This is a genomic window from Pseudoalteromonas sp. SR44-8 (assembly GCF_014163635.1).
In the GTDB taxonomy this organism is placed as follows: domain Bacteria; phylum Pseudomonadota; class Gammaproteobacteria; order Enterobacterales; family Alteromonadaceae; genus Pseudoalteromonas; species Pseudoalteromonas rhizosphaerae.
Genome location: NZ_JACJDS010000008.1, coordinates 1 through 57,671 on the forward strand (window position 1 = coordinate 1; position 57,671 = coordinate 57,671).

The window sequence follows — 57,671 nt, forward strand, 5'->3', positions numbered from 1 at the left end:
ACTTATTAATAAAAATGTTAGCATTCATTTGAAGCTCTTTTCTTGATTCTGTGGTTTGTGTGGTAACAACCATTTGATCATGAATTGAGCTTCAACTCAATTTCTTAAGATCTTACCTATGACATGGATGTAGGTACTTAGGATTTGTCGGGAACAAAAATCTTGCCATGAAGTGAATTACTCATCAATTGTTTATTTTCAGGGCGTGATGACGGGGGAGGGTGTTAAACGTGAGATTGGTGTTTGGTCTTGGCAAGAAACAAGACCTGACTCTCTGCATTTTGACCCCTTTGGGTTTGCTGATATTTTTAATGTTCAGCATTATTCTGCAATATCTAAAACGGTGGGTAGGTTGAATACATTAATGGTTGAAGATAAAAAGGTTAAATTACAATACGAAAAACTTTGAGATGGTTTGATGTCTGAAGTCAAGATTTGACCCCATTTGGTTTCTGACCCCATTTGGTTTCATTGGGTTCATTTGGTTTTCGTGATTTTTGCAGTTTTTTTATACATTTATTTACAATGAATTGACATGAATTCTTGTACCTAAAAAAGCTTTAGTATTTAATGAAGTTCTATCCTTTTGTTGCTCATTGCTCGTCAATGGTATGGCAAAGATGAGGAACGGAAGGCCCATTAGATTACTTTTCACATCGGAAGTGGTTTTATATTATGAAAATCAAAATTTTAAGTTTAGCTATATCGGCTGTATTGTTAACTGGCTGTGGGGGTTCTGATAAAAAAAGCACACCGACCGAAGTCCAAAGTGTGTTTGAGATCCAGCTATTAATGACGGTTACGGGCAAGGAAGATAGCCCATCAGCTATAGTCATTAATGCCAATAAAGTCCCTGATGGCGCTGAGGCCATAGTTTTAGAATTAGTAGATCAACCTACGCTTGGTGAAATAGCGGGCACATACCCAAATTTAAGCTATGTGCCGGTGGCAGACCAATTTGGTGACGATACCTTTAGCTTTAAACTAAAAAAAGGCACTAAAGAAAGTAGTACGGTAAAAGTTAATATTACCCTTGCGGCTGTTAACGATGCGCCAGTAATTACAGGGACTCCAGCTGCTGCTGTGCAAGCGAATGAAACGTATCATTTTGCTGCCGCTGCTTCAGATATTGATTCGCAGCAATTGAGTTTTAGTATTGACAATAAACCTGATTGGGCGACGTTTGATACCGTAACGGGAGTATTAAGTGGTATGCCTTCAAATCAGCATGCAGGTACAACCAGTGGTATTGTTATTCGTGTCTCAGATGGTGAATTTGAAGCTGCTTTACCTGCATTTGATATTGAAGTGATTGCAGTATCTTGGGTTAAACTCGGTGATTTACCGGGTTTTGAAGGTGCGCATTTAAATGTCCAGTCAACCAGTGATGATCTGTATGCAGTGACACATAACTTTGCGATTGCTGCTGCTTCTATATGTGCAAGTGCCGAACCGAGCGCTCCGAGGTTGTCACATTGGGATATTGCACAAAATAGCTGGCAAAAACTGAGCTCACCGCAATCGAGTCGTTATTATTATCAATCAGAGCTTGTTGATAAAAAGCTTTATCTCTTTGGTGGCACCGAGGCATGTTCAAGTGGGGCAAATGCACAAGCTAATATGGAAGTGTATGATACACAAGAAAAAACCTGGCAGGCGTTTGCAGCACCGATCTTTGCGCCGTTTATTAATCCACTACAAGCGAGTTGTTCATTTAATGGTGAGGTCATTGCGTTTTCTAAAAATGGTCAACAGCAACGCCTTAATCGTTTAAATACAGCGGACAACAGCTGGCAAGCAACAGAATTACCTGAGAGTTTGAATGAAATACAGCATTGTTTTAGCAAAGGTAATGCGCTTTTTGTTATCCAACGTCAATACGAGCAATTACTGTTAAGTCAATTTGATGTTGCAACACAAAGTGTTTTAAATTCAGAGTTAATTCCTGATTTTGCAGCCGGTGTTTATTATGACACTACACTTACAGGTAATACGTTATACCTGTTAAGTGCAAAAAACTTTGTGCAATTTGATTTTGATTTAATGCAATGGAAAACGCTTACCGCTAATCCGTTTGCGGTTGAGGTGCAAGATACGACTAGCTATTATTTACGTGATTTTAAAACGGTTGCCTATGGTAATACTCTGCTGTCGGTTGGTGGCGCTTATACCAATTATTATGGTAAAGCCATATATCAATATATCCCGCAATAATTTATATCCATAAAACTGATTTAAAGGGCTCACAGAGCCCTTTTTTATTGCTGATTTGCCTTATTAATTAAAAATTAAGCGTCTAGCGATGTAGAGCAAAGTGGTCACCCATTAGAAAGTTCCGGTCAAGCAGGCAGCTGTGCTTGATCTTTTAATTCAAAAAACCAAGTGTTCTTATTTTTTAAACTCAATTTTATTGACCACTACATACGCACCTAGTAATGACGGCAAACCATGAGGCTCTCTCAGGACCTGAGCCTAAGTATTTCTTACAACTTAAGGATTTTGCAGTCTCTATCAGCGCCGTAATGAAAGTCGTCATCCCAAGCAATATAGTCACTAATTTTATTTTGGCTTTTCCGGTTAGCGTAAGCTCTATCTATCGTATTAAAGTATAAAACTTCGGGTTCTCTAAAGTGTGGGTGTGAATATTGTAAATATCGAACACAGTAGCTTATGTTGATCATATCCAAAATAATCTGCTTACCAATCTCAGCATCTAAATTTGGTATACGGCCCTGCTCAATATCAATAACCAGTTGTAATGTTGAAGCGGCACCTAAACTAAAGGTGATGAGCTGTGGAGAATCAAACTTTTCATACACATAGCGCTCATAATCGTCGCGGATACCGTTGTCATTTTGGTCAACACCGTCCAACGTTTTATAGTCGTCAGGGTGTTCAGGTGGTAAATCTGGGGTTAGGTAAAATAAATCTTTAATTTTTTGCCAACTACTGTGAGGGGCGGGTTCGTTATTCTCATTCCAGTAGCGGGCAAGGTAGTAGTCGGCTCCGTGTTTTACAAGGCTGCCGGCTTGATACACTTTGTTTGTTTGCCACTTTTCTATCACGGTATTTTGCAGCCAAATCCAACCATCCCAATGGGGTTGGTTTTCTATCGGTTCAATGCCTTTAACCCAAAAAGCGGCAATAAATAAGCTGTTGTTGTGAGTCACAACATCGCCGGCTACATAAATTGAGCTGGCATTCCATTGTGGGTGGTTTGGTTGAATATCGGCTAAATCTGTATTTTTAGATTGTGAGTTAAGCTTAAAAATATTTGTCGCGTAAGCATGCGAACAAAAAAGTAACCAAGCAATAATGATGAGTTTAGTCATTGCAAATTCCTTTTAATTGGAGTTCCATTACTTCTTCAAATTAAGTTCACTTATTAGGTAAATGCAAGTCTAAAGGGTTAAGTATTTTAAAATAATTACTGAATTTGTAGGTTGGGAATAGTTTAACGAACCCCAGTGAATTTTGATTTCACTTATAGGTCTAGCTTTAAAGCGAGAAAATGAATGTCACCACGGAGAACACAGAGGTGCATCGCGCCATGGCCTCTCGTTTAAAGCTGTACTTTTTACTTCTGGTAAAGTCATTACCTTCATGGGTTTAGGTATTTAGAGTTTGTCGCGAACAAAACCCTTCTTGAAAAGAATTACTCATCTATTGCTTATTTCAGGACGAGATAACGGGATAATAGTGTTAAATGTATGACTGTAGTTTTGTCATGGCACAACACAACACCTTCCGTATTTTTACATGTGAATGGGTAATAATGTACTAATCATTCAGTAAACAGCGACCAACTAATTAGCTGAAATAACCATATATAAGTAATGATTAATAAAGGTGCCGTTGAGGTAAATGGTTATTCGAAGGACTGGTTGATTAAATTTGTTATTTCAATCTGTTATCAAATTCAATTTAGTGCAATAATCGTTTGGATTTTAATGGCGATAACAAAAATAATAAATATCGCGCTGTGGACTAAGGGATTGTAGAGTATGTACAGGATGTTGTTACTTTTTTTCTTTTCAACCAGTCTTTTTGCCAGTGATGTAAAAAACAGTATCGATCGCGTTTATCAAGGGTATACCACCACGCCTGAATCTATGGCTTTATTAGCTTCCCTTGAAGCTGGTATGCCATACAGTGATAACTTAGACGATGCTAGGGTTATGGCGTTTAAGTGCCTTTTTCTTGATACCGATACGCTAGATAAGCGCCAAGCATTTAAAGTGTTTTTAGCTGAGGCTAAGCAGGTTATAAGCTCTTCAGGGGATGCAGTGCTTTCGCAAGATCTTAGTGTCTGTGAGGCCTTCCACCTTTATAGCCAAGGTTTATATGAACGCGCAAAAATGATTTTGCAGCCAATCGCTGAAGTTGCTTTAAATCCCGAGCTTGATGATAAATCACAAACCTCTGCTATTGGTTTTGCTAATTTTGTCTTGAACCGCGTTTATTTAGCGAAAGGCCAATATAAGTTGGCTTTCGATACTGCACAAAAATCTTACCAAGCTTACGAACTGGCTGAAAACTATTACGAACGAGCTTTAACTCTTAGAGAAATAGCAGCTATACATTTAGCTCTTTTTAACTATGATTTAGCGATTGAACAGTTACTTCGTGCAAAGTCTGAGTTAGCAACATTTAATGTGCAAGAACATTATAAAGTGACTGACGAAATTGCTTACGTGTATGAACTAAAGGGTGAAGTTAGCAAAGCTCTTGAGCTATATTTATCGATCTTTGCTGCGGTGCGTCAATATGAAAATGATGATGGTTTTGGGTACTTGGTAATAAAAGTTGCCCAGCTTTATACTCAGTTGAATGAGTTTGAAAAAGCACAGCAATATTTTAGTCAAGTACAAACGCTTGATATTACGAGTGATTGGATAAAGCAATTGCATACAATGGCACTTGCTCAGTGGTTTTTAGCAACAGATCAGATATCCAATGCAGTACGTGAAAATAATGTGCTAGCTCAATTAGACCAACAAAATTGGCCTGCAAGTTTTACAGAGCGATATTTGCAGTTTTATGCTGCTTTAGCTATGCGACAAGGTGATTACCAAACACAAGCAGCTGTACAAAAGCAGTTGCTAACAATTGCAAATACCCAAGTGAATAATGTGGCTGATAGGGCGTTACTTTCTGAACGGTTAATGTTTAATTTAAATCAGCAAAACCGAGAAATAGCTCGGCTCGAAGAAGTTGCTGATATTAAAGAAAAGTTACTGGCTGTAGCTGTAGATAAGGCGTTTTGGCAGCGACTGACTTTAGCCTTTGCTTGTGTGATGCTTTTAATGTTGGCTGTGTATGCCTATAAGCAAGTTCAACATAAGCAACATTATAAAGTATTGGCATTAAAAGATGAGTTAACCGGTGTTGCCAATCGCCGGGCTATTTTAGACATGAAGAAAAGGGCAATTAGTAAGAGCAAAAGTACAGGCACTGCTAACTCACTTATATCGATTGATATTGATCACTTTAAAGCGGTTAATGATCAGTACGGACACGATATTGGTGACGAACTGATAAAGTCAGTGGTTAATACACTTTCACAAGGAGTACGCTCGTCAGATAACGTTGGTCGGGTTGGCGGAGAAGAGTTTTTAATTGTACTTGAGCAACAATCACTGCAACATGCTTTAGAAGTCGCAGAAAGAATTAGAAGCTCTATTGAGCAACAAACTCATACAGCAAAAAACATTAAGGCTACGGTGAGTATGGGAGTTGTGGAAGTTGCACCAGATGAAACGCCTGAACAAGCTGCAAAACGTGCTGATATTAATTTATATGCAGCAAAAAGAAGTGGTAGAAATACTATTACTGCCTAAGGCTTTATTTAGGGCAATAACCGTATTAATTTTTAACGTTAGGCAACATCCAATCAGCTAAACCCTAAGGACGCCCATATTTCAAAACAGCATGGTCATTGAGCTTTTCCCCTCGATGTAGCGCAGTGACTCTTACCCTTTCTGTGCAAATTAAAACACTCACAAACGACACAACTACCATACTGCAAATCACTCCAGCACCTAAAACCTAGGTCCTTTATTCAGCTTGCGCTGCTGTCCCAAGTAAAGCATCAATGTAGGAGAGTTCTTCGCTAAAAATACCACTAAAAAATGCACTTTGTTCTAGTATTACGCTGTCATTAGGCTGGGTTTTGTAGTCTTGTTGGCATCTGGCAAGTTCGCTCGATAACCATTGGCATTCATTACTTGCTATGCTGATTGCTGTTTTGAAAAAAGATGACCATTTTATTTTTTGTAAATTAAAGCGGTAAAGTGTGACGGCGATATGGCTATATATTTGCTGCTCAGCAGAGGGCGTGTTATCACTATTTATTGTGTAACCATTTAGCAGCTTGCTCTTGATAAGCGCTTGTTGCAGTGCGACTTGTTGTGGTTTACTTAGAAAATTCGTGGTCATAATGTGATGGGGGCCTCTATAAGCTAGTTACAATTAAATTGAGCAATAGGTTAAGCAAAACGTTTTATGGTTCATGCAGTACCGAAAAAACATGCTAATAGTGATAACAAAATAGGGCTGACTGGTTACTGAATTAACAAAATACAATTGTAATTGAACAGGTAAACTTGGCTTGTTGTTAAGTTGCTGGTTTAGCTTTGCTAATTTTTTAAGTTAAATACTTATAGCGATCGACTGTCGTGATAAGGCCGTATCATATGGTCAGTACTTACATAGTTATAAAGGGGGTTTCATTGGATTCACTGACACAAGTTGTACTTGGTAGCGCAGTTGCTTATTCAGTCTTAGGCAATAAGCTTGGCCGAAAATCGCTATTGGTCGGCGCGGGGTTTGGCACGTTACCTGATTTAGATGTGCTAATTAATTTTGGTGGCGATGTCGAAAACTTTGTCTATCACCGCAGTTTTAGTCATTCTTTGCTTATACAGCTGCTAGTGAGCCCTTTGTTTGCATGGCTTTTACTTAAAATGAATTGGGCTAAGGGTGTATCGCTGAGGCGTTGGTCGGTTGCCATGTTTTTAATTTTGAGTACCCATTCATTGCTCGATAGTTTTACCGTCTATGGTACACAGTTGCTGTGGCCACTGACGACTTACCCCTTTGGTATATCGAGCATATTTATTATTGATCCTGCGTATACTTTGCCATTGTTGCTCTCTTGTATAGTGCTTTTATTTGTAAGCATGCGCCCTTATGCACAGCGTATTATTACTAGTGCATTAATTATCAGTTCGCTATATTTAACGTGGGGTTTAGCGGCTAAATGGCACATTAATGATAAGGTTTATAAGGCGTTGAATACGCAAAATATCACATTTACAGACTTTGAAAGTACGCCAACTCCTTTTAATACTTTGCTGTGGCGGGCGGTAGTCGTTACTGAGCAGGGCCATTATGAGGTTTATACGTCGGTGTTTGATGATGTTGAAAACGTTGATATGCAATTTTACCCAACCGAAAATGCGCTGCTAACACAGCTTAAAGATGCCAAACAGATCAAGCTACTGCAAGCATTTACTAAAGGCCTTTATGGTGTTTATCAACAAGATGAGCAAGTAATTATGAGTGATTTAAGAATGGGTCTTGAAGGTTATTATGTATTTTCATTTGTGGTTGCACAGCAAAAAGATCAGCAGTTGATCCCTGGCCCTTATCAACAACTCAGCAATCGATTTCCACTAGAGAAGCTTGGACTCATTTTTGCCCGCATTACTAACCCAAATGTTAATTTAGAAACTACCGAAAAATAGCCTACATCTCCCTGAAATAGACGGTTGCTTAGGCCTTAAATTTTTAAAGGCAAGATGAGGAAAACCGTTTTAGCAATGCGCCATTCAGCAATACACGATAACTAAGTAAGAGCACTCTGTTCTATTTGAGCAATAAAAATTACCAAGGCGAAGCTCACTTCATTGATATAAATAAAGCTGGGTTGTTAACCGACCCAGCTGCGTTATATTTCACTCTGCAGGTATTACTGCTAACTAATTATGTGGCTATTAGCCAACTATCGCCGGGTACCAATTTGCTAACACTACACCAAATAAGCCTACTAAAAATACAAAGGATATCAACACCATTAAGCCTGCTGTGACGGTTGTTATCACTTTATTCGTTGTTCTACCTGCGTACCTTACTAGCTCAGCTATGAGCAGCGGCATCACATAAGAACATATGCTAATAGTTAATACCGTTGGGCCTGTGAACGTTGCGGTATCAATTCCAAGTGAGCCGAATGTTAAAAACCAAGCAAAAATCATCAGCCTAAAAAATAACACACCATTTGCTGCAAGGTATAAACGGATCGCCCATATTTGATGAGTATTGATATTACGCCCTCTGGCGGCTTGTACTGCTAATATACTCGATAAAATGACCACGCAACCAGCAAATATAGTAAGGCTATGCATTAATGTGTTACCCACTGTTCCTCTAACAATAATGAGATACATGCCAGCCATTGAGATAGTACATGCTAACAAAACGAATACGCGTCCGTTGTAGCGGTGGAATTTGTTATACTTCGTTCTTAATGCGGGTATTAGCTGTAAACTACCGCCAATTATCATCACTATGGCCAGTAACACATGCGTCGCATACAGTATATTACCGGTGGGGTCACTCGCAGCATATGCTGTATTGTTAAGACGACTCCACCCTGACAAACCTGTGGTGACACTGGTCAGGCCATATCCCAATATAAGGTAAGTTACAAAGCAGCCTTGTGCCATGAGCAAGCAAATAAACCACAATTTTTTACTGTTATCGAGGAGCTTTTTGGGGGTTATTTTCATTTTTTGCATCAACATATATTTTTCCATCAAACCTTTCAATAACCCAAATATAAAGACTTACATGGCAAATGCTTATCAAATTCGAAACTTGAGCAACGATATATTGATAATTTTTGCGCTTTAGCTAATTAGTTATAGACACATTCTCTAACAAAGTCTTTTTGCTAATATGAGCGTTACTTTGTACTATGTGATTTAGACAACGTTGTTGGTTTAAACGTCACTTTAAGAGCACGCTATTATGCAAAATTATTCCCCTTATTATCTTCTTCTTTTTGTTTGTTTGGGGTTAATGTTTTTAAATGCGTTGAAAAAAGATAAGCAGCTGGTTCATTATTTATTTGTGATATTTTGTGGCTCGCTTTGTATGGTGGCAGCACAAAAGCTCAGTGCGCAAAGTGTTGGCGCGTATCAATATCTAATTGGGTTGTTTACTTGCGCAACATGTAATGTTTCATGGCTGATTGCAAGAACGTTATTTCGTGAGCACTCGCCAATTTCCCGCAGGCATGTGGCTTTTGCAGTAACCATTGCTGGCTTGATCATGTTTAATCAAACATGGCATTACTTAGTGAGCCTTGATCCTCAGCCTTTACCTACTAGCGATATAATGTGGCGCTTAAAGCAAGGGGTGAATGAGGTCACCATATTGCTTTCATCAAGTATCCTTGCGCTGTCTTTTTGGGAAGCGATAAGGGGCTACAGCGGTAAAACACAATCACAACAACTGCAATCAATACTCTTTGCTAGTGCATTCTTTTTAGCTGTGTTTAATGCCAGCATTCTGCCAAAGTTCATATTTAGTGCGGCTGAAATTGAGCTTTACAATCCCATAATTATTACTTCATCTGCGCTTTTAATTGTATTAGCGATGCAAGCAGTCATGGCCCTTCAAGCAAGAGTGAAAAATGACCAAGCGCTAAAGCAAGAAGATGATATTGGCACTATTAACAATGACACGAGTCATCTAAATGAAAGCGGCAATCAAGATGTAGAGCCTGAATTGATAGTTGGCATTACAAAGCTTATCAATGAGCAGCAGCTTTACTTACAAGCCAGCCTCAAAATTTCAGATTTTGCACAAGCGCTAATGGTGCCTGAGTACAAAGTTAGCCGAGCCATTCGCTATCACTATAAAGTAGCTAACTTTAATTTATTTATTAACCAATACCGCGTTAAGTATGCAAAAAAGTTATTGATATGCGATCAGGCCAAAGAGTGGAGTATTTTAAGCATAGCACTTGAGAGTGGCTTTTCTTCTCTTGCGACTTTTAACCGGGTGTTTAAAAGTATTGTGGGTGACATTCCTAATGAATATCGAAAACAAAACGGTGACTACTATAATGAAGGTATACGGGAGCTTGTTGATTAGCGAGTTATAGGTTTGTTTTTATAGTTAATCAAGAATATTAGATAGCTATAGTGAATGAGTAATTTAGTCAAAATTAGAGTATTATCTGCATTGTATTAACAATAATCGAGAACAGTGTGAACTACTTAGCTCATCTTTATTTGGCGCAGCCTACAGCAGATTCACACTTTGGCAACTTGCTTGGTGATTTTGGCGGTAATAGGCATGTAGAGCAATTGCCAATCACGGTAAAAAATGCACTAGATAACCACTATTTAGTCGACAAGTTTACAGATGCTCACCCTTTAGTGAAAGAAGCTAAACAGTATTTTTCGCCTCAGCGTAAACGCTTTGCGGGTGTCGCTATTGATGTGGTGTTCGACCATTTTTTAATTCAGCATTGGCAACGGTTTAACGATCAACCGCTAAGTGACTTTAAGCAAATCAGTTATAGGCTTTTGGGTAAGCGTACACCCGTTATGCCGCCAAGAATGCAAAGTGTTGTAAAACATATGACGCAGAATGATTGGTTTAAAGAATACGAAACCGTCGAAGGGGTCGGGGTTGCACTTGATAATATTGCCAAGCGCATTCGCTTTACTAATACTTTTTCTGGCGCTGCTGCTGATATAGCCCAGCACTACACTGAATTAGATGCCATATTCTTAGCGTTTTTCCCGGAATTGATTAAGTATGTAAATCAACGAGATATTGAAGGAGCTCACGATGCTAGTGTGGAAACTTTTAAATGTAGGTCAGGCTTTAGCTTAAAATGATGCGATGTTGATAATTAGCTTTTGATGGAATAAATTCTGACCCAAAAAGGCCGCATCATAATAAAAACGGCTTGATTGAGGGCTAATATCTGACTTAATCATCAGGCCCTTTCAGGGTGAAAACTAAATGCTTGCGCATATCTTTTAAAATAACGCCTTTTTTAAGCATTGCACCACTTAAACGTTTCTGCCACTTCAATAAATCAGGCTCTGCTGCTGTTAACGCCTGCTGATTCTCAAACTGAAAACACATTAGTAAAGAGCCCGGAAATAAGTGATATTCCACGTCAAACCAGCATTGCAGCATGCCAGAGAGTTCATTACGGCCTTGCTCTTCAATTGCATCAGCAACTTTAAGTACCAGTGCTTGTTGTTTTATTTGCACCGCAGAGAGTTTTTTCATCGTTTTAATCCCGTTAGAGGCCAAAGATATAGCCAGATGAGCGGATTATAACCGAGCTTGTCGACTGGCAACAACTTAGATAGTAGTTTTAGCCGAAACCACCTTATTATTTGATGTTAAAGCTGCTTATCGTAGGCATAAAGCGTGTTATTTTTTGCCAAAAGGGTGCTGAATAGTTTTTTGATCGCAACTTCCCTTGCTTTAGTGAGGGGGTGAATATAACTCAATCGTAAAAAGTTTTTATATTGCCCTGATGCTGAGAAAAGTGAGCCTGGGGTCATGACTATACCTTGTTGTAGTATTTCATTGTAACTTTTTTGGGTATCTATTGACTCATCTAACTCGACCCACATAGATATGCCGCCATTAGCTTGTGTAAAGCGTATATCCTCAGGCCAATGGGTTTGTAAAAAATTAATCAGCTCTGCTTGTTGTTGTTTAATTGCATATACGTGCTTATTTAGGTAGCGACGATAGTGACCATCTTCTATAAAAGTGGCTAATCCTTGTTGAATCGACCCACATGAAGAAAGTTGCGTAACGAGTTTAAGTTGAGTGATTTTATCATGCCACTTTCCTCCAAAAACCCATCCGATACGTAAATCTCTTGATAAGCTTTTTGAGAATGAACTACACAAAATTACTTGTCCTTGGGTGTCGAGACTTTTTAAAGACTCACTAACAAAAGGAGGAAAAGCCAGATCGCCGTAAATGTCGTCTTCGATAATACAAAAATCACTTTTCACTGCCAATTTAAGTAGCTCTTCTCTTGCTCTATGAGGCATACATGCACCTGTTGGCGTTGAGTAATTAGGTGAAACGACACATGCTTTTATGGGCCACTTGGCTATTTTTTTTGTCAGATCGTCAATGCTTATGCCGTGCTCGGGATCGCATGCTACTTCTATTATTTTTAGGTTAAGTTGTTCTAATATTTGCAATACCCCGTAAAAAGTTGGCGATTCAACAGCGACAGTGTCGCCTGGCGAACACGTGGCCATAAGAGAAATAAATAAACTGTGCTGACACCCATTGGTAATGCAAAGCTCATCAGGTTTTTGGTTTAAACCGCCATAGTGGTTAATTATTGCATGCTTCAAACGCAAATCACCATCAGAACTATTATAGTAAAATGCTTTTTGACTTTGAGAAGAACGAAATGCTTTGTTTAAATGTCGATTAAGAACGGTTAAGTGAGTAGCATCTTCCTGCGCGCCAGCACTTGGTAAAATATCAAAGGCAGCACTGCGCGTCATAATGTCTTTTAAAATCGCAGGTACTGACACATTGCGTGGAGTAGATGATGTTTTGATTTTTTTTGGTAGCACTCGTTTAGGCGGCTTTATTTGCGTTACAAAGTAACCTGATTTAGGTTTTGCATAAATAAGTCCTTGTGATTCCAAGCGATGTAACGAATGTAATACGGTTGCTTTTGAAAGGCCTTGTAGTTTGCAAAGCTCTCTCACTGAGGGCAACTTGCCTGTTGGAGTAAAGCTGTTAGCGTCAATTTTCTTTTTTAAGATAGCCTCAAGCTCTGTATATTTGAACTGTTTCATGCTTTCGCTCGTAATGACAATCTGTACTCATTGTAAATTATTTTTCTGTGCCTGTACTGTAAAAAAAAGATATATACCATAGTTGATAAGTTTAATGTTTGCTCTGTAATTAATTAGGAGTAGGTTTGCGTTATGATAGATTTTACTGCTATTGATTTAGCTCGTATACAGTTTGCATTTACAGTCTCTTTTCATATTATTTTTCCAGCAATAACAATTGGTTTGGCAAGTTACCTTGCGGTACTTGAAGGGCTTTGGTTATACACGCAAAAACCGATATACATGACGCTTTGTCGTTTTTGGATGAAAGTGTTTGCGGTAAATTTTGCTATGGGTGTGGTATCCGGCATTGTAATGGCTTATCAGTTTGGTACTAACTGGAGTCAGTTTTCTAATTTTGCTGGTGCTATTACGGGGCCATTACTCAGTTATGAGGTGATGACTGCGTTTTTCTTAGAAGCTGGCTTTCTTGGCGTTATGCTTTTTGGTTGGAATAAAGTTGGCGAAAAGCTTCACTTTACATCCACCTGTTTAGTGGCAATCGGAACGTTGATTTCAATGACTTGGATTTTGGCTTCTAACAGCTGGATGCAAACACCTCAAGGCTATGAAATTATTGATGGCCGAGCGGTTCCGGTTGACTGGTTTGAGATAATATTTAATCCTTCATTTCCTTATCGTTTAGTCCATATGGGCTTAGCCGCTTTTTTAGCGACAGCCTTGTTGGTAGGCGGATCTGGTGCATGGCATTTATTAAAAGGCTCGCACACTCAAGCGGCAAAAAAAATGTTGTCGATGGCAATGTGGATGTTGTTAATTGTCGCGCCATTGCAAGCTTTTGTAGGAGACGAACATGGCCTAAATACACTTGAGCATCAACCAATGAAAGTGGCAGCAATGGAAGGACATTGGCATGAATCAGAACCCGGCGAAGGTGTCCCATTAGTTTTATTCGGTTGGCCAAATATGGAAGAAGAGCGCAATGATTACGCTATAGAAATTCCTCACCTTGCTAGCTTAATTTTAACGCATAGTTTTGATGGCACCATTGCACCATTAACATCTGTACCTCCTGAAGATCGCCCTTATGTGCCAATTGTATTTTTTAGTTTTAGAATTATGGTCGCTTTAGGGTTATTGATGATTTTATTAGGCATAACAGGGTTAGTGTTACGTAAAAAAGGCCGATTATACGAGAAAAAATGGTTCTTAAGGTTTTGTGTTGCAATGGGCCCCGCCGGATTGATTGCGATGCTAACTGGCTGGTTTGTTACAGAGGCGGGACGACAACCTTGGGTTGTATATGGGTTACAAAGAACGGTTGATGCAAGCTCTGCTCATTCGATGACGGCAATGAGTTATTCATTACTTACTTTTGTTGTTTTATATGTCTGTGTGTTTGGGGTCGGTGTGCGTTATATGTTAGCACTTATCAAAAAGGGCCCTGAACAAGTGTATGACAACTATAATAAAGATGACTTAAACAAACGTCCGGCTCGTCCGCTATCAGCGGCCGATGGTGTTGAGTTTTAGGAGATTAAATGATGGATTTTGATTTACCGAGTATCTGGGCACTCATTATTGGCTTTGGGTTAATGATGTATGTGTTTTTAGATGGTTTTGACTTAGGGATTGGCCTACTTTTCCCGCTGGTTAAAAATAAGCACGAAAGAGATATCATGGTTAACTCTGTTGCCCCAGTTTGGGATGGTAATGAAACGTGGCTAGTGCTTGGCGGGGCAGGCTTGTTAGCTGCATTTCCTATGGCTTACTCAGTTATATTATCAGCCTTATATGGGCCTATTTTAGTGATGTTATTTGGCTTAATATTACGAGGCGTTGCGTTTGAATTTCGCTTCAAAGCAACTGAGTCTCACCGCCCATTATGGGATAAGTTATTTTTTGCGGGCTCGTTTATGGCAACCTTTGCTCAAGGTGTAGCAATGGGCGCTGTTATTATTGGTTTTCCTGTTGAAAATGGTGAGTTTGCTGGTGGAGCTTTAGACTGGTTAACACCATTTAGCTTATTTACAGGGTGTAGTTTGCTATTTGCTTACGGCTTATTAGGTGCCACTTGGTTAGTGGTTAAAACAGAGCATAATTTGTATAAACAAATGCGTAAACTTATTAAGCCATTAACTATTTTATTAGCCTTGTGCATGTTAGGTATCAGTATTTATACACCACTTATCAACGCTGATGTAAAAGCAATGTGGTTTAATTGGTCAAATATTGTATACCTTGCTCCTTTGCCAATTATTACCGGTATTTTTGTTTTATTATTACTTGGCTCAGTAAACTCAAGTAAACACTATCGACCATTTATTTATGCGCTGTGTATGTTATTTATGGGATATTTAGGCTTATGTATTAGCCTTTGGCCAAATATTATTCCACCAAGTGTATCTATTTATGAAGCCGCAGCGCCTGAATCAAGTTTAAAATTCACCCTGGTTGGCGTTGTTATCATCGTGCCGTTTATATTGGCTTATACGTTTTGGTCTTATTATGTATTTCGTGGCAAAGTTATTGATACCGAGGGGTATCACTAGTTATTTAATGCTATTGCACTATTTAGCGAAGGCTTTGTGGAGGGTATATGAAAAAGCATCTTCATCAATTTAAATGGTTAATTATCATTTGGGTCTTGAGTGTTGCTTCATTATTTTTAGTGTCTCTTTTGATCCGCTTTTTGATGACTCTTGCAGGAATGAAGTAATAACGTTAGTTAAATTACAGGGGCTATTTTTAACAAAGAATAGTCCCTTTTTTATATTCTCATTACTTTTATTAAGACTTGAGTTGCTTGGATAAAAAAAGAGTTGTTACATCCGCTATCTTTATCAGTGCTTCTTTGTCTGCATGGTCCCATGACACTTTTGAGTCAACACTTTCACAACAAATTACGCCTAACGGTTTGTCATCTATAAAATAGATATAATCAAGTAAGGAATACACATTGAATGGTTCAAAATAGGATTTATTTAAGTCCTTTGTTACTTCGTTGTTCCTTGCATCCGATGCATCAAGTACTTGGTTACCTAAAATATAATTAAAGTATGCAGGAAAATCCTGAGCTTTTAAAACCATGTCATTTGTTACTACCTCATTTTCATCAAGGCATATTAAACAATTTATCGCAGTATATTCGTGGTTTAGTAACCAAAGGCTAACTCTATTTGCATTTGGAATTAGCTTTTTTAACTCTTGACATGTCTGATTTAGTTTATATTTGCTTGAAATATTAGGATCACTAATTTTAACCGCTAGCTTTTTTAGATTGAGGTTATTAGGGTTGTAAATATTGAGTAAGCTATTTAATTTATCTTTATCAAATGGTTTAGCTAAATAACCATCCATACCAATGTCTAAATAATGTTCAATGTTTTGTTTCAAGGTGTTAGCTGTCAAGGCTATAATTGGGGTTGTTTTATCTCCTTGTTGTGCCCGAATTGCTTTTGTGGCTTGTACTCCATCCATTACTGGCATTTGGATATCCATAAAAATCAAATCTACAGGGTTTGTATTAAAGTAATCAACACACTCTTTACCGTTTTCAGTGATTACTACATTGGCGTTATGCGCTTGTAGCATTTTACTTACGATGAGTTGATTTATTTTATTATCTTCGGCGATTAGAATGGTGCACCCTTGTAAATTAGTTATTTCTTTCTTTTGTTTTAATGAATCATACAATAAATGTGTTTCAAAGCTCTGTTGATACGTAAATATAGAGCCTTCGCCTTCTTTACTTGTAAAGCCGATTTTACCTTTCATTAGTTGACTTAACTTGGCACAGATTGATAAGCCAAGCCCTGTGCCCCCATAACATCTTGATATAGATGCATCTGCTTGATGAAAATCTTGAAATAAGTTTTGTTGTGCTACTTCGCTGATACCAATACCAGTATCAATAATTTCAAATAAAATATCCTGTTCAATTAACGAACTACTTTGAACGCTGACTTTGAGATTTACTTGCCCTTGGTTTGTAAATTTAATCGCGTTTGAACACAAGTTATTTAAAATTTGTGAGATCCTTACAGGATCACCTTTTAAAGTTGCTGCCACCTTCTCATCAATATATAAAGTAAGTTTAATGCCTTTAGCTGATGCTTGTTTAATGAGAGGCTTGAGGAGGTCGTTAACAACCTCCTTAAGATTAAAATTGATATTTTCGATATCTAGTTTGCCAGCTTCAATTTTTGAAAAATCTAGAATGTCATTCACAATACTTGAGAGTATATTGGCTGAGTTTAAAATACTTTTCAAAGCGTTATCTTTTTCTAAACTCGTTTCTTCAGCTAGGCCAAATTCAGCTAAATTTAAAATACCGTGTAGTGGTGTTCTAAGTTCATGGGTCATATTTGCTAGAAATTGGCCCTTTAAGGTGTTGGCACTATCAGCTTCTTTTTTTAGTACTTCAAGTTCTTCATTATGTATTTTTTGTTGTTCTAGAGCTGATGTTAATCTTCTGTTGTTTAATCTAAGTTCAAGTTGAGTGATAACTTCTCGACCTAGTATCGTCAGAGCGTTAATTTGGTTTTGATTTAGCTTTTTGGGCTTATCGCTAATAACACAGAGTGTGCCTATAGTATTTCCTTTTGGGGTTACTAACGGGGCGCCTGCATAAAATCGTATGTTTGGATTATTAACAACTAGCGGGTTATCATGAAAGCGCTCATCGAGTAATGCGTTCGGTATTTCAAAAACGTGGTCTTGCAGTATTGCATGGGAGCAAAATGCAATCTCTCTCTCGGTTTCATCAACATCAATACCGTACTTTGACTTAAACCACTGTCTTTGCGGATCTACTAAGCTAATGAGTGAAATAGGCGTTTCACAAATTTCAGAAGCAAGTTGAGTTAAATCATCAAATACTTGTTCGGCTTTGGTATCTAATATTTCATACTCATACAAGGCTTTTAGTCTAGACTCTTCGTCTGCTGGGATTTGCGCTGTTTTCATTGCATTGCTCAATATTTATGTCCACTAAATATAGGATTAATTTCAGGGTAATAGCAACTTTCAGATTAAAATCGCATGAAAAAGGTAATATCTATTAAATCTGAGGTGTAACTCTATAGAAGCTGTTTTATTTCTTTAAAAACACATAGCAGCTGTTGCCTACTACTTATTTTTTATTACAGAAATGCAGGTGGAGAGTGGCTAAATTTGTTGTGCTTTTGCCCGTTAGCTTAAGTAGTTATAAGTGAGTGAGGGGAAATGCATTTCGTTGTAGATAATTAATGTTATGGCGTGTTTTTTACTTTAGAACACTGATTTAATGACAAGTAGTTTATACTGAATAGCGATAGTTTTTTATGTAGCCTTTTAAAATATAGGGCTAAAAAGCATATTATTCTTTAAATGCCCCCCTGTGCTAGGGGGACATTGCTGTTAGTTTAAACTTAGGAGCTTAATTAAGCGGCAAACATAGTTTAAAAACGCGCTCTTACGCCAAGGCTAACTGAGCGGCCAGGAAGTGGTGCTTCGTCTTTTAAGTAAGATGAGTGCACGCGCGCTTCTTGATCGGTTAGATTGTCGGCTTTTAAATACAATGTCATGTCAACGTTACCTAAATCAAGGTAGTAGTTAGCAGCGGCTGATAGCATGGTATAGCCGTCGGTGGTGGTTTCGTTTGCAGCAATTTTATCTTGCTTACTGTTGCGAGTGACTTCTACTTCAGTGTGCCAATTACCGTATTCATAATGTATTGAAGAACCAACACGTAATGGTGGGATCCTTGGTACGTTACCGCCTTTATCTAGTTTAGCGCGGGTATAATCCGAAAACACATCCAGACGCCATTGTTCGTTTAAGTGCCAGTCAACTTGTGCTTCAAAACCATACAGCTGTGCATCTTGCTGGGCAAAGAGTACAACAGGTAAACCATCGGTTTCTTCCTCTGATCCTGCGCCGCTACTTTGTAGTTGTTGGTAATCTTGCGCCGTAATAAACTCACCATCACTGAGAACAAGGTTACTAACGTCTTCGTATATGTAGTCATTCACTTGGTTTTGGAACAGGCTTAAGCTTGCATTCCAGTTGTCAGTATTATAACGATAGGTTGCATCTATATTATTAGACACTTCTTTATTCATGCTTTGGCCGTTTTGCACCACCGAATAATTACCGTTATCGTTAGTAAGATTAAAACCACCACCTACTTCGTAAGTGCCAGAGCCAATGTGTGGGCCGTATGCAAAAATTTCAGATGAAGAGGGGGCGCGTTCTGAATATGCATAATTAAATGCTAATGAGTGCTTGTCGTTAATGCTCCAAACTACTCCTGCAGAGCCTGAAACCGCCGTGTAATCTTCATCTGCAAATGAGATACTATTATCGGTTGATAGCTCATCAAAAAATTGGTTATTCACTTTATGGGTTAGTTGCTCCACGCGTGTACCAAGCTGCCACAATAAAGCACCTGTTTGTTTTTCTTCCATTAAAAATGCGGCTAAACTATCGGTTTTTGTTGGTGGTGTGAATGCTTCTTCGCCAATCGCTTCAAAATCACTTTTGTTATAATGTAAGCCCATTATGCCGTGCCAACCATAAACCGCGCTGTGCTCTGCCCATAGTCTAGACTCGATACTTTCATTTTTAAAAGTAGTGCCTATTTCAGTCCCTTCAATTTCTGAGTGTTGGTAATCAGTATATGCATTTTGCCAATGCACCGATTTTATAAAACCGTCAAGATTATTCCAATCAACAACACCTTGATAGCGGTCTTGTTTTAACTTAATAAATACACCATCTTCACCCGGTAAACCATATTCTGAGTCCATTGAGCCATAGGCAAAAGCAACCCGAGTATCGTCAGTGATCCAGCCAGCTCCTAAGTTATAACCGTGTGCATCGATTGCTGAGTTTGAGAGTTTAGTACTGCCACCATGTTCATTAATATCAGCGGGAACAGGTATTTTATAGTCACCGGTATTACGGTTGTAAGCATCTATATGAACAGCAAAGTCGCCCGTTCCGGCATTTAAATCAGTAGATGTTGTTTTTGAATCTGCTACGTTATCGTACTGAGCAAATACTTCTCCAGTAATACCTTGTTGTCTTTCAATGGGAAGGCGGTTATCAACCACATTAACAACGCCGCCAATTGCACCACTACCATAAAGCAAAGTAGCAGGGCCGCGTAATACTTCAATTTGTGTGGCCGTAGAGGTTTCGGTTGATACTTGGTGATCGGGGCCAACGCGTGATGCATCAGATGCGCCTAATCCGTTTTGTACAACTTTGATTCGAGGTCCATCTAATCCTCGGATAATTGGACTACTGGCAACGGGTCCAAAATAAGAGCTGTGTACACCCGGCACATTTTTTAAGGTTTCGCCAAGGGTTGCTGCTTGGTGCTGATCAAGCTCTTCGCCACTCAAAATAGATACAGGTGTACTTGATTCAAGTACGGTACGTTTAAGTGGTGAAGCTGTAATAACAATTTTTTCTAAATCGCTTTCATCTTTTTGTATTTGTTTCTCTGCTGCCATTGCGTGTGTACTGATAGCAGTTAATACTGCCAAAACTAATGGTGAATACTTAATTTTCATTGTTTAATCTCTAAAATTTGCACTAAAACTGGCTGCTTACCCAATGGTAAACAGTCTTTATAAAACGGTTTTTTAGCAGTGAACTTTAAAGAGTATTCGGTGGATCACGGTTACCTGAAAACGCAACGGTTGCGCTAAATTGCGGGGAGTGTAAAGCTAAAACAGCGCCGTAGCGGTTACTTTCAGGTTCAAATATGCTGGTGGTAGGGGATATTAAATCGTCAAAATCAAACGAACTTATGCAGAGTTGGCACTCTGTGCTGCTTTGTACTGCGTGCACAGTTGAGTGCCACTGTGAAAAAACACTGATCAGCAGTAAAAGCACCATTAAATATTTTAATAGTGTTTTATTGTGTCTGAATGAGTGTAAATTCATGTGTTTCATTAGGTGATAGTATAACGTTGTTTTTTTTGCAATGTCGAGAGCTGAATAAGTAAAATAATCTGTTTAATTATAAGTTTTTACTTTGTTATTTATAATCAGTGGTTTATGTTTTATTTTGATAAATAAAACCTCTAGATCAGACATCAATCAGGGAATAGGCTTTGCTTAGTTAGTTTGCCATTTTTTTATCAGTTCAACGCTTTTTACCCAAAAACGATAATTTATAGGCTGTCGTTATGAGTGACAACGTCAACAGTGACATAGACTGAGCTGCTATGTTTGATGATTTGATTGCTTGTTAAAGTAAGCTTGATTTTTAGGTAATTGTAAAGCGCGAGGTTTGATAGTGTGAAAGGGTTAAATATGAGTTTTTTTTGCATCTTATAGGGCTTTATTAAATGGTGTTAAAAAGCCCTAAATTCACATGATTAATAATTACTTATCAACTTTTAGCGACCATCTTCAAATGATGCAATTGCAGAAACTTTGCTCCAGCTGCCATTTGTATAAAGGATTGTTGCTTCCGCTTTATAAGGTTTAAAAGACCTTATTTCAAATGAGCAAGAAGTACCTGAGGTGCCACAAGATTGGGCTGCATTGGACCAAATTACACTATCGATAGCAGACCCATTGCCGATAACACGAAATACTGCTGTTGCCTTATTTTGACCATAGATGAGTGCCATACATCTATTTGGTGTGTATTGATCATATGCTTGAGTGTCTACATAGCATTCCATTGAACTTGCACTTGCTTGAACAGAAAATACGCTAGCGGCTAGTAAAGTTGCTATTGTTAATACCTTTTTCATTTTTTCGTCCTTATGTTTGTTTGTTTTTCAGATACAACAATATATCAATTAATACACAAAATAAACACCTCATTAACATTTTTATTCATTAATAATAATTCAATCAAGTATTGCAGCCATGGTTATTAAATTCGCGTTTTGATAAGGTTCTTCATTTTTGCCAATAATAGGTTTATCAAGATTGAAATTAGCTAATCCCAAGCGATATGTTTACGGAAAATTACTTTGCTTTTTGATAAGTGCTAGCCGGTAATATACACAGTAGAATAACTAAATAACAAACTATAAAGGCAAGGCTTAGCTGGTTACTCGCTAGGACGTGTTTATACTATTTAGAAAATTATTTACTCTAACAGCCCATTACACTTACTTTTATCAGTTTGAGCTTTGGTTAAGATGTTTACAGGGATCACAAGGCGAGTTGAGGTGTTAATATCGAGTTTATTGTCAGTAAATTTAACATGGTTAGCGTTGAAAATACCCGCTGGAGATAGATTTATTCCCGAAGAACAGGTTAATTAGGTGCAATAAACATATTTATTTAGCATCGTCACTTCATCGATCGCCAAGCAAATGTTGATGCTGCAATGACGATAGCAATTGCAATACCTAAGTAAAGCGTTTCTATAGTTCCGCCAAATTCCACAGCATGTTCTAAAAATAAAATCACTAATACAACTGAGGTAACTTGTACTAAAGTTATTTTTAAATCATGAAAATCTTCTATGTTAAATGCAGCTAAGAACTGGCTCTCATTAGGTTTTGTGGTCGAGATAAATAGACGATATAAACTAATAGCAATTACTTGTAGCGTGATGCCAATTAGCAGTAAGTCAAGAATTTTTAAAAGTTCCACTATTAATTCTTTGCCATCCTTTGCTGAATCAGGGAGGCTCATAATAGTGCTTTTTACTATATGAATAACGATGTTGATACATGAAACGTAAACAAGTAATGATGATATTGCTGCGGTGATGACGGCGATTATAACTAAAAACCGACTGTTTTGAAAAATACGTTCCATGCTACTCAACTTTTGATGATTGTATTATCTATACGAAGGATAGTTTAAATCAGTTTGTTTTTATAGGTATTTTCGCCTTTATAGGGAACAAACGAACATGGGGTGATATCATTGATTTGTTTAATTCAATGTGTAAAAGTGCTGCGGCTAAATGAAATAAGTAATTAGTTTAGAGTATTACCACTTGTAACAGGCGTGACATAGTCCACCCACTTCAGACTTCCCTCTTTAGAGGAGGAAGCCTGAAGTCATATCTTCTTATAAATTGGTTTATAAAGCCACTAAGCTTTGCTCTAACATTGCTTGAATTTGTTTGACTATTTTAGCTTCTGTTTCTGGTTCAAACTGCGCTATGCGCGGTGTATGGATATGCCCAGTAGGAATATCTGAATTGAGTTGATCACGCAGGCGAATACTGCGGTACGAAATTTCGTTAGACAGGTAACCGCCACCGCCGCCTTTTACTGCAATCGCACCTTTTAGTTCAGCTAAAATTTTAGGCTCAAAGGCTTTTTCCAGTGTAACAACTTTGTGATTGTCATTTATCGGAAAGGGCCCTTTGGCTTGCTGCATTTGCGTAATGGGCAAACTAAACTGCACAAATTCGCTGCCAGGCAATGGACGATCGTTTAGGTTTGGAATAAGTGGCGCTTTTGCTGTGCCGCCATAGACAATATTTGCGTTGTCGGGGGCGGTTACGCTGCGCCGCTTACCTGGAAAGCGTTCAAGGTCAAAGTCTTTACTACCCATGCTAACGGTAACTATCATATCTACGTTGTTCAGTGCGTAATAGGGGGCGAGTAATTCTTCAATAATACCTTGATCAAAGTCTTCATAGCGAACAGGCACCATTACAGTATTTATTTCAGCGCTGATGCCTTGATAAGTAATTACTTGGCCGTCGAGTAATAATGCGGCCACACCGGATGGATTACTTTGATTGATGTTACTATCCAACAAAAATGGGTCAAAGCCTGTTAGTAAAATCTTTTTGGTGGTGTTTTTAGAGTAGGCAAGGTCGGTGCGACCGCGACTGCCATTTTCTAGCATTGTTAACAATGTGCTTTGCTCGGCAGTTGTTAATGCAAATTCAGGTTTTGTTGTACGGATTATTTTACTTGAAAGTAGGCGAGCCCAGTAAAGTGCTCTGTCATCGTAGCTTTTAGTGACGGTAATGTGTTGTTTGGCGTTGAGCCAGAGTTGGGTTGAGTAATCATGTAGTAAGTCAGTTGCCTGTTTAAAGTTTCTTAGGCTTTTCCAGCTTTGTTCAAATAGCGCTATATCCTCAGAAAAGATATCTAAAACTTGTGGCATAGCGGTTGTGGCTTGCTTAATACGTAGCTCTTCAACTGTTGGGTTAGCACTAAAAACAGAGCCGGAAGAGAAGATTAAGCTCGCGGCTAAAAGTCGTTTGATCATGGTTTTCCTATATAAGCTGTTTTAATAGTTTGAATGCAAAGGCTACTATCTGATTTAGAGCGAGTAAGCGCAAATAAATACGTTGATTAGGGCTTTAACTCTCATCTTTAACTTTTAATCAGCCTCTAGAGCCTATTTTCATAAACTGCTATCCTTCACTTATTAAGTTGTAATTGAGTAAACAGCATGATTAATGATAACGATGTAATTGACACCCTCGCAGAGCTAGAGGCTTTTTTGTTATTGATTGATAACGGTGGATTGGGCTTAAAAAATGTAGCCGGTGTGGCACTGGCGACCAATAATACCAATGGTCGCCCGTTTGTAGCAGTACTTGATGATAACCACAAGTTGTTGTTAGGTCGCTGGGTAACACAAGATGTGTTTGAAAACGGTAAAGAGCTTGTTCGTAGTGGGCCTAAAAAGTTACATTAATCTTGCAAAGGCAATTGAAAATCAGCCGTAACCTTTTGTGGTAAAAGTTATTAATAGACTTACTCTTTAATGACAACAACACAATTTCGGCCTTGTTTTTTTGCTTTATAAAGAGCTTGATCGGCCAATGATATACTTTCTTTTATATTGTTAGCCGTTTGCGATACCTGATTGATACCAATACTGACAGTAAAGCGAACTTCTTGGTTATTTTCTGTTTTCACAATACACTTTTCAGCGGTACTGCGAATACGTTGTGCGATAATCTTGGCATTGTCAGCATCACAGTTCAGTAATAATATAAATTCTTCGCCACCAAATCGACATGCAATATCATCTACTTTTTGTTGCTTTGTTAAAATATTTGCAAACTCGATAATAACGCGATCGCCAATATCGTGGCCGTAAGTGTCATTTATGCCTTTAAAAAAGTCGAGATCGGCAATAACTATCGACAGCTCTTTTTTTGCAGTTTTGCTTTTTGCTAGCAATCGCGAACAGGCTTTGTCAAAGTAGCGGCGGTTGTATAGTTTGGTTAAAGGGTCGGTATCTGCGAGGCGCTTTAATTCAGATTGTGCTGATTTTATTTTTTCTAATGTTCTGATCCGGTATGACAAAATAAATGCCATCATTAGCGCTTCAAGTACAATACCTATACCCACGCCATGACTATTAATTTGATTTGATTCGGTTATGCCCTTGTAATAAAGCACCGCCAACATATTAAAAATAATAAACATTGCATGACCCAAAAAGAAGTACTTAGCGAGGGGGTCTCGCTTTCGCCATAAAGATATCGATACTCCTAAAGTCACAGTCATCATTAGTGCAGCTAAACTGCTCGCAGGTTTTAATGCGCTAACCAAGTCGAATAGACTATAAAAAAATTCGGCTACTAATATAGTTAAAATAATACACAGTGCAATATGCTCTTTGGGGTAGCGCTTTTTGGTTTCAAATATAAGCATCATAAATAGGATTAAAAAACTAGGCATGCTATACAAAGTCGAGTTAAATTGCAGAAGGTCGGCACTAAAAATCCCAAAAAAGTTAGCGCCTAAACCATAGGAAAGTGATACCCAAATGATGCCGGAAATTAAATAAAAGGCATAAACAATGTTTTCAATTTTTCTTGCCGATAAATATAAGAAAAAGTTATAAAGCATTAATGCCAGCATCATTCCCACAAGCAAAGCAATGTAGCTACTACTGCCAACTAATGCGCGTTTTGAGTACTCCTCATCGAAAAGAGCGAGGGCATACCACTGGTGAGAAAAAGTGACGCTTCTAACAAAAATTGTCTTATTTTCACCTGCTGCAAGATGAAATGAAAATATGGCACTACCGCCAAATATATTGGGATGTGGTCCTGGCTTATCTAATTGAATGTTGATTTGTTTTAATAGCTCTCCATTTTTTGTCTCATAAAAATCAACGTCTTGTAGGTGATACGCATCTGAGTTATGCAAAAATAGCCGCAGTTGTTGTGGAGACTCATTGTTAATGATTATTTTAGACCAGGTTATTTTTGCGTTTGGCCCTAAGGTTACTTCACTTTTACTTGGGGTGAATTGTTGCTGTTGTATTTGTTCGAAAGGTATTTCTAGACTTGTATCAATAAAGTAACCCATAGGAAATTGAGTTAAATTAACATTAGCGGTCTTGATATTAACATTAGGTGATTGAAGGCTCTCAGTCTTTGCGTATACACCGCATGAGATAAAAATAAGCAAAAAAAGGTATAAAACACGGTTTACCATACATAAAGTCCCTCTTATGAAAGACTTATTTTTAACTTTAATTGTTTGTTTGTCGAGCAATAAAATAAGCAGCTAGTATATATTTAAAGGGAAGGCTTTAGGCTCTTCAAATACATTGATTATTATTCGCTGGGTTTTAATCTTATTTTAATGTTCCAGTTAAGTCTTTTTTAGATATTTTCAATAACATGGCCTTATTAACTTTATAAAGGGCATAAATAAAAGTGAAAATGATTAAAACAGCAGTTTTTGTAAAATGTGCATGTGTCATTGGTTTGTCTACATTGGCAGTTACTAGTGCGGTTGTGAGCGCAAAGAATGTTAGTGATAGTATTGTGGCCGAGCAACGTGAAGCACTTGATAAAAACACTCAGGGTAAAGGTTTTGGGCCACAATCACCTCGCGATATAGACCAAAATTATGGTACTAACTTACGTAGCTTTGGGATGGCGCCAAGCCGTAGTGAGCTTAATTTATGCAACATTCATTTTCATAAAAATGCGGAGCATAAAGGCGGGGAGTTTACCACTTATGCTGGCAATGGAGATGGCAAAGGTCATCATACAGGTTACCTTTCTGAGCGCAAATTATCAGCTGCTCAATTACAGCCTGTAAAAAGTAAAATTTGTGCGGCAAAAGGTGAGTCGTTAAAGGTGGGTGATACTCTAGAAGTACACTTTGTTTATTCATCAGCACAAGTTACACCTGGCCCGACATTGGGGGCTTGTTTAGCTCAAAGCACAATGAATCCAGCTCTTAGAGTTGAAGGACAAGTAATCGTGCTAGCCAATGACAAAGATGCTATTAATTTTGCACAGCTTGCAAATGTTGAGCAAGTTAATGGTTATTACCAAGCACCTAATATTCCTACTAATACCGGCATCCCTATTGAGTATTTAGGTTCAACAACGGGCCCTGCATATAATGAAAAAGCATCGCCATTACAAGTTAGTTGGAGTGTTAGACCACACGTTGCCGTAGTCGATATCAACAGTGTTGGTAAGTGGTGTGATGAGAATGTATTTAACGAAGATCATGCCCATGGGGTGCGTAATTTAGTGCAAAACCCTAAGTTGTTATCACCTATTTCTCAGTAATTTAATCCTGTATTTAAAGTGCGAGTAGTCAACTCGCACTATTTTAGATTCATCCTATAACCATTTCCGCGCAACGTTTGAATAGTTAAATTAGGCTCTGTTTCTATTTTTTTTCTTAATCGGCTGACATACACGTCAATAATATTAGTATTGGGTTCGCTGTAAGTTTGCCATACACGACTAAGTATCCGCTCACGAGACAGCACCTTGTCTTGATTTTCTACAAAGTACAGCAGTAACTCAAATTCAATTTTTGTCAGTGCTAATTCTTCACCATTTAGTAATGCAATACGTTGCTGAATGAGTAATGCTAATGAGCCAATATTAAGCGTTGTTTGGTCTTGCTGTTGCGGTGCCGTCATACGGCGTTTTAATGCTAATACACGGGCTAATAGTTCGTCAAAATCAAAAGGTTTGCATAGATAATCATCCGCTCCCATTTCCAATCCTTTGACGCGTTCAGGGACTTCGTCTAAGGCAGTTAGCATTAGCACCATAGGTGGGTTGGGAAGGGCTTTGACCGCTTCCAATATTGATAAACTATCTTGTGAACCAAATAATCTATCGAGTATCACTATTTGCGGTGAGTTTTTTTTAATAAACGGCAGGACTTCATGTAATTCATTGATGCTTGTACATTCATAGCCTTCACTGCGTAATCCCCGTGATAGAAAGTTTAACAGTGGTAGTTCGTCATCTGCGAGAAGAATATTCATCATTTGTGTCCTACCGGTAAAGAGATTGAAAATATAGATCCTTGCCCTTGGGTTGAGGTAACGCTAATACTGCCGTCATGAGCTTCGATAATGGCTTTTGCAATTGGCAACCCAAGCCCAAGCCCTTCACTGTGTTTACTAAAGCGCACAAAGCGCTCAAAAATATTATCGACTTCAGCTGCAGAGATCCCTTCGCCATAATCTTTTATAGCAATAGTGATCAATAAATCTGTTCTATGTAGGCTAATATCAATAGGTTGATCTGACTTTGAATATTTGATCGCGTTATCGCATAAAATAGCCAGTACTTGCTGGATCCGTCGTATATCTATGGTGACCAGTTGCTCATTTAGTTCTGTGCTGGCTTCGAAGGTTATAGCACGACTTGGATTGAGCTTTTGCCATTTAGCAACTTCTGATGCGATCAACGGCATGATTTTGGTCGGTATAACTTCGAGATTTATTTGATTCATCTCTGCCCGTGTTAATAGTAATAAATCATCAACTAAGCGGCTTAGGCTTACAGCTTGCTCAAGTATTGATGTGAGGGTTTGATTAAAGTCATCAACCGATACCGATTGCATTCTTAGTGTAACTTGCGCTTCACCTCTGATAATCGTCAGTGGTGTGCGCAGTTCATGTGATACATCAGCGATAAACTGGCGGCGCCGAGAGTCAGTTTTTGTGAGCAGCAGGTTGGCTTCAGTGAGCTCACTGGTGCGCTGTTTTACTTCAAGTTCTAATTGTTTTCTTGATTTTATTGCGTTTTTTTCGTGTTCTTGCAGGCGCAGTGCAAGCTGGTTTATCGATGTTGCAAGCTCTTCAAACTCATCATCTAGTTTTACTGAGATTGGCTTTTGATAGTGTCCTAACGCAATCGAGTTAGTTGCATTAGCGATTAATATCAGTGGTTGATAAAGTTGATTAAACAGCCAATAGCAGCCATATAATATTAGCGGAATTGAGAGTGCACCTAGGCCAATCGCAAACCATAAAATAGTGGTATTAAGCATCTCAATTTTTGCATTGATCGCCGCCACAACACGTGCCTGACGCGCTACTGCTGAGTTGATTGCCTCTCTAAATTGATCGTCTATGGTTACTTCAAGTAATCGTTTTAGCTGTGCTTGCTGATTTAAAGGCGCTTTGTTATCACTGCTTACTACGGCTCTAAATTCAACAGTTATTTCATCAATGAGCCTTACAAGTTCATCGGTGTCTTCAACGCTGCCTTTAGTGAAGGATAGGCCTAATGCATTGCGTTGCTCAATCTCCAGTTTTTTGATTTGGTTAATTGATTGCTGGATCAGGTTTTGTTTTTTTCGTACATAGGCTTGGTTGGCATTTTGACCAAAAATGATTTCATCGGTTAGCTGTTTAAAAAGTCGGTAAGAGATACTCGATAGCTTTTCATGCTCAACTAATAATGACTGAGCAATATTACTTTGTAGCAGGTTTTCGCGAGTTAAATGAGCGGAAATTGCGGTGCTCAGTAGTGCCAAAAATAAAATAAAAGCAGTTGTCAGGCCAAAATAAAAAAGTTTGCGCTTATACATAGTGGTTTACTGATTTGGGACGTTTGATAAGGGTACATGGAAGGTTTTTGCTACGCAATAGACTCGTAACTAAGTACCGAGTCTAAAGCTTACGTAGATGACGATAGCTGCTAAATAAAGCTAAATAAAAGCAGGTAAATAGAGGCTGTTACCTGCTTTTATTATATCGAAAATGAATCGCTATTTTTTTAGTTCTGCGGTTTCGTCTTGCGTTTGAAAGTCTTTAAACAGGTCACCCTGCGGATCATCGGTATCAAAGACTGCATTGTTTTCTTCATATTCATCATCAATTTCATCGACCACCAACATTTGCTCGTGGGCAGTCGTTTCTTCTATTCGTGGATCCATGGTCGCAGCCAGAGGCGAGTTGGTAACGTCTGATGTGCCTACAACGTAATCACTCGGCTCCGGTTGTTCTACTTTTTGTTTCGAATTAATGTAAGTGAGTAATAAGTACATTATCACCGTTAATAATGCGATGGAGGCATAAAGGGCTTGGTGACCAAAATAGGTCATAACTTGTGCATTGGCAGTTGAACCAAGTGCTGCACCGGCTCCAAAAACAACTAATAACGCAGATGACACGCCAACGCGCTCTTCATCTTCAACGCGTGAATTAGCTAAGGCTGAGGATAATGGATATAAAGTAAAGGCGAACAACCCAAACATAAAAGTGAGTGCAAAGGCGAGTGTTTGCGTAATAGGTAGCAAAAATAAAGCCAAGCTAACTACACCAATCGCAACCGCATTGGTGCGGATCAACACGCTACGACGTATTTTATCCGACAATATCCCCATTGGCCATTGCGCGATCAGACCTGCAAAAATAGTGGCAGACATAAAAATGGCAATTTCTGACGAATTAAACCCAGATGACTTGGCAAATGTTGGTGCAAGGCCGTAAAAGCTGCCATTTATAATACCCGCAAAGTGAACAGCTGTAAGTGATTGCGGTACTTTTTTAAAGTAGTCAAACAGACTGACTTGAATTGGTTTTAATGGCTTGGGGTGAATCCTACGAGTGATTGAAATAGGAATAATGCCAATTGCCAGCGCCATGCACACTAAAAATAGTGGTGCATAGCCAAGCTCTGGGAATTCGGCTAATGCAAATTGACCTAAAATCATACCCAGATAAGAGGTGATCATATAAAACGAAAACACTCGCCCGCGAGACTCTGGTGCAGCTTGTTCGTTGAGCCAGCTTTCGAGCACCATGTAATTACACATCATACCAAGGCCTACAAATAGCCGCAGGGCTAACCATAAATAAATATTATCGCTAACGCCATGTGCTGCAACGCACGCTAAAACAGCGGCGGTACTGGCTGCAAAGGTTCTAATATGGCCGACCGATTTAATAAGGTGATAACCAAGCTTTGAGCCAAGCAACAAACCCATGTAATAACACGAGGTCATTAACCCAATCCAAAAGGTCGAGATGCCATTTTTCCCTAAATAGAGGGCTAAATAGGTGGTGAGTAAACCGGTGCCAATAATTAAAAATAGATTAGCAAAATATAGTGACGGAAATGATTTCATTTAAATGCAAATAATAAGCTTTGACCAATAGATACTAGAATAACTAGGGATGTTTTCCAAGTAGTTTAAAGTCTTCATTGGTATGCTTTAGCAATGCATTTATTAACTTTATATCGTAATAACTCCACAAATAGACAAAATCATTATTAGCCATTACCATTGTTATAAATTTACTTACGCACGCTAATTTATGTCTTTACCTTCCTGTCCTAAATGCCAATCTGACTTTGTATACCAAGATCAAACCTTGTTGATCTGCCCTGAGTGCGCTTATGAGTGGGATCCAGATGCGATACTGTTAAATGATGTGATTAGCGTAAAAGATGCCAATGGCACGCTTTTGTGCGAAGGCGATAAAGTGACTGTAGTAAAAGATTTAAAAATCAAAGGTAGCTCACAAGTGATAAAAATTGGCAGTAAAGCGGTTATACGCTGGATAAAAGATGCTAAAGATCATCAGCTCGATTGTAAGGTCGATGGCGTAGGCGAAATGATAGTGACTGCTAAATTTGTTAAAAAAGCCTGAACAGGCTTTGCACTGAGTGATTTACGAAAAAACATGGTTTGTATAAAGTCCTTACTAAATTAGGGGAAGCAAGGACTATCGCCTTAGTTGCTTGCAACAATCATAATTACATACGCATGTTTATAACTGCTCTGCAGTACCCTCATTTGGATGTGTTGTAAATAAATTCACTTGTGCACTTGGTTGGCTGACGCTGTTTTTTTGTAAGGCAATATAGAGATCTGAATGCACGTAGATGCCGTCTTTACCGGATGTCATACCAGCAATTTCAAACCATGATAGTAATTGCCGCTTTCTGCCAGCAAGTTCTAATCGAATACCACGTTTTTTAAATATCACGTCTAAATCGGTGAGCATGGCCATGACACTTAAATCTAAATGGGTGAAGCAGGGGACTGCGTCGATAATAACGCATTGCGTGTCGTCTTTTTGCCGCGCATATTGTTCTAGCAAACGCCGTTTAAAGTAACCGGCATTAAAGTAAGTTAAAGGAGAATTAAAACGATAAATAAAGACTCCTTGTACTGACTTTGCTTTATCTGTGGCATCAAGGCTCCTAACAACGCCCTTAATATCAACACCTAATATATTGTCGGTAGGGCGCATTACGGTGCGAATAAACTGGAATAACCCCAATAGTACAGCGAGAGTGATGCCTGGTATTACGCCAATAAATAACACTGCGAATAAGGTGGCTAGCGCAAGGTAAAATGCTTGTTTGTCTTTACGCTTTAATAGCCAAATGGCTTTTAAGTCTAATAAATGGATTGAAGCAATAATAAGCACAACACCTAATGCTGCACTGGGAATAAATTCTAGGGGAGCGGTTAAAAATAGGGCGATAACAGCAATAATTCCCGCTGAGATAATCGACACTAATTGCGTTTTACCACCGGAATCATCGTTAACAGCTGTACGAGAGTCTGCACCACTGACAGCAAAACCTTGTGATAAAGCAGATCCAATGTTCGCAATACCTAACGCTCTAAACTCTTTGTCAGCATCTATGTCGTAACCATTTTTAGCTGCAAAACTGCGAGCGGTTAGCATCATACTGACAAAGCTGACTATTGCTAAGTTAAGTGCAGGCACGACAAGTTCACGAATAATACCAATATCATAAATAGGGGTGTTAAACACTGGAAGGCCACCGGTTACAGTGCCAATTGTGTTGATATCAAACTGCTTTAAATTAAAAACCCACACTAATAGGGCACCAAATGCGATAGCAAACATAGATGCTGGCCAAGTTGGTTTTAGTCGCTTCATGGCAAAAAAAACACCGAGGGTAAACAGGGCCATTAATAGAGTAGGGATGTGGGTTTGTGATAAATAAGTAGGCACACCTCCTAATCGTTCAAGTAAATATCTGTCATCGAAGGTAAAACCGAATACTTTAGAAAATTGGCTGACAATAATCGTAATTGCAACACCGTTTAATAAGCCCATTAAAATAGGCTTAGATAAGAAGTCTGCTAATACCCCTAATTTAAATCGGCTAGCAATAAAGCACCAAAAGCCGGTCATCGCGGTCATAGTTACAACGAGTTGCCAGTGTTTAACACTGTCTCCAGCTGCAAGTGGTGTCACCACCGCAGCAATAACCGCACATGTTGCAGCATCGGGTCCGACAATCAATTGTTTGGAAGTACCAAACAAGGCATATAAAATCATGGGTAATATGCATGAATATAGCCCAACAGCGGCGTTAACCCCAGTAAGTTGTGCATACGCGATAGCAACAGGTAGAGCAACGGCGGCAACGGATAATGCAGCCCTCACATCATCAGCAAACCACTTTCGTTCATAATGAAGTAAAGTGTTTAAACCCGGCATAAAATCATACAAACGCGACAGCACTAAAGTTTCCTTATTTAATCGTAAGCACACTTGGATAGTAAATTTAATATATTAACAAGTATAGCTCAGGGGGGAGGATTTTTTTAATAAATAGCAGATACTTAGGCTTAGGACTGCTTTTGATTGAGTGTTAAGTCTGATGAAAAAGTTTAAGGTTGAGCGATATTAGCTGGTTGGTGTTATCACATTGCTAATATCATACTAGATGGTGAATAAGATAAAACCAGCGCAATGGCTTTATCTTAGAGTGTGTAAATGCCTATTGGAAACTTTTAACGTGCAGAGTATTGGTGAGCCTTTAATACTTCAAGAGAGACTACTTGTAACGATTTTTCATGGGTGGCCTCAAGTATAACCGGCGGAGCTACGTTTTCAGCAACCGCATGGTGCCAGCGCACGGCACATAAACACCATTTATCACCAGCCTTTAGGCCTGCAAAATCGTACATTGGATTAGGCGTTATCAAGTCATTGCCTTGTGCTTTTGAAAACTGTAAGAATTCTTCAGTCATGATGGCACATACACTGTGGTTACCAAAATCAGATGCAGGGACATAGCAAAACCCTTCTCGAGTGTAGCCTGTATTCCCGCAGCACAAATGCAAGCGCGTACCTAATACATTTAATTGATTGCTCATAAAACTACCTTGTTATAATTTGTATTGTTTTACATTCAGTCTGCTTTCAGACTATGTGAAAACGTGGTGGATGAAAAGCTTAATATTGATAGATAGCATGGAGATCACAAATAACATAGCCATTAAAAATATTAAACGTCAGTTCATCAAACTAATGGCGAGGCCAAAATCAGTTCAATATTCATTTATAGTTGCGTGTTGTGTAATTATTGTGCAATTGTGTTTTTGTTGGCTTGCAATTTTTACGTTTACTGTACTAGTAAAAATTTATTATGGTAACTTGCAGCTACTATACGTTTGTCTTATATCCAGAATCTATATATATGTGAATATGGTATTTGAATAGCTTCTGATTTCAAATAAACACTTAATTGTAATTGGCAGTATAATTACAGTTTTTATAAGCTCTCGATGTATCAATACCATGGAGCTTTACATTGTTACACGTGAGGAAAAATGAGTAATCTAAGTCTGAAAAACAAGCTGTTGCTATTAGCTATTTTGCCGCTCACGCTGCTTTTAATTAGTTTAATGGCCAGCTCATATTATTTAGAGTATCAAAATCAGCAGCAAAATTTTGTATCGTTTAAAACAAAATTAATTGCTGACAAAGAAAGTTTATTAGCAACTGAGGTTGAGATAGGCCGCCAAATAATTAATTACGAACTAGCCAAGGGGACTAAAGAAGATGCAAAAAATGCATTGCGAGATCTCACTTTTGGCAAAGATGGTTACTTTTTTATCTATGATACAAAAGGCGTTAGTATTTTCCATGCTCTATTGGGTGATGCAATTGAAGGGCAAAATAAAATAGCCATGACCGATCCCAATGGTAAAAAAATAATTGTTGGATTACTTGAGCAAGCAAGACAAGGTGGCGGTGCTTTTTATTATGATTTTCAAAAGCCTAATACAACGGGGTTAGTTGAAAAAATGGGTTATGCAGCGATGGTTCCTGGTACAGATTGGATGCTAGGAACGGGCGCTTATATGGATGATATTGAAGCTGAGCTAACAAAGTACCAAGCAACAATACAAGCTCATATGAATGAAAAAGTAACGACCCTGTTATTAATTGCATTATTTTGGGTGATGTTGACGGTGTTTTTTGCCTTAATTGCGGCAAACAATATGGTAAAGCCTATCCAAAATATGGTGCAAAACTTAGATGATATAGCAAAAGGCGAAGGTGATCTGACTAAGCGCTTAGAAGTGCATAGTAATGATGAAATTGGTCAATTGGGTAATTCATTTAATGTGTTTGTTAGTAAACTACATAGCATTATCACCAATGTGGCAGATGTAACTCGTGATGTAAAAGATTCATCAAATGATATCAATACACAAACACAGTTAATTGAAAATCAGTTAGTAAACCATAATCATGAAACTGAGCTGGTAGCAACGGCGATCACCGAAATGTCAGCAACATCTCAGGAAGTCGCGCAAAATACCACACAAGTGGCGGTATCAACCCAGTCAGCCACGCAAGATGTTGCCAATGCTCAAAAATGTGTAGATGTTTCTTTAGAAGAAGTTTCAAATTTAATGAGTGAGATTAATCAAGCTGCTGAACAGGTTAATTCATTAAGTGAACAATCTAAAAAAATTAACAGTGTATTAAGTGTTATCGGTGGCATTGCTGAGCAAACTAACTTATTGGCCCTTAATGCGGCTATTGAAGCTGCAAGGGCTGGCGAGCAAGGCCGTGGTTTTGCGGTTGTAGCTGATGAAGTGAGAAGTTTAGCCAGTCGTACACAAGAGAGCACGTTAGAGATTAATGAAATGCTTAATGAGTTACATACGCTAGTCACAGCAGCGGTAAAGGCAATGTTGGCAAGCCAGCAAAGCTGCAATCGCTCAGTTGAGTCATCTCGCGCAATTTCTGAAAGTTTAGGGGCGGTAACCAGCTCGGTTACCACAATTAACGATATGAGCACGCAAATAGCTACAGCTGCCACAGAGCAAAGTAGTGTAACTGAGGAAATTAACCGTAACGTTTTTGCGATTCAAGAAATCGTTAATGAGCTAACACGTTCAATTAAAACAACCTCATCAGTTAGTCATCACTTAGCTGGTCGAGGGGAGAGTTTAGGCAATTTAGTAGGTCAGTTTAAGATCTAATATAAACAAAAAGTGGCGATATTATTGTTGATCAGTAATAAATAAAGATCAGGCTTTAAATAGCCCGATCTTTGACTTTAAATATAAATTAGTCAGTTTAAACTGAACACAAAACCGCTAGATTAGCTGCTGAGTTTGCCCGTTGACGACTCTAAGTGTGCACGCACAAACCATTGAAACTGTTCTAAATCGGCAAGTTGGCTAATTAGCATATCCTCAGATACCGGATCGAGCTCTGATAGCTTGCCAATCGCACTTCGGTGATCGCCATTAATCCCATTATATACTTTATCAAGCGCAACTAAGTGATCTTTTACCAAGCCCTTACCAATTGAGTAATCTTGCCATGAACGACGATCAACTATCGATTTTGGAGTACCAACTGGAACTCCGCCCAACGTAGCGATTCGCTCGGCGATGGTGTCGGTCATTGCTCTGATCACTTCAACCTGAGGGTCGAGCATTTCATGCACGCCAATAAAATTTGGGCCAACTACATTCCAATGAATATGTTTTAGAGTCAATTGTAAATCGATCAGTGCGACCATGCGGTTATCAAGTGTAGCAATGGTATTTTTTGCAGATTCTTCATTCATACCTGGGGCAGTAAATTCAGCGATTTTGTTTGTTTCGTTATTTTTACTCATTATTCCTCCTAATTTATAAGGAATGTTCACAGCGTCTAATAAAGTCTATGAACATGCGTTAGTTTATATAAAGCAATGGTTGTGCCGATAAAAATTATTTTTTAAGTTGCTGATATTTAATGTTTTGTATTTTTTTCAAAGGAGGGGGATGAAAGCTTTCTTTGATATGCCATGAAAAATATGCACTTTTTTGTAAAATCTGCAAAACAAAAGGTGCTGTTACGTGTTAGCGAATTGCTTACTATTAATAATAACTGAGATGCAGGAGTGTATTGTCATTGTTGATTAATCATCACTTACATATACTCAACTCATCTTGTTATTAAAGGAGAAGTGCATGTTGAGATTTTTTTCTATCGAGCAGGGGGTGATCCAAGAGTTAGAGCCTTCATCCGATACCTCTCTTGAAGTATCAATCAGAAATGCACACTGGATTGACACAATCAACCCAACGGAAGATGAGCGAAATACGCTCGCAAAAACGCTCAATATAACTTTTCCTGAGTCAGGGGATGTGCAAGAGATTGAAGCTTCATCGCGATGTTTTATCGACAATGAAGGCTTGCATGTGCATGCATTGTTTATGTCGCCCAATGAAGGACGTTTTAATACGGTAACAGTTGCCTGTTTACTACAGGATAACTGTTTGCTGACCATTCGCGATGACGAGCTGGCTGACTTTCGATTGTTACGCTTAAGAGCACGTAAAGGTCAAGTAATGTGTGATACGCCAAAACAGTTATTGGTTACATTATTCGATCAAAAAGTCGAAAACCATGCTGATATGCTCGAGGATATGCATCATCAGTTAGAGAAGCTCAGTGCATATGTACTAGAAGAAGATGACTCTGATCTAGAAGAAGCGGTTAGTCGTATCGCGCGTTTAGAGGATGCGAATGGGAAAGTGCGTTTGTGTTTAATGGATACGCGGCGCAATATTTCGTTTTTAATACGTCGTTTAGGTGTACAAAATGAGGATCGCGAATCACTACGAGAAATTGTACTTGATATAGATACGCTAATGTCTCACTGTACCTTTTTGTTTGATAAGGTGAACTTTTTGATGGATTCAACACAAGGTTTTATTAACATTGAACAAAATCAAATTATCAAAACCTTCTCTATTGCTTCGGTGGTTTTTTTACCACCTACCGTAGTAGCCAGTGTATATGGGATGAACTTTAATATAATGCCTGAGCTGCAATGGGAATGGGGTTACCCATTTGCAATTGGCATTATGTTGCTATCGGGCTTTGCCCCTTATTTATTTTTTAAACACAAAGGCTGGCTGTAGTGTGTGCCAATGAATACTTGGCATACACTATTATACGAGTTTATATTCATTTTATACGGATAGCGGTCTTATTATCACCTTGCATTAAGATAATAAAGCGGCCGCTAGGCGCACAAAGTCGGACGAGGTAAGTATACCCACGAGTTTATTTTTTTCAGTGATCACAGGCATGCAACCATGGCGGTTATCAACAAAAAACCGAGCAACATCTTGCAGTGGTTGGGTTGCTAGTACAGTGGCAAAATCGGTTGCCATAATAGTGTGTATTTTCGTTTGTTTTTCCTTTCGTTCAAGTGCGCTAGGACTGTAATTAGCCATAATATTCATCACTTGGGCAATCATGATTTTTTGCGTCAACATACCCACTAGTTCGCCATTGTTATCAATTACCGGAATATGGCGGATATTTTTTTCCTTCATTAGATTATGTGCGTCGTGTAGGGTGTTTTCTGCACTTACGGCAAAGGGATCTGATGTCATTAAATCTGCAACTGTTTGGCTCATTTTGGCTCCCGTGAAATCACTAACTAGAACTTTGGTTAAAAGGTTTACTAAAATAGCTACTGGAGATAGATGGATTATCCAGAGCTCATATTATTAATCATTCTAGCCTTATTTTTTCTTATTGCACTTTATCAAGATCAAGGCTTTGGTTTTTTGTATAGGAATAGTTTTTAGCTTGGTCATCAGCTGGTTTAGATTTATAGCCACTGGAGATATATTTACTCTCCGAAGCTCAGATTATTTATCTTTATGCGAAAAATTATCCCTTAGTGTACCAACCCAGTTTGAAAATTTATGTATCGCCGAGTTGCCTTTGCCCAGTAGCTCATGCATTTCTGCTTCAAAATGGGTTTGTTCTTTACTACTTGGCTCTGGTAATGGCGGTAAAATATGAGTAAAGTAGGTTTTATCAAGCAGGCGGTGTAATAACCGCTCGCCAATAAAGGGCTTGCCGCTGTTGAGCGCTCTAGCTCCTTTAATTAGGTTACGAATATCATATTGGGTTGGGCTAATGTCGGGCACTTGTTTAGGGATATTAAGTAACTTATATACCCCAATACGTGCTGTACGAATAGAGGCTTCCATCGTGAATATAATATCGTTGTGGGTTTCAACAAATTGACCAATCAAACCTAAGTTTGTACAACCTTCAGGAACTGAGGTGGGTCTGTCACCAGCTGCACGAGTCATAAATTGAGCTGTGATATAAGGCATTAGCGCTGTACGTATCTTGGTATTGGCAATGATTTCATCAAGCTGCTGTTCAATGCCCAAATGGTAGCAAAGCTCCGTAATTATTTCTTCACCGCTACATTGTGGCATTGTTTTAACGATACGATTACCTTGTTTGTCCATTAATAAACCATAGACCCAAAGTACTAACGTATCATCGGGTTGATCTGGAAAATGAGGTTGGCGGTTACACGTTACACTCAATAGCCAGTTAGAGTCTGTAAAAGTAATAATGCCGCCAGTTACCGTGCGACCAGAGTAAGGATCGTTTACTGATAATGTCTTTAGCTTATCTATAAGTGGGGATGGCTTGCAAGTCAGTGTGGCTGACTCCCACATAGACTTATCAATATCGCCATAAAATTTTTCGGGTTTACCAAAAACAGCTGATTTCTTCGCGAGGTTTTTCCATAAATTCCACCCGCTATTTTCGCCGGGATCATGTTTTTCACAGTTCAGTTCGGGTACATTTTGCATGTCGCCATAAGCTGTATGCTCTGTCATTGAACCCGTTATTGCATAAACTAAATCGTCTGAAGCAACGTTAATATGCTGTGCTTCACCTTTTACAGTGGCATGGATCCCCGTTACGGTTTTTTTATTACCAGTAAATGTTATATCTAGATCGTTTACACGGCTTGCAAATTGAAAATTTACGCCTTTGTCTCGTAATAAATTAGCAAGCGGTTTAATAAAGGTATCGTATTGATTATATTTAGGAAAAAGTAAAACAGACATGTCGGCAAAGCCATCAATAGAATCAAGAAAGCGATGCAAATACAGTTTAGTTTCTAACAAGCTATGACAATTTTTAAAGGCAAACATAGTACGAAATAAAAACCAAAAATTGCTTTGTAAAAAACCTTTGCTGAAATAGTCTTCAATGCTGAGATCGTCAAGCTCTTCTTTGCGCTTGAGCATTAAACGGATCAGCTCCCATTGCTGGGCTTTATTCAGGCCAAAGTCACTTGCATCGAGTATCTCACCGCATTTATTTATTAAACGGGCTTGTGAGTAATTAGCGTCGTTATCATTAATTAAACGGTACTCATCAAGCACAGAATAGCCTTCGGGCAGTTCAACAGCGGGAACGTCTTGAAACAGATCCCACAAGGTGTCGTAATTCCAGTTCATTTCACGGCCACCACGAATAATATAGCCGTCATCAGGGTTACCCGCGCCATCCATTGAACCGCCTTCAATATCCATTTCTTCCAAAATGGTAATATTTTCAGCGCTCATATGGCCATCACGAATAAGATAAAATGCCGCTGCTAGGCCACCAATACCTCCACCAATGATCCAAGCATTACGTTTTTCTATACCGGGTGTAGGCAGCGTTTTATGACGTGCATAAGGAGCAATAAAATCATGAGGGGGCAAGGTATTAAGTGGTTTATTGCTCCAAAAATTAGCCGTTGCGTCAGCTTCATGTTGGAAATTACTTGCTGCGGTTGCAGAAATATTAAACTTCGCTATTACTTTATTCGTCATTAGCCATCCCTTTTCATGAATATAGATAAGTGTCAGTACTGTTTGCAAGTCTCTCCATAATTGCACGAGGCAAGCATAGTCATGTTGCAGTAGATCAAAGTTTTAGTTCGCGAGGGGTTTATAAGTTAGCTGCTGGAAATTGATTTGTTATCCGAAATTGAGGTTAACAATGGCAACTTAACCAAGTTGCCATTGTTAAGGCGTTTATTTGTTTTATTACTCACAGCATACTAAAAAGTACCGAGGCGACTAACAATACAGCCATAAAAATATTGAATGCTCGTAGGCGCTTGCGATCTTTTAGCCATACTTGTAGCCTTTGTCCGACTAACGTCCATGAGCAGACACAGGGTAAATTAACTATACCGAAAATAAGGCCTACAAGTACCACTGCGCCAATTCCTTTGGATGGGGCATAAACACTTACTGCACTTAATGCCATAGTCCAGGCTTTCGGGTTAACCCATTGAAATAAAGATGCTTGTACAAAAGAAAAAGGTCTAGTATCGCTATTTTTAGCACCGATAGGAGTTTTATTACTGGCAATTTTATAAGCAAGATAAAGCAAATAAGCCATGCAAAGCACTTTTAATAGCTGGTAACTCCATGGAAAAAAGTCAAACAATTGCATGACACCTAAACCAACCAATACGAGCATGATCACAAAGCCAATTGTTACGCCGAGTAAATGTGGCAATGAACGTTTAAAACCAAAGTTAGCGCCTGAGTTCATTAACATCAGGTTGTTAGGACCTGGGGTGATGGAAGATACAAGTGCAAATAATGCTAATGCTGATACCAATTCAATATTCATTTATAGTTGCTCAGTTGATAATGATTGTGCAATTATATTTTGTATGGCTCGCAATTTTTGCGCTTATTAATCTATTATAAATTTACTTTAGCAACTTAATATGAAAAAAGATCGAATTAACGACAGGATATTGCAAGAATTAAAGCGCAGTGGTCGAATTGCCAACGCTGAACTTGCTGATTTGGTTGGTTTATCCCCATCAGCATGCTTGCGCCGTGTACAAGAGTTAGAAAAAGCAGGTGTGATCAAAGGCTACCGAGCAGTTATTAATAATCAAGCGTTTGGACTTGGTTTTGTCGCGTATGTGGGGGTGGGTTTAAATGAGCACTCTACGAAATCACAACGAGCTTTTGAACAAGCACTTGAGTTTATTGATGAAGTTAAAGAGTGCCATAATGTCACAGGAGCATTTGAATATTTACTTAGAGTAGAAACCGCTGATATTAAGTCTTATAAAGCATTCCATGCTGATGTTTTAGGATCAATCCCACAGGTACGAACGATCACTTCGCATGTAGTGATGGACTCACCAAAAGATGAGCGGGCGTAAATGCTAGCGCTAACGGTGCGATGCCACTTTTAATTTTATGCTGAGTCCTTGCTTGGTGGTTTATGTCACTTTATTTACCCAACAAGTAGCAGTAAACAGGCGACTTGTTGGGTTTGATATGCGCTCAAAATTGAGGTTAAAGCACGTTTAATTAAAAGTAACTATCATCGCTGATACGCAGTGCCATACAATCGCTGTGGCCGTTTATAATCATGCTTTTATCAACGCGTACGCCAGCACCAGCGTATTTACCTGCTGCGGTAAAACTACATATTTGCACAAAGTAATCAGCTACTTTAGGAAGGGCAAATAACTGCTGGTATATTTGCTCTTGAGAGGCAAAATGACCCGTTGTTTTTTCTATTACGTGTTGTTGTTCATCAACGAGTTGAATATTTGCACCGCATCGACCAACAATCGGTTTAACGACATAGCCTGTTTGCAATAGTTCATCATTTAAATCAAATGCAGTATTGAGTAAAAACGGATGATTTGGAAATAAACTCCACATTACTGGCAAAATTGCTTTATTACTGGGTATTAATGTCCACAGCGGCTCAAAAACCATCACATTTTTACGAAGTAATACATCGACCAAACGTGGGGTTTTACCAGATTGCCAGTGCGGCTCAAAATCATCGCTTTGGGATTGATCAGCCTCACACTCTAGTCTTATTTGATCAAGAGCGGTTTCCCATGACCATGTTTTCCAAACGTAACTGAGTTTTTCGCCATCAGCGTCAACAATATTACCCGCTGCGTCCCAGTGTAAATCAGTCAAACCAATGATTACTTTGCACTCAAAACCAGCGGCTTCAATAGCTTCTTTCATAAACAATGCATGGTAATGTTCTTCTGGCTCATCATCTTGCAATATATGGACAAGGCCGTTTACTTCACTTTTTCGCCATGCCCTTACTAAATCTTTAAATAAATCATGGCCGGCATCAATACCCGTTTTAACACCAAAGTGTTTGGCCCATTTACCTTGTACTTTGCCACTTTCCATATAGCACGATGCTGAATCGCAGTTGTATTCATAGACTTTCAAGCCTGCGGGAGTTAATGCAAAATCAAATCGACTGGTGATCAGTTGATTTAAGCGATTATCCCATGATTGGCGAATCTTATTGAGCACCGCATCGGGTAAATTAAACTTTTTTAATAGCTCAGGATGCTGCAGTACATAGTCTGTTGCATGCATAAACAAGCCATGTAATTCATTGGTAGCATGTTCAATAGTTTGTTGAGCGGTTTTTGAAATTGTAAAATAATGATGTTGATCAGCATTAACTGAAGTCAATTTATGCCCTTGCATCATTTCTACGTAGGCTGCTTCATCGTCATTGGCAATGTTAAGCCATGACTTAGTGGCTTGCCCATAATCAGTTGCATATTGGGCTTTTATGGCAAACAGATCAGTGTTTATTTCAGGCGTAGGTTCACTAAATTCGCTGTACTCAGTTTGTGTCATCCAGCCTAAAATAGTGGCGTCACTGTAAGAGCACTCAATCCAGTAGTCACCTTCTTTTGTGACTTTCGCTTTGAGTTCGCGACACCACAGTTGATCTTGCGGCCATAGCTGATGGGCCACGTTTTGTTCAGCAAGACGAATTTTATCCTGATGTACTTCAACCACCACCGCAACATGGCCAGTTTCTTCAAATTCACCGCCTTCTTCCCAAATGAGTAAACTTCCTACCACTGGGTGGTGTTTTGCACCATTACGAAATGCTTGTAAAGGCAGCCTGGTTTGATTGTTTATGTCACGCACTGAGCGTAGCTCAAAAATATCGTAAGCCATTGCAACATCATCAAAAATATAGCCATGATTGAGATACATCCAGCGTCGCGCAAATTCAACACATTGCCATTTATAGCCCATGTAAATACCATCGAGGTAACTACGATAGGCGCTACGGTTAGGATAAATTGTTTCGTCAGCTGTATCGTAATCAGACGAATAAACAGCAACATTACCAGGCGCATAACCTAATAATTCACCAAACTGACTGACAGGAACGCGGGATTTAATAGACAAAGTAATTCAAAATTAAGGAGTGATAATTTGCAGACTATAGGAGTGAATAAGGCCGATAGCAAGATAATAAATATAATCTTTCAGGCATTTTATATGTTGCTGCTAGATGCATAGACCAACCGTTATTGTGTATTACAAAGAGCTCATTAATCACTTAATTATCATTTAGTTGATTTACGTCTTTATTGTCCCCATATTAACTAAAAACAGTCATTAAAGGGAAGTTATGCGTCATTATCCATTATATAAAATTGATGAAAAATGTTTACGTCGCTTAGGTCAGGGAGTTTTAAAAACTTATAATTTAAATAAAATTATAGGTTTAGATACTGAAAAATCAATCGCTAAAGAGTGTGAAGACTTACTTGCGCTGAATGAAGATTGTAATGCAGAGCATTTTGCCGAGCTTCGTCAAAGGCGGGCAATTAGTGACAGCGTGCCAGATGATGATCTATACGCGCAAGTTGTAGAAGCTGATGATGGTAGCTTATTTATAGTCAGTGTTTGTCGTAATGATGATGACGAGACTATGTTTGAAGTGTTTAGTGAGCATCCGTTATCAGAACCATTACTTGCACAGCTGGTCCGCTATATTAGTAAGGTATTTTGCTGGTGTACGCCTAGATATATTTGTGTATGGCCAGCACCAGGATCAATACCAGCCAAACAACTGCTAAGTTTGGCCGGTAGCCGCGCTGTTGATTCATTGTTAGCAGCACAAGATCCTAAACTGACTGTTGATGAATTACTCTGTGCAGATATTGCATTGCAGCCGTTTGAACTTGATAAAGATTGGCCTTGGTATGAGCGTGACTATACTCAGTTTTTAATGCAGCATCCTGAAATGGCAACAATAGTACCAATTAGCGAAAAAGACGATATCAGCGAAGCTATTGCAGCCGGATTGTGCAGCGCGGCGTTTTATAGAGGCAAGCCACTGGGTATGATAATGGCTGAGTCGAGCGATGAGCTAGGGTTTAACGGTTTACTAATCAGTGATATTTTTATTACTGGGCAATTTAGAGGACAGGGCTTTGCATCCCCAATGCAGCGTTTATATTATCAACAGCATATGCAAGGTTTTGAATTTTTCTTTGGTTACATTCATGCTGATAATAAACCTTCGTATAACAATGCACTTAAACAAGGACGAGAGTTGCTGCGCCAAGAAGTGTACCTTCCTGCGCATTTATTTTTATAGTTGTTTTGCTATTAATTTCAAAAAAATTAATCAGCTAGAGTAAAAACTTGGTGTTGTCTTGTGGCAATATAGTGGTAATTAAGCTAGCCTTTTTATGGTTATTAGTTTTATTAAGTATGATATGAAGCCTAAACGTTTGACTCGTTATTTGCCGCTTAATTCATTAGTTATGTGCTTGGCAGCTTTGCCAAGTTTTTCATATAGTAATGAGCAAGATACTAACCTATTTGAGATCCCGCTTGAGAGCTTACTTAACATTGAAGTTGTGAGCCCTTCACAAACCGTAAAAAAGATAAGCCAAGCGCCGAATATTATTAGCTCAGTTAACGCCACTCAAATTGCAAGTATGGGCGCGCGAACGCTATCAGATATATTGAAAATGTTGCCTGGCGTACAAATACTATCGCGGCGAAATGGCCGAGACATGGTGTGGATCCGAGGCATTCCATCAGGTCGAAACAGCAAAGTAATGTTAACTATTGATGGCGTACCTCAGCGGGAAGGTTTAATTGGAGGCTGGTCTCCTGATGAACAGATACAAATAAATAATATTGAGCGAATAGAAGTTATCCGCGGACCTGGATCTGCGTTATATGGTGGTGATGCATATTCAGGTTTGATTTCTATTTTTACGAAAGCAAAAGCGCCTGAACGAACTCTCATCTCAGCAGGGGTTGGCAGTTACGATCGTAAATCAGCTACTATCAATACGGGGAAAGAGTTTGCGGGCGGAACATTTGTTTTGTCAGGGCGACTCTTAGATAGCAAAGGCTATCCTCAACAATATGACCGCAACGGTTTTGCATCAACGCATGATAATAATGTTGATGCTAAAAGTCTGGGAGTGTCTTTACGCAATGAGCAGTGGCAATTTGGTATAAATTATGATGATTACACGACAGAGTATCCTCATTATTCGTCAAATCAATATAAATCTCAACGCTATCAAACACTCAGTGCGCACATCCAAAATAAACTTAGCTTTGATAAATTATCGATAGAAAATCAATTGTATACCTACAAGGTGAAGCGCTACTTTGAACGTACGATTACCGATCTGCAGGGCAATATTGATTTTTATTCTGACTCAGACTTGGATTCCACATCAAATGGTGTGCGCAGTCAGTGGAGTTACGCGTTTAATCCAAATCACCATGCTATTGTGGGGCTGACCTTTCAACAACGTCAAGTCGGTGAATATCATGAGACGATAAAAAAACAAAACGCGGTAGAAGTTAATGAGTATGAATCAAGGGTGATTCGAGATGGTGACTTAACACCATCAAGCCATAATCGGGCTATTTACTTTCAACAAGAATCACTATTTTTTGAGCAACGCTTAGGATTGACGGTTGGTGTGCGGGTTGATGACTACCCTGAGTTCAGCTCAGAAACTTCTCCGCGGATTGCTGTGACTTATCAAGGTAATGAACAGTGGTCTGGTAAATTGATATGGGGAACGGCTTTTCGAGCGCCTACTTTTTTACAGCAATATGAAGTGCGCAGTGACAATAATATATCAGGAAATCCAAATCTAAATCCTGAACAAATAGAGACATTTGAAGGTGAGTGGGTTTATCATTTTTCAGCTAATAATAATATTACTCTGCGCGGGTTTAGCAGTTATTTGAGTGAGTTTATTCAGTCTGTAAATGGTAAGCCTTACGAAAATAGCAGTGAGCAATTACACGTTCCTGGATATGAAGTTGAGTGGAATAATCAATATTATGCAGATTGGTCTCACTTTAACCGCATTAGTACTTCATTTAATTATACCCGAGTTAATTCAGAGCAAGCGTCATTGGCAAAAGATACATTAAATTGGCTGCTGTTTATGGAGGATGAGCAATTTTCATTTTATGCGGGAATTAATTACCTTAGTCGGCGTAACCAAAGCCTAAGCTATCATACCAGTGTAAAAGTGCCAGAAATTGCACAACGAGATAATAAAGGTAGCTACTGGACTTTGGATGCTCACTTGAGTTATCGCCCTAGTAAGCAAAGTGCGTGGCAATGGACTATTGGTGTAAAAAATATGTTTGATAAACAGCATTATAACCCTACCTATGCGCCAGATAGCTACTATGACGTAAGGAAAGAGCCACAAAGTTATGAAATGAGTGTGGCATTGTCATTTTAATAGGATGACCTGCTAGGTTATTTAAAACAGTTAATGCAAAGCGGGTTATCAAGGTGCTTTTTAAATTCAATGTTTGCTGATAGCCATGTTGAAGGCTAACTTGCTTGTATGGTCCTGGGCAACACTTGTCCTGCGCATAGATATAAATATTGACTTCATCCAATATAGAATATTGCAATATCTCTCCTAAATATGCACAACCTTAAGTCTAAAAATAAATCCTAACAGAGGTAATAGTTAACTTTAGAGCGAAGTTTTTTAATTTGTTGAAATAGTTTTCCTCTTTCGTCGGTCTTTGCATGTGGGCACTAATAATCAATAATCATTTCAAGAGGTCGTGAGTAGGATGACTAAAGTTAAACGCAGTAGGTTGGGTATGCCAGCGATACTTTATCGAGGTAGCTTATTACTAGGGTCGATGGCTGTTTTTGCAACGGCGACACTTTATTTTGCAGGCGCATTTAATCGTGATGCAGTAACAGCACAAAAATTTGTTGATTTGCAGCAAGGTGACACACCACATGCCGGTTTTCGTCGTGCGCATGCTAAGGGTATGTGTATAACGGGTAATTTTGAATCAACAGGGGCACTATCTTCTTACTCGGTCGCAGAGGTGTTTAAAAAGGGCAGTACGCCATTTTATGGGCGTTTCTCAATTGCAGGTAATAATCCAACCGCGCCAGATTTAAAAGCACCGGTGCGCAGTCTAGCATTTGCAGTAAACAGTGGCACAGTCGATGAATGGCGTGTTGCTATGAATACGCCTCCTGTAATGGCAGTTGCTACACCTGAGGCATTTTTTCAGCAATTGCAGGCATTATCACCGGATCCTATAACAAAACAACGAGACCCAGAAAAAATAACAGCGTTCTTTAAAGCACATCCAGAAAGTAAAGCATTTAATGATTGGAAAGCTGACTATGTGCCTGCCAATAGTTTTGCCGCTGAACGTTATCACAGTATCAATGCGTTTTATTTACATAATGAGCTAGGTGATAAACAAGCTGTGCGTTGGGTTGCGCGTCCGCACAAAGCGACAAATAATGCTGCGATGCTCGATAAGTCATCGGCCAACGCACTTCAACAAGAGTTGGCATCACGTTTAGATCAAAACGCTGTTAAATTTGATTTAATTTTTACCTTAGCGGCGTCTAATGATGATGAGAATAATCCAACCATACCGTGGCCCTCAGATAGACAGACGATAAATGCTGGCACATTATCAATCGTTTCTTGGCACAACCAAGAAAACGCAGCCTGTGGCGACGCAAACTTTGATCCGTTGGTGTTACCGCAGGGTATGAGTGCGACAGCCGATCCGATTTTACGTGCGCGTGGTGCCGCGTATGCGCAGTCCTATCGTCGTCGTGCAAAAGAAACATTGTTAGGTGCTAAAGTTAGCGCAACAAACGGAGGTGAATAATGTCAGCAAATAAGGGCTACTCAGCAGGCAGTCGGTTATTACATTGGGTGATGGCGCTGATGTTAATATCGATGCTATTTTTAGGGTTATCAATGGTACAAAGCTTGGCCGTTTGGCAGGTTGAGGCTGTCACCTTACATAAATCTACCGGTATTTTAGCGCTCATTTTAGTTGTGCTGAGATTAATAAATAAAGTGTACAGCTGCACACCTACTTTACCCACTGAGTTACCTAGGTTGCAGCGGTTTGCAGCTCATATCACTCACTTTGGGCTTTATTGCGCGATGATACTGATGCCGCTATCTGGCTGGTTAATGCAAAATGCGGACGGGCGCGTAGTGCAGTTTTTTGGGTTATTTCAGTTACCTAATTTGCTTGGCGCTGATATTAAATACTTTGCATTTTTCCGAGAAATGCATGGCATTGTAGCTTGGTTGTTTTTAGCAATGATTTTTATGCACATCAGTGCCGCGCTTTATCATGGTTTAATCAAACGTGATGGCGTTATGAGCGCAATGCTGACAGGCAAAAAGTAGCTGTAATAAAGCTCACTTAGGTATTCATTCCAAGAAAAAGGCCAGTTTTACTGGCCTTTATGCATTTTAGTTTATTCATAGCTGCGGGCTTTTTTGGTTTTAATTACGGCAATATAGCCGTGCCAGCTGGCATAGCTAAGTAGTGGCATAATAACTATAAAACCAGTAGCACCAGTGACAAAACCAAGGGCTACGAGTATAAAAATACATGCAGACCAAACAATCATCGCTGAAAAGTTGGTTTTAACGGCATTCATTGATGACATAACCGCGGTCATTATATCGACCCGTCTTTCCATCATAATTTGTGGAGTAAATGCTGAAATAGCAAATACAGTAACAAGCAAAATTCCGCCGATAATGGTACCTAAAGTTAAAAAAGCGGAGAGTTCTTCAAATGTAGGATTAGCATGACTGGGGTAAAGTGCATGAACTATCGCTGCCAGACGCATCCATATAATCATTATTACCATCAGTAAAATTGCAAATCCCCATTCACCGACCGGATTTCTGAACATTGATTTTAGAGAATGGCTAAGTGTTGGTGTGTGGCCTTTTTCTAGCTCCCAAGCAACATCATAGAGACCTACCGCAAATACCGGGCCGATCAGAGCAAATGCGACACTGGCTGGTAAAACAACTAAGTAGCTGTCAGTGAACACCGCGAAATAGACAATTGCCAGCGGGATCAGAGTGAAAACAATCCCATAAATCAAGCTTAAAATAGGGGCTCTGGCCATATCTTTAAAGGCCAGTGCCAGCCAATGAAATGCTGCAAAAGTGCTGACCTTATTGCACTCTAAACAGCGCGCAAATTCGGAGTGTTTATCTATTGTGTTTGTTGACGGCATAAGGAGCTTCCTCTAAAGGCTACTCTTAAGGTTTAGAACATGTAGCCATTATTTACAAATTTTAAAGAACTTTTTAGCCTGGATTACGAGTACTAATTACTAAATTATTAAAAACTAATTAATTAGTTGATAGATTGAGTTGGGCACGCTATAGTATTTAAAACTAATTAATTAGTAGAACTTTAAAAAGGTTAAATACGATGGCTAGAAATAAATCAAATCAGCTTACCGATGGTGAGCAAAGTATTATGGAAGTGCTTTGGGAAAGTGGTGAGGCGTCTGTGCGCGATATAACAGATGAACTATCAAAGGAAAAAAAAACCGCTTATACCACAGTACAAACGTTATGTAAGATCCTTGCTGAAAAAGGCTACGCCGACTTTAGAAAAGAAGGAAAAGCGTTTATTTACACACCAAAGATTACTCAAAAAGAAGCGCGGCAAAGTGCATTAACTTCGATGCTGAATAAGTTTTTTGGTGGCTCACCTAAGGTATTGGCACAGCATTTAATGCAAGAGACTGACATTGATCTTGATGATTTAGAAGCATTACAGCGTAAAGTTGACCAAAGTAAAGATTAACAAACCTAGAAAAGGACGTCAGGACAATGATGATTGAATATACCTTATTAACAACGTTAGCATTTCATCACCTTGTTATTGGTTTTATACTTTTATTGGGACTTACGTTGATTAATAAATGTGTTCCATCGGGGGCTGAGTTGAAAAGCTGGTTGTGGATGACGACGTTAATTACCGCAACAGTCATCCCTTTTACCTTGATCACAACCGGGAATGAAAACGAAAATACAGAGATCAATACAACAGCGCAAACCATTGCTTCTCAACAAGATCCTAATGTGTTGAACACAGCTAGTACGGGTATTATTAATGAGCCGAATAACAGCTGGCACTTGCCTAGTGAAATCGTATTTAATTTTTCATTTTTGCTAAGTATAGCCGTATTAATCTGGCTTGCAGGCAGCGTTTGGCGAGTATTTACAGTATTGTCATCATATATTCAAACACGCTATTTGATAAGCTCAACAATTGAAAAAGCGCCACATTTATCTGCCCATATTGATACACAGGTTTATACTTCAACTAAAGTATCCTCTCCTTTAGTTGTAGGGTTTAAACAACCTAAAATTATTCTTCCAAAAAGCCTTACCGAGCAACTCAAGCATGAGCAATTACTGGCGATAGTGCTTCATGAAAACGCGCATATTAAACGTAAAGATAACTGGTTTGGTTTATTTCAAGAAGTCATCGCGATTCTATTTTGGTGGAGCCCGGTGATACGCATGCTTAACAAGCAAATTCATGTAGAACGCGAAATAGCCTGTGACTTACGTGCAGTAAATGAAATTAAAAATACTCAACAATATGCGCAATCACTGATTGATTGTGCAAAATTAATGGTAATGCAGCAAAGGAGTGTGCTGGCAATGGGGCTTTTTAGTAAGAAAAAAGAGCTAAATTATCGCATTGGTGCAGTGTTAGAAAATAAGCAATTTAAAAAGCCAAGTATCGCTGTAATTGCTTTGGTGTGTGCAGTGCTCGCTGCTACAACGATTCAAGCAACGCAGGCATTTTCACCCAAAATTAGTATTAAACATACCGTAGCAGATGCCCGACATTATTCACTGTTACCACAATTCGAGAGCACTTTATTAATTAATGCGGTCACGCGTAATGATATTGATGCGATACGTGTGCTGCGAAATGATGGGGTTGATATTAATGTACCAGTGATTGGTGATGGCACTGCGTTAATGATTGCCGTGAAAAAAAATAACAAAATAATGACTCAGGCATTAATTGACTTAGGCGCGGATGTAAATCAGTCATCAAGTGGTGATGGTAACCCGCTGATAGTTGCTGCGATGAATAATAACATTGAATTGGCTACGCTTTTACTTGATAACGGCGCTGATATAAATGCAATTGTACCGCGTGATGAAACGGCCCTTATAAATGCTGCATATTTTGGTTTTTACGATATGAGCCAATTATTAATATCACGGGGCGCTGATGTAAACTTAGCGGTTACTACAGGAGCATCTGATGGTTACCAGCGACGTACCCCCCTTAATCGTGCTCGCACAGAGTCAATTAAAGCGTTACTAATAGCTAATGGAGCACGCCAATGAATCACATATTACTTCACTCGCCCCCCTGAATGCGTTGATCTAACTTGGCTGATGAGCGAATGCAAGTCAGCCTGCGTCAAATTTATTTAAATTACTTCAATTAATTATTGATTGGTTTTCCCCCTACTTTTAGTGGGTCAACCAAACTCGCTCTGAATAAAGGAAAACAGTATGTTTACTCGTTACCAAAGAACAATTATTGAACAAAATATAAGGGGGCAACATGATATTTAATACCCCCATATTCTTTTGGTTTTTTGCCATTTTTATTTTGTTTTACGGTTTTGTTTTTTTAAAACAAAAACCCAAAGTGTATTTGATTTTAGTCGGCAGCTTAGTTTTTTATGGCGCGTGGAATTATAGTTTTATTCCCTTGCTGGTGGGCAGTGGGGTAGCCGATTACTTTATTGCTCAAGCTATATATAAAGCATCAACGCAGCAACGTAAAAAGCAATGGGTTACGTTATCTGTGGTGCTTAATTTAGGGTTATTAGCGGTGTTTAAATATGCTGACTTTGTACTCAATTCTGTGTCTGAGCTGTTATCTACGCTTGGTTACAATGCCTCCATTGAGACATTAGGGTGGGTACTGCCTGTTGGTATTTCTTTTTATACTTTTCAAAGTTTAAGTTACACCATTGATGTTTACCGTGGCGATATGAAACCACGTAAAGGCTTAGTTGAATTTGTTGCTGCTTTATCGTTTTTCCCACAACTGGTTGCAGGCCCAATTCTTCGTGCAAGTCATATTTTGCCACAAATGCACGCCATCGCCTTGCCTAAGTACACTGCTGTAAAACATGGTTTTTTGCTGATCACTGTGGGGCTGATTAAAAAAACTGGTGCAGATATATTGGCTATCCCTGCACAACATACTTTTGAGGCAAAAGGCCCCATAAGCACACTGGAGCTTTGGACTGGCGTATTGGCATTTGCAGGGCAGATATACGGTGACTTTTCGGGTTATACCGATATGGCAATTGGTATTGCGCTGATACTCGGTTTTAGTATTCCACTTAATTTTAGAGTGCCTTACTTCGCACTTTCTCCGGTTGATTTTTGGCGTCGTTGGCATATTTCACTCTCGACTTGGTTACGAGATTATTTATATATTTCATTAGGCGGGAACAGAAATAATAACCGCACCCGTAATGTGTTTTTAACTATGTTACTGGGTGGTTTATGGCATGGCGCAGCGTGGACTTTTGTTGCTTGGGGCGCATTTCATGGCGCTATTATCACTGCTACGCACTATTTAGCAGGGCTGAAAATATTTGCACGTTTTAATCAATCCAATGCACTGTTTGTAACTTTTATTAAGTGGGCCATCACGTTTTATTTAGTCCTTATAGGTTGGGTGTTTTTTGCAGCCAACGACTTAACTTCTGCCATAGATATTATTACTAATTTACATGTATTTAATTCAACAATAGCAGCTGGAAGCAACGCAATGACTATTTTTGTAATGACCAGTGTGTGGGTATTACTTGTACATATTATGGATTTTTACGTAATAAAGGGCGCTGACAAGCTGGAAAATAAACCCTGGTTATTTTGGCTGTTAATGATGTTAGGGCAAGGGGTATGTTTATTTATCGGGGAGCCAAGCAATGAGTTTATCTATTTCCAATTCTAATCATCAAGGTAGAGTAGCAATGACATCACAAAAATTATATGGAAAGTCGATTCTTGTTATTGGCTTATGCATGGCTTTCGCACTTGTCGGTATTCATCTTATTTTGCATGGGATGGGAGCAAATACTCAAGGCGCAATAGCAAGGGTTACTGAGTCACGTGCAGCTTTGCCACAAATAGTGAAAGAACCAAACGATGTTGTGATGTTTTTTGGCTCATCAATGACGCGTGCCGGATTTTCGCCACGAAAATTTGATGCTGATTTAGCGCAGCGGGGTAAGCAAGTTAAATCATTTAACTTTGGCTTTGGTGGGCTAAACCCGTACTTTCAAGATTTTTTATCACGACGTATTGCGGATGAATTTGTCAAAGAAGATCGCAAAATAAAGCTAACCATGATTGAGTTTAATCCTTTTCAAACCACGCAAACGCGCTGGAGCAGAGCGACCCCAGTTTTAGACTCATTTTTAACTTTACTCGCTAATGATCAGGAGTTAATGGTAATTGCAAAAAATGATCTTACTCGTGGCGTACGATTATTCAATATAAAATATTTGCGCGGCAATATTTCAGCTGAAATGATCACCAGTTTTTTGGGTCGAGAGATGTTTCCACCTAAATCGCATCAAACGTTTAAAGATGATGATGAAACTATTGCGCAGCGTCGCCGCTTAGGACGTTTACTCGGTGAAAAATTTGTAGAAGAATATCCTAATTATAAGGGCGCAGAATGGAGCTATGAATGGCAAGGGGGCGGTACAATCCCACAAGAGCGAACAGCAGAAACGTTAGCTATATTTAACGACTATTACCACGTTACGCAAACTGATAACGAAATGAAAAACGATCGCCTTAGTCGTATTCGCAGTGCAGATATAGAGCAGCTTCATTTTCAACCATTATTGGTTACGCATTTTATTAATATTGTAAAAAACTTTCAACGTGTATCTGAGAACGTTGAAGTGATCATGCTGCCAAAAAACAGTAAGTGGATAAAAACAACACCAGAGGCTGAAAAACGTTTAGCAGAAGTAATAGCGCAAATAGAGCAAGCCACTGGTACTAAAATGAAAAACCATCAAAATATACCGCAAATAACCCCGCAAATGTACCGTGATACCACGCATTTATCGCGTTATCGTGGCGATATTGCTTACACAGATTATCTAATAGAGCAGTATCAAAGTTTGTTTTAGTTTTTACTGCGGTTAGACTGAATAAGTTAAATGCATCAGCGGGTGAGAAAAATGACTACACGTTAACTTATCACGTTGATGTTTTTCGCCATTATTTGGTAAGAGTTGTTATTCAATATTGTTTATTTAAAAAGTTTAAAACTTAAGTTGTTGATTATTAATTGTTATTTACATGGCTTAATATTTGCTGAATGAGTGTAACTTAATTAGGAATAGACACTCATGCTATTAGATATTCAATCATTACGTCATCAATATAATAAAAGCAAAGATGCAAAATGCGCAATTAATACATTATCTTTGCAAGTTGAACCTGGGATTTTAGCCTTGTTAGGCCCTAATGGAGCTGGAAAATCTAGTTTGATGAGAATTCTGGCTACCATTATTAAGCCAACACAAGGTGTTATTTTATGGCAAGGCCAAGATATTGTTAAATCACCACAATTGTTACGCAAAGAGCTGGGCTATTTACCTCAATATTTTGGCGTGTATGAACAACTGTCGGGGTTTGAATTTTTGCAATATATGGCAGGGCTTAAAGGGCTTGAAAATGCACATGCCAATAGTGTTATTGATGATTTGCTGAATAAGCTTAATTTAACCCACGCCGCACATCAGCCGCTAAAAGGTTACTCTGGAGGCATGAAACAACGCATTGGAATTGCGCAGGCGTTATTAAATGATCCTAAATTATTGATCATTGACGAGCCGACGGTTGGTCTTGATCCGCATGAACGAGCCAACTTTAGGCAGTTATTGACTGAGCTTGCGGCGGATCGTTGCATTATATTCTCCACGCATATTGTGTCAGATGTTGAATCGATTGCGGACCGCATTGCCATTATGCGCGGTGGCACACTTATTCAATCAGTAACAGCGAATGTATTACAGCAAAAAGTGGCTGAAAAATGTTGGACATTAACGATTGAACCATCGGATCTGAAACAGATCCAGCATGAGTATATTGTTAGCCACAGCATTCGAAAAGAAGGAAAGCTTGAATTAAACCTTGTTGCGGATCATTGCCCTGATTCTAAAGCCACGGTACGGGCGGCATCACTCGAAGATGCTTACTTGTATTTTACTAGCGAGCAACCAGCACCTCGCAGCGCAGCGAGGATCGGTTAATGAAACAGATTTGGCAATGTATGGTCGCTGACTTTAAACAACGCACACGACAACAAAGTTATATGGTGACCTTGTTGGCTATGTCTGTATTAACGTTATTGTATTTTCCGTCCCCTGATGCGCAGTACCAAACACTAGTGATTAATGGCTACCGCGGCATTTATAACAGCGCGTGGATTGGTGTATGTTTAGCTATGCTAAATGTTATGTTCTTACCAATTATTTGCTTTTACTTGGTTAAAAATGCACTTGAGTTAGACAGGCAATCAAAAACGTGTGAGCTTATTGCAGCAACGTCGATTAGCAAACAGGCTTTTCTATTCGCTAAGTGGGGGGTAAATGTACTGATTTTACTTTCAATTGTATTGGCGATGTTGCTCAGTAGTGTATTGATACAGCTTTATTATGGCGAAAGCTATCAGGTTGATGTGTGGGCACTCGTTTGGCCGCAATTAGTGTTTGTTTTACCTTTGTTATTAGCAATTGCATCAATCGCTATTTTATTTGAGTCGATAACGTGGCTCAAAGGGGGGTTAGGTAATGTGGTATATTTTTTCTTGTGGGTTGGCTCGATAACGCAAAGTATTGAAGGAGTATCAGGCATTGGTGCAGTGCTTGAAAGTTTAGATATAGAGGTTGCTGCGCGTTTTCCAACAGAGCAGGGTGGTACCAATGTTGGCATAACAGCTAGTGAATCTGTAAAAACATTTGTTTGGCATGGGTTTGAGCCAAGTGCTGTGCACTTCCAAGGAATGTTGCCTTTATTGATAGTCAGCTCAATAGCTCTAAGCTTAGCATTTTTATTTTTTGATCGTTTTAGTAATGGCTCAATGAACGAGATTAAAAAGCAATGGCGAATAGTTAGCGTAATTGAAAAAGTCACAGGAATACTCGATAGAATATTTGTTGGCGCAACTAAGTCATTCGCTGTTACACGCTTATTACGATTAGAGTTTAAGTTAATGCTTAAAGGGCAAACAAATCTGTGGCTCATCGGAT

At 38.9% G+C, this 57,671-nt stretch carries 48 protein-coding genes (1 of these 48 running past the window's edge); 25 read left to right on the forward strand and 23 right to left on the reverse strand.

Translation table 11 applies throughout. From position 1 onward, the window contains the following. Positions 1-172: 172 nt before the first annotated feature. Positions 173-409, forward strand: coding sequence for a hypothetical protein (locus H5183_RS05290; protein ID WP_182731189.1), 237 nt, complete (start codon positions 173-175; stop codon positions 407-409). Positions 410-675: 266 nt separating this feature from the next. Then, complete coding sequence (locus tag H5183_RS05295) at positions 676-2,214, forward strand: Ig-like domain-containing protein (protein WP_182731114.1); 1,539 nt, start codon at positions 676-678, stop codon at positions 2,212-2,214. Between the two features lie 269 nt (positions 2,215-2,483). On the opposite strand, the gene H5183_RS05300 is transcribed toward H5183_RS05295, so the two are convergent. Continuing rightward, complete coding sequence (locus H5183_RS05300; RefSeq protein ID WP_182731115.1) at positions 2,484-3,332, reverse strand: chitodextrinase; 849 nt, start codon at positions 3,330-3,332, stop codon at positions 2,484-2,486. A gap of 681 nt (positions 3,333-4,013) precedes the next feature. Between H5183_RS05300 and H5183_RS05305 the strand changes: the two genes are divergently transcribed. Beyond that, complete coding sequence (locus H5183_RS05305) at positions 4,014-5,840, forward strand: GGDEF domain-containing protein (RefSeq protein ID WP_182731116.1); 1,827 nt, start codon at positions 4,014-4,016, stop codon at positions 5,838-5,840. A gap of 217 nt (positions 5,841-6,057) precedes the next feature. On the opposite strand, the gene H5183_RS05310 is transcribed toward H5183_RS05305, so the two are convergent. Next, entirely contained in the window at positions 6,058-6,438 is a 381-nt protein-coding gene (locus H5183_RS05310) for a hypothetical protein (protein WP_182731117.1), read from the reverse strand. A gap of 293 nt (positions 6,439-6,731) precedes the next feature. On the opposite strand from H5183_RS05310, the gene H5183_RS05315 reads away from it, so the two are divergent. Further along, entirely contained in the window at positions 6,732-7,748 is a 1,017-nt protein-coding gene (locus H5183_RS05315; protein WP_182731118.1) for a metal-dependent hydrolase, read from the forward strand. A 249-nt stretch (positions 7,749-7,997) separates the two neighbouring features. Here the strand turns inward: H5183_RS05315 and H5183_RS05320 are convergent, their stop codons facing one another. Next, the gene (locus H5183_RS05320; RefSeq protein WP_145241831.1) at positions 7,998-8,807 is read right to left on the reverse strand and encodes a DUF2306 domain-containing protein; all 810 of its coding nucleotides are present in this window, start codon (positions 8,805-8,807) and stop codon (positions 7,998-8,000) included. A gap of 226 nt (positions 8,808-9,033) precedes the next feature. Between H5183_RS05320 and H5183_RS05325 the strand changes: the two genes are divergently transcribed. Together H5183_RS05325 and H5183_RS05330 are read left to right on the forward strand one after the other, a co-directional pair. Then, positions 9,034-10,164, forward strand: a complete 1,131-nt coding sequence (locus H5183_RS05325; protein WP_257323987.1) for an AraC family transcriptional regulator — start codon at positions 9,034-9,036, stop codon at positions 10,162-10,164. A 116-nt stretch (positions 10,165-10,280) separates the two neighbouring features. Continuing rightward, positions 10,281-10,919: an ACP phosphodiesterase gene (locus H5183_RS05330; protein ID WP_182731119.1), complete on the forward strand. Its 639-nt coding sequence runs from the start codon at positions 10,281-10,283 to the stop codon at positions 10,917-10,919. Between the two features lie 94 nt (positions 10,920-11,013). Here the strand turns inward: H5183_RS05330 and H5183_RS05335 are convergent, their stop codons facing one another. Next, a complete protein-coding gene (locus H5183_RS05335) occupies positions 11,014-11,322 on the reverse strand; it encodes a hypothetical protein (protein ID WP_145241827.1) in 309 nt (102 codons plus the stop codon). Between the two features lie 116 nt (positions 11,323-11,438). Further along, positions 11,439-12,878, reverse strand: coding sequence for a PLP-dependent aminotransferase family protein (locus H5183_RS05340; protein ID WP_182731120.1), 1,440 nt, complete (start codon positions 12,876-12,878; stop codon positions 11,439-11,441). A gap of 132 nt (positions 12,879-13,010) precedes the next feature. Between H5183_RS05340 and H5183_RS05345 the strand changes: the two genes are divergently transcribed. Genes H5183_RS05345 through H5183_RS05355 form a run of 3 tightly spaced genes read left to right on the forward strand, consistent with a single transcriptional unit; the run spans position 13,011 to position 15,597 of the window. Further along, on the forward strand, positions 13,011-14,411 hold the full coding sequence (locus H5183_RS05345) for a cytochrome ubiquinol oxidase subunit I (protein ID WP_182731121.1): 1,401 nt from the start codon (positions 13,011-13,013) through the stop codon (positions 14,409-14,411). Between the two features lie 11 nt (positions 14,412-14,422). Continuing rightward, entirely contained in the window at positions 14,423-15,430 is a 1,008-nt protein-coding gene (cydB, locus tag H5183_RS05350; protein ID WP_182731186.1) for a cytochrome d ubiquinol oxidase subunit II, read from the forward strand. Between the two features lie 47 nt (positions 15,431-15,477). Next, positions 15,478-15,597, forward strand: coding sequence for a DUF2474 domain-containing protein (locus H5183_RS05355; RefSeq protein ID WP_149982745.1), 120 nt, complete (start codon positions 15,478-15,480; stop codon positions 15,595-15,597). Between the two features lie 71 nt (positions 15,598-15,668). Here H5183_RS05355 and H5183_RS05360 read toward each other — a convergent pair whose 3' ends face one another. The 6 genes from H5183_RS05360 to H5183_RS05385 all read right to left on the reverse strand — a co-directional run bounded on the left by H5183_RS05360 (position 15,669) and on the right by H5183_RS05385 (position 24,080). Further along, positions 15,669-17,846, reverse strand: a complete 2,178-nt coding sequence (locus H5183_RS05360) for a response regulator (protein ID WP_182731122.1) — start codon at positions 17,844-17,846, stop codon at positions 15,669-15,671. A 473-nt stretch (positions 17,847-18,319) separates the two neighbouring features. Continuing rightward, a complete protein-coding gene (locus tag H5183_RS05365) occupies positions 18,320-20,440 on the reverse strand; it encodes a TonB-dependent receptor (RefSeq protein WP_145241825.1) in 2,121 nt (706 codons plus the stop codon). A gap of 85 nt (positions 20,441-20,525) precedes the next feature. Next, complete coding sequence (locus H5183_RS05370) at positions 20,526-20,816, reverse strand: hypothetical protein (protein ID WP_145241823.1); 291 nt, start codon at positions 20,814-20,816, stop codon at positions 20,526-20,528. A gap of 458 nt (positions 20,817-21,274) precedes the next feature. Next, on the reverse strand, positions 21,275-21,637 hold the full coding sequence (locus H5183_RS05375; RefSeq protein WP_145241822.1) for a hypothetical protein: 363 nt from the start codon (positions 21,635-21,637) through the stop codon (positions 21,275-21,277). Between the two features lie 550 nt (positions 21,638-22,187). Then, positions 22,188-22,661: a YqhA family protein gene (locus tag H5183_RS05380; protein WP_145241820.1), complete on the reverse strand. Its 474-nt coding sequence runs from the start codon at positions 22,659-22,661 to the stop codon at positions 22,188-22,190. A gap of 270 nt (positions 22,662-22,931) precedes the next feature. Next, a complete protein-coding gene (locus H5183_RS05385) occupies positions 22,932-24,080 on the reverse strand; it encodes a hypothetical protein (protein WP_145241818.1) in 1,149 nt (382 codons plus the stop codon). 186 nt (positions 24,081-24,266) lie between these two features. Here H5183_RS05385 and H5183_RS05390 point away from each other — a divergent pair, with 186 nt between their 5' ends. Beyond that, positions 24,267-24,515 carry a hypothetical protein gene (locus H5183_RS05390; protein WP_145241816.1) on the forward strand — a complete coding sequence of 83 codons (249 nt, stop codon included), beginning with the start codon at positions 24,267-24,269 and terminating at the stop codon, positions 24,513-24,515. Between the two features lie 59 nt (positions 24,516-24,574). Here the strand turns inward: H5183_RS05390 and H5183_RS05395 are convergent, their stop codons facing one another. Continuing rightward, positions 24,575-26,275: a diguanylate cyclase gene (locus H5183_RS05395; protein WP_182731123.1), complete on the reverse strand. Its 1,701-nt coding sequence runs from the start codon at positions 26,273-26,275 to the stop codon at positions 24,575-24,577. A gap of 230 nt (positions 26,276-26,505) precedes the next feature. On the opposite strand from H5183_RS05395, the gene H5183_RS05400 reads away from it, so the two are divergent. After that, on the forward strand, positions 26,506-27,372 hold the full coding sequence (locus H5183_RS05400; RefSeq protein WP_182731124.1) for a delta-class carbonic anhydrase: 867 nt from the start codon (positions 26,506-26,508) through the stop codon (positions 27,370-27,372). Between the two features lie 38 nt (positions 27,373-27,410). Here H5183_RS05400 and H5183_RS05405 read toward each other — a convergent pair whose 3' ends face one another. The 3 genes from H5183_RS05405 to H5183_RS05415 form a co-directional block, all read right to left on the reverse strand. Next, the gene (locus H5183_RS05405) at positions 27,411-28,088 is read right to left on the reverse strand and encodes a response regulator transcription factor (protein ID WP_145241907.1); all 678 of its coding nucleotides are present in this window, start codon (positions 28,086-28,088) and stop codon (positions 27,411-27,413) included. Next, a complete protein-coding gene (locus H5183_RS05410; protein WP_182731125.1) occupies positions 28,088-29,644 on the reverse strand; it encodes a sensor histidine kinase in 1,557 nt (518 codons plus the stop codon). Before H5183_RS05410 ends, H5183_RS05405 begins: the two co-directional genes overlap by 1 nt. A 180-nt stretch (positions 29,645-29,824) precedes the next feature. After that, the gene (locus H5183_RS05415; protein WP_182731126.1) at positions 29,825-31,186 is read right to left on the reverse strand and encodes an MFS transporter; all 1,362 of its coding nucleotides are present in this window, start codon (positions 31,184-31,186) and stop codon (positions 29,825-29,827) included. 190 nt (positions 31,187-31,376) lie between these two features. On the opposite strand from H5183_RS05415, the gene H5183_RS05420 reads away from it, so the two are divergent. Then, a complete protein-coding gene (locus H5183_RS05420) occupies positions 31,377-31,712 on the forward strand; it encodes a zinc ribbon domain-containing protein YjdM (protein ID WP_145241806.1) in 336 nt (111 codons plus the stop codon). Positions 31,713-31,832: 120 nt separating this feature from the next. On the opposite strand, the gene H5183_RS05425 is transcribed toward H5183_RS05420, so the two are convergent. Then, positions 31,833-33,572: a SulP family inorganic anion transporter gene (locus tag H5183_RS05425; RefSeq protein WP_182731127.1), complete on the reverse strand. Its 1,740-nt coding sequence runs from the start codon at positions 33,570-33,572 to the stop codon at positions 31,833-31,835. 272 nt (positions 33,573-33,844) lie between these two features. Then, positions 33,845-34,210: a DUF2237 family protein gene (locus tag H5183_RS05430; RefSeq protein ID WP_145241802.1), complete on the reverse strand. Its 366-nt coding sequence runs from the start codon at positions 34,208-34,210 to the stop codon at positions 33,845-33,847. Positions 34,211-34,666: 456 nt separating this feature from the next. On the opposite strand from H5183_RS05430, the gene H5183_RS05435 reads away from it, so the two are divergent. Next, positions 34,667-36,334 (forward strand): methyl-accepting chemotaxis protein, encoded by a 1,668-nt coding sequence (locus tag H5183_RS05435; protein WP_182731128.1) that lies wholly within the window; start codon positions 34,667-34,669, stop codon positions 36,332-36,334. Between the two features lie 122 nt (positions 36,335-36,456). Here the strand turns inward: H5183_RS05435 and dps are convergent, their stop codons facing one another. Beyond that, positions 36,457-36,981: a DNA starvation/stationary phase protection protein Dps gene (gene dps / locus H5183_RS05440; RefSeq protein ID WP_182731129.1), complete on the reverse strand. Its 525-nt coding sequence runs from the start codon at positions 36,979-36,981 to the stop codon at positions 36,457-36,459. Positions 36,982-37,318: 337 nt separating this feature from the next. Here dps and corA point away from each other — a divergent pair, with 337 nt between their 5' ends. Further along, the gene (gene corA / locus H5183_RS05445; RefSeq protein ID WP_182731130.1) at positions 37,319-38,275 is read left to right on the forward strand and encodes a magnesium/cobalt transporter CorA; all 957 of its coding nucleotides are present in this window, start codon (positions 37,319-37,321) and stop codon (positions 38,273-38,275) included. A gap of 84 nt (positions 38,276-38,359) precedes the next feature. On the opposite strand, the gene H5183_RS05450 is transcribed toward corA, so the two are convergent. The 3 genes from H5183_RS05450 to H5183_RS05460 all read right to left on the reverse strand — a co-directional run bounded on the left by H5183_RS05450 (position 38,360) and on the right by H5183_RS05460 (position 41,819). Then, entirely contained in the window at positions 38,360-38,779 is a 420-nt protein-coding gene (locus tag H5183_RS05450) for an HPP family protein (RefSeq protein ID WP_145240773.1), read from the reverse strand. 237 nt (positions 38,780-39,016) lie between these two features. Then, positions 39,017-41,005 (reverse strand): oleate hydratase, encoded by a 1,989-nt coding sequence (locus H5183_RS05455; protein WP_182731131.1) that lies wholly within the window; start codon positions 41,003-41,005, stop codon positions 39,017-39,019. 220 nt (positions 41,006-41,225) lie between these two features. Further along, positions 41,226-41,819, reverse strand: a complete 594-nt coding sequence (locus H5183_RS05460; protein WP_182731132.1) for a LysE family translocator — start codon at positions 41,817-41,819, stop codon at positions 41,226-41,228. 100 nt (positions 41,820-41,919) lie between these two features. Here H5183_RS05460 and H5183_RS05465 point away from each other — a divergent pair, with 100 nt between their 5' ends. Next, entirely contained in the window at positions 41,920-42,369 is a 450-nt protein-coding gene (locus tag H5183_RS05465) for an Lrp/AsnC family transcriptional regulator (RefSeq protein ID WP_149981764.1), read from the forward strand. Positions 42,370-42,520: 151 nt separating this feature from the next. Here H5183_RS05465 and gss read toward each other — a convergent pair whose 3' ends face one another. After that, positions 42,521-44,404, reverse strand: coding sequence for a bifunctional glutathionylspermidine amidase/synthase (gene gss, locus H5183_RS05470; protein ID WP_182731187.1), 1,884 nt, complete (start codon positions 44,402-44,404; stop codon positions 42,521-42,523). A 232-nt stretch (positions 44,405-44,636) separates the two neighbouring features. On the opposite strand from gss, the gene H5183_RS05475 reads away from it, so the two are divergent. The 4 genes from H5183_RS05475 to H5183_RS05490 all read left to right on the forward strand — a co-directional run bounded on the left by H5183_RS05475 (position 44,637) and on the right by H5183_RS05490 (position 49,710). Further along, complete coding sequence (locus H5183_RS05475) at positions 44,637-45,611, forward strand: hypothetical protein (RefSeq protein WP_182731133.1); 975 nt, start codon at positions 44,637-44,639, stop codon at positions 45,609-45,611. Positions 45,612-45,732: 121 nt separating this feature from the next. Then, complete coding sequence (locus H5183_RS05480; protein ID WP_182731134.1) at positions 45,733-47,751, forward strand: TonB-dependent siderophore receptor; 2,019 nt, start codon at positions 45,733-45,735, stop codon at positions 47,749-47,751. 376 nt (positions 47,752-48,127) lie between these two features. Beyond that, on the forward strand, positions 48,128-49,174 hold the full coding sequence (locus H5183_RS05485) for a catalase family peroxidase (protein WP_182731135.1): 1,047 nt from the start codon (positions 48,128-48,130) through the stop codon (positions 49,172-49,174). Further along, positions 49,174-49,710, forward strand: a complete 537-nt coding sequence (locus tag H5183_RS05490; protein ID WP_182731136.1) for a cytochrome b — start codon at positions 49,174-49,176, stop codon at positions 49,708-49,710. Before H5183_RS05485 ends, H5183_RS05490 begins: the two co-directional genes overlap by 1 nt. Before the next feature lie 71 nt (positions 49,711-49,781). On the opposite strand, the gene H5183_RS05495 is transcribed toward H5183_RS05490, so the two are convergent. Then, positions 49,782-50,561 carry a DUF2189 domain-containing protein gene (locus H5183_RS05495; RefSeq protein WP_145240784.1) on the reverse strand — a complete coding sequence of 260 codons (780 nt, stop codon included), beginning with the start codon at positions 50,559-50,561 and terminating at the stop codon, positions 49,782-49,784. A 200-nt stretch (positions 50,562-50,761) separates the two neighbouring features. Between H5183_RS05495 and H5183_RS05500 the strand changes: the two genes are divergently transcribed. The 6 genes from H5183_RS05500 to H5183_RS05525 all read left to right on the forward strand — a co-directional run. Then, positions 50,762-51,142, forward strand: a complete 381-nt coding sequence (locus H5183_RS05500; RefSeq protein ID WP_145240786.1) for a BlaI/MecI/CopY family transcriptional regulator — start codon at positions 50,762-50,764, stop codon at positions 51,140-51,142. 26 nt (positions 51,143-51,168) lie between these two features. Continuing rightward, positions 51,169-52,713 (forward strand): M56 family metallopeptidase, encoded by a 1,545-nt coding sequence (locus tag H5183_RS05505; RefSeq protein ID WP_182731137.1) that lies wholly within the window; start codon positions 51,169-51,171, stop codon positions 52,711-52,713. A gap of 223 nt (positions 52,714-52,936) precedes the next feature. After that, on the forward strand, positions 52,937-54,349 hold the full coding sequence (locus H5183_RS05510) for an MBOAT family protein (protein WP_182731138.1): 1,413 nt from the start codon (positions 52,937-52,939) through the stop codon (positions 54,347-54,349). Positions 54,350-54,368: 19 nt separating this feature from the next. After that, a complete protein-coding gene (locus H5183_RS05515) occupies positions 54,369-55,544 on the forward strand; it encodes a hypothetical protein (RefSeq protein WP_259397110.1) in 1,176 nt (391 codons plus the stop codon). 222 nt (positions 55,545-55,766) lie between these two features. Continuing rightward, a complete protein-coding gene (locus H5183_RS05520; RefSeq protein ID WP_182731140.1) occupies positions 55,767-56,672 on the forward strand; it encodes an ABC transporter ATP-binding protein in 906 nt (301 codons plus the stop codon). Beyond that, positions 56,672-57,671 carry the 5' portion of a hypothetical protein gene (locus H5183_RS05525; protein WP_149981755.1) on the forward strand. Its footprint extends 521 nt past the window's final position, so the window shows 1,000 of its 1,521 coding nt (coding positions 1-1,000); the start codon lies at positions 56,672-56,674; its stop codon lies off the right edge, out of view. The genes H5183_RS05520 and H5183_RS05525 overlap by 1 nt, the downstream gene beginning before the upstream one ends.

Excerpts from the sequence above, each read along its gene's own strand:
- H5183_RS05395 (WP_182731123.1), bottom strand. The coding sequence starts at position 26,275 with ATGGTAAACCGTGTTTTATACCTTTTTTTGCTTATTTTTATCTCATGC.
- H5183_RS05405 (WP_145241907.1), bottom strand. The coding sequence starts at position 28,088 with ATGAATATTCTTCTCGCAGATGACGAACTACCACTGTTAAACTTTCTA.
- H5183_RS05460 (WP_182731132.1), bottom strand. The coding sequence starts at position 41,819 with ATGAATATTGAATTGGTATCAGCATTAGCATTATTTGCACTTGTATCT.
- H5183_RS05345 (WP_182731121.1), top strand. The coding sequence starts at position 13,011 with ATGATAGATTTTACTGCTATTGATTTAGCTCGTATACAGTTTGCATTT.
- H5183_RS05435 (WP_182731128.1), top strand. The coding sequence starts at position 34,667 with ATGAGTAATCTAAGTCTGAAAAACAAGCTGTTGCTATTAGCTATTTTG.
- H5183_RS05515 (WP_259397110.1), top strand. The coding sequence starts at position 54,369 with ATGACATCACAAAAATTATATGGAAAGTCGATTCTTGTTATTGGCTTA.
- H5183_RS05510 (WP_182731138.1), top strand. The coding sequence starts at position 52,937 with ATGATATTTAATACCCCCATATTCTTTTGGTTTTTTGCCATTTTTATT.
- H5183_RS05415 (WP_182731126.1), bottom strand. The coding sequence starts at position 31,186 with ATGAAATCATTTCCGTCACTATATTTTGCTAATCTATTTTTAATTATT.
- H5183_RS05480 (WP_182731134.1), top strand. The coding sequence starts at position 45,733 with ATGAAGCCTAAACGTTTGACTCGTTATTTGCCGCTTAATTCATTAGTT.
- H5183_RS05310 (WP_182731117.1), bottom strand. The coding sequence starts at position 6,438 with ATGACCACGAATTTTCTAAGTAAACCACAACAAGTCGCACTGCAACAA.
- H5183_RS05410 (WP_182731125.1), bottom strand. The coding sequence starts at position 29,644 with ATGTATAAGCGCAAACTTTTTTATTTTGGCCTGACAACTGCTTTTATT.
- H5183_RS05360 (WP_182731122.1), bottom strand. The coding sequence starts at position 17,846 with ATGAAAACAGCGCAAATCCCAGCAGACGAAGAGTCTAGACTAAAAGCC.
- H5183_RS05505 (WP_182731137.1), top strand. The coding sequence starts at position 51,169 with ATGATGATTGAATATACCTTATTAACAACGTTAGCATTTCATCACCTT.
- H5183_RS05475 (WP_182731133.1), top strand. The coding sequence starts at position 44,637 with ATGCGTCATTATCCATTATATAAAATTGATGAAAAATGTTTACGTCGC.
- H5183_RS05465 (WP_149981764.1), top strand. The coding sequence starts at position 41,920 with ATGAAAAAAGATCGAATTAACGACAGGATATTGCAAGAATTAAAGCGC.
- H5183_RS05495 (WP_145240784.1), bottom strand. The coding sequence starts at position 50,561 with ATGCCGTCAACAAACACAATAGATAAACACTCCGAATTTGCGCGCTGT.
- H5183_RS05450 (WP_145240773.1), bottom strand. The coding sequence starts at position 38,779 with ATGAGCCAAACAGTTGCAGATTTAATGACATCAGATCCCTTTGCCGTA.
- H5183_RS05365 (WP_145241825.1), bottom strand. The coding sequence starts at position 20,440 with ATGAAAATTAAGTATTCACCATTAGTTTTGGCAGTATTAACTGCTATC.
- H5183_RS05370 (WP_145241823.1), bottom strand. The coding sequence starts at position 20,816 with ATGAATTTACACTCATTCAGACACAATAAAACACTATTAAAATATTTA.
- H5183_RS05430 (WP_145241802.1), bottom strand. The coding sequence starts at position 34,210 with ATGAGCAATCAATTAAATGTATTAGGTACGCGCTTGCATTTGTGCTGC.
- H5183_RS05380 (WP_145241820.1), bottom strand. The coding sequence starts at position 22,661 with ATGGAACGTATTTTTCAAAACAGTCGGTTTTTAGTTATAATCGCCGTC.
- H5183_RS05375 (WP_145241822.1), bottom strand. The coding sequence starts at position 21,637 with ATGAAAAAGGTATTAACAATAGCAACTTTACTAGCCGCTAGCGTATTT.
- H5183_RS05305 (WP_182731116.1), top strand. The coding sequence starts at position 4,014 with ATGTTGTTACTTTTTTTCTTTTCAACCAGTCTTTTTGCCAGTGATGTA.
- H5183_RS05485 (WP_182731135.1), top strand. The coding sequence starts at position 48,128 with ATGCCAGCGATACTTTATCGAGGTAGCTTATTACTAGGGTCGATGGCT.
- corA (WP_182731130.1), top strand. The coding sequence starts at position 37,319 with ATGTTGAGATTTTTTTCTATCGAGCAGGGGGTGATCCAAGAGTTAGAG.
- H5183_RS05320 (WP_145241831.1), bottom strand. The coding sequence starts at position 8,807 with ATGTTGATGCAAAAAATGAAAATAACCCCCAAAAAGCTCCTCGATAAC.
- H5183_RS05385 (WP_145241818.1), bottom strand. The coding sequence starts at position 24,080 with ATGATCAAACGACTTTTAGCCGCGAGCTTAATCTTCTCTTCCGGCTCT.
- H5183_RS05520 (WP_182731140.1), top strand. The coding sequence starts at position 55,767 with ATGCTATTAGATATTCAATCATTACGTCATCAATATAATAAAAGCAAA.
- H5183_RS05325 (WP_257323987.1), top strand. The coding sequence starts at position 9,034 with ATGCAAAATTATTCCCCTTATTATCTTCTTCTTTTTGTTTGTTTGGGG.
- cydB (WP_182731186.1), top strand. The coding sequence starts at position 14,423 with ATGGATTTTGATTTACCGAGTATCTGGGCACTCATTATTGGCTTTGGG.
- H5183_RS05500 (WP_145240786.1), top strand. The coding sequence starts at position 50,762 with ATGGCTAGAAATAAATCAAATCAGCTTACCGATGGTGAGCAAAGTATT.
- H5183_RS05390 (WP_145241816.1), top strand. The coding sequence starts at position 24,267 with ATGATTAATGATAACGATGTAATTGACACCCTCGCAGAGCTAGAGGCT.
- H5183_RS05420 (WP_145241806.1), top strand. The coding sequence starts at position 31,377 with ATGTCTTTACCTTCCTGTCCTAAATGCCAATCTGACTTTGTATACCAA.
- H5183_RS05355 (WP_149982745.1), top strand. The coding sequence starts at position 15,478 with ATGAAAAAGCATCTTCATCAATTTAAATGGTTAATTATCATTTGGGTC.
- H5183_RS05335 (WP_145241827.1), bottom strand. The coding sequence starts at position 11,322 with ATGAAAAAACTCTCTGCGGTGCAAATAAAACAACAAGCACTGGTACTT.
- H5183_RS05295 (WP_182731114.1), top strand. The coding sequence starts at position 676 with ATGAAAATCAAAATTTTAAGTTTAGCTATATCGGCTGTATTGTTAACT.
- dps (WP_182731129.1), bottom strand. The coding sequence starts at position 36,981 with ATGAGTAAAAATAACGAAACAAACAAAATCGCTGAATTTACTGCCCCA.
- H5183_RS05300 (WP_182731115.1), bottom strand. The coding sequence starts at position 3,332 with ATGACTAAACTCATCATTATTGCTTGGTTACTTTTTTGTTCGCATGCT.
- H5183_RS05340 (WP_182731120.1), bottom strand. The coding sequence starts at position 12,878 with ATGAAACAGTTCAAATATACAGAGCTTGAGGCTATCTTAAAAAAGAAA.
- H5183_RS05455 (WP_182731131.1), bottom strand. The coding sequence starts at position 41,005 with ATGACGAATAAAGTAATAGCGAAGTTTAATATTTCTGCAACCGCAGCA.
- H5183_RS05400 (WP_182731124.1), top strand. The coding sequence starts at position 26,506 with ATGATTAAAACAGCAGTTTTTGTAAAATGTGCATGTGTCATTGGTTTG.
- H5183_RS05490 (WP_182731136.1), top strand. The coding sequence starts at position 49,174 with ATGTCAGCAAATAAGGGCTACTCAGCAGGCAGTCGGTTATTACATTGG.